We start from the raw sequence: 57,671 nt of genomic DNA, 5'->3' as shown, positions 1-57,671 counted from the left end.
CGGTATCCCAAACTTTGCGCCGGAGCTTTTCCGACGTATTCGTCTGCGCGATCCGCTGAAACAAAAGCAGCTGTTAAAGGGGTTGGTCCAGCTGTCGGAAGAGGGGGCGGTACAGGTATTCCGCCCGATTGCCAATAATGACCTGATTGTCGGCGCCGTAGGGGTGCTGCAGTTTGACGTAGTGGTGGCTCGCCTGAAAAGCGAATATAACGTCGAGGCGATTTATGAGTCGGTCAACGTTTCCACCGCGCGCTGGGTTGAAGGCAGTGATGCAAAGAAATTCGATGAGTTTCAGCGCAAAAATGAAATAAACCTGGCGCTGGATGGCGGCGATAACCTTACCTACATTGCGCCGACTATGGTGAACCTCAATTTAACCCAGGAGCGTTTTCCTGAGGTCAGCTTCCGTAAAACCCGCGAGCACTGATGGCCGGCGCGCCCGAACGCGCGCGTTTCTTTTCTGCTGGCCCGATGTTCAGGGCCAGCTTTTTCTTAGCAATTTCTGCAGAACCCTCCTAAAAAATCTGCTTTTTGCCGCTTTTATACGCAAATCTGCCATTCAGGCAGGTGATATTCCACAAAAGCACTATATTTATTAACGCAGGAGGCAAATTAATTCGGTATCAATGCCTTCGCGTTCCTTGGCAGCCACGCCGTTTGTGGCATGCAGTCTCACATTGTGGGCGGATTAAGTAAGAAGGAAGAGAGCGATGAATAAAATTAAAATTGCAAAAAACCTGATGGCAATAATGGTTGGCTCTGCTTTGCTAAGTAGTGCGGCATATGCAGACGATACGCTTACGGGCAAAGCGAAAACGACCGCCAGCTCTGCCGGAGCGAAAATCGACAGTTCAATGAAAAAAGTCGATGGTTACATGGACGACAGCGGTATTACAGCTAAAGTTAAAGCGGCTTTAGTTAACGACAGTGAAATCAAAAGTACCGATATTTCGGTGAAAACCCATAAGGGGGTGGTGACGCTGGATGGCTTTGTCGCTGCGCAGGAGCAGGCTGAAAAAGCCGTGGCAGTGGCTAAGAACGTTGCGGGTGTTAAGTCCGTCAGCGACAAACTACACGTTAAAGACAGCGGTAAACAAACGGTAAAAAGTTATGCGGGCGATGCCGCAACGACCAGTGAAATAAAGGCTAAGCTTTTAGCTGACGATATTGTACCGTCACGGAAAGTAAAAGTGAGTACGACTAACGCCGTCGTGCAGCTCTCCGGTACGGTCGATAATCAGGCGCAGTCTCAGCGCGCTGAAGGAATCGCCAAAGCCATTGAAGGCGTCAAGAGCGTAAAAAACGATCTTACTGTTAAGTAGTAAGATATTGGGGTCGGACAATACAGTACTGTCGGCCTGAAGAAAATCCAGAAGACAGATAATCAGTGGCTATCTCGCGCTGATGAAGGACAGAAAGCAATTCGATTATCACCATGGTTAAGGAGAGGCTTATGTTACGTTGGGGTATTATTTTTCTGATTATTGCTATTATTGCTGCCGCCCTTGGCTTCGGAGGTCTGGCCGGGACTGCAGCGATGGCAGCGAAAATAGTTTTCGTTGTTGCGATTATTATTTTTCTTGTCAGCCTGTTTACTGGCCGCAAACGGTTATAAATCGGAATGTTGTTCTGATTCCTCAGGTCATGATAGCGCTCCGGTCTTATCAGATCGGACCTAAAAAAGGCATCCCCAAGGGGATGCCTTTTCGTATTGGGCAAAGCGCTTTTTTGGTACAGCGTAGCGCATCGCTTTTCTGTTATCCTTCGGCTGTTTTTTGTACGGAGCCAAGGATGTGGGTAAACATATTCCCGTCACGTTAGGTAACATCGAGCCGCTGATGCTGCAACCTTTCCGCCCGGGTAAACTGGCGCTGGTTTGTGAAGGTGGCGGGCAGCGCGGAATTTTCACTGCAGGCGTACTGGATGAGTTTCAGCGGGCGCGGTTTGATCCATTCGAACTCTATCTGGGCACTTCTGCCGGCGCGCAAAATCTTTCAGCGTTCGTCTGTGACCAGCCAGGCTATGCCCGGCGGGTGATTACTCGCTATACCACCAGCAAACAATTTTTTAATCCACTGCGTTTTGTACGCGGTGGTCATCTTATTGACCTTGACTGGCTGGTAGATACGACCAAAGCCGAACTGCCGCTGGCGATGAATATCGCCGGTACGCGTTTTGACAGCGGCAGACGTTTTTATATGTGTGCTTGCCGCAGCGACGATTATCGCCCCTTTTACTTTAAACCGACCCCGGAAAACTGGCTGGATATCATCCGCGCTTCCAGCGCGATACCCGGCTTTTATCGTCCCGGCGTGATGCTGGAGGGCGTCAGCTATCTGGATGGCGGCATTACCGATGCGATACCGGTACGGGAAGCGGCGCGGCTGGGCGCGCAAACAATTGTGGTTATCCGCACCGTTCCCTCGCAGGTGGTTTATACTCCGCAATGGATAAAGCGCGTGGAGCGCTGGTTAAGCGAAAGCGCCTTACAGCCGTTGGTAAACCTGCTGCAGGTTCACGAGGCCAGCTATCGCGAGATTCAGCAATATATCGATAACCCCCCGGACGGGCTGCGTATTATCGAAATCTATCCGCCGCAGCCGTTGCTGAGTATGGCGCTCGGCAGCCGCGTAGCGTCGCTTAATCAGGACTATCATCTGGGGCGGCGCTGCGGGCGCTATTTTCTCTCGACCATTGGTCGCTGGCTGGAAGGTGGCGATATCTCCGGACGGCGGCAGACGGTGACGCCGCCCGCGCCGGTGGCTAACACCGTCGGCTTGCAGAGCCTGCCTGCCGACCCGGCGGCGGGAAACGACGCCGATTATGATGAGGACTCGTTGGCATGAGCGCGACATTTGTCGATACCCACTGCCATTTTGATTTTCCTCCCTTCAGCGGCAATGAAGCGGCGAGCTTGCAAAAAGCCGCCGCCGTTGGGGTAGAAAAAATCATTGTGCCGGCAACCGACGCTGCGCGCTTTGGCGGCGTGCTCAGGCTGGCGCAGCAGTGGCCATCACTTTATGCTGCCCTGGGGATGCACCCTGTTTTCATCGCCAGTCATCATCAGGAAGAGGATCTGGCGGCGCTGGCGGACATTTTGCAGCAGCGTCCCGCCAAACTGGTCGCTATTGGCGAAATCGGGCTCGATTTATATATCGAACAGCCGCAGTTTGAACGCCAGCTGGCACTGCTGGATGCGCAGCTGCGGCTGGCGCGGGACTACGATTTACCGGTCATTCTGCATTCCCGCCGCGCGCACGATAAGCTGGCCCAGCATTTGCGGCGTATAGCGCCGGCGCGCTGTGGCGTGATTCACGGCTTCGCCGGCAGCCTGGCACAGGCCGACGCTTTTGTTGCGCTTGGTTATAAAATTGGCGTTGGCGGCACCATTACCTGGCCGCGCGCCAGCAAAACCCGACAGACCATCGCCCGGCTGCCGCTTTCGGCGCTGCTGCTGGAAACCGACGCGCCGGATATGCCGCTACAGGGCTATCAGGGGCAGCCTAACCGGCCTGAGCGCCTCGCTGAAGTCTGGCGCGTACTCTGTGAACTACGCAGCGAGTCGCCACAGGTGATTGCCGATACCATCCGCGCCAATACCCGCGCGCTTTTTGCAATCTGAAGCCTGATGCCGTCCTGAGAAATCGCCACCCGCCTCATGCTGAAATGAATTCCTTACTTTGAATGTTAATATTATAACATCGCCATGGGCGGTAAGGTTCTGGCACCTGCTGAGCTTGATTTGTGACTTGAGTCGCTTTATTGTTGCGGTGTTTGCTGTTTTTCATCTTAATAAGCCAACCAGGATCATACAATCATCCCAATGATGATGTTATAATAATAACATTGAATTTAACGATTATGGTTCCGTTCTGTTAACCGGAGTACTGAGATGACCGATATCACCGCAACTGCCATCCGGGCGTTGAAGCTAATGGATTTAACTACCCTGAATGATGACGATACCGATGAAAAAGTAATCGCCCTCTGTAAGCAGGCAAAGTCGCCGGCGGGCAACACGGCGGCAATATGCATCTACCCGCGTTTTATTCCTATTGCGCGCAAAATGCTGCGTGAACAGGGAACACCGGACGTGCGTATTGCCACGGTGACCAATTTTCCCCATGGCAACGATGATGTGCAAATCGCGCTGGCGGAAACCCGGGCCGCTATCGCTTACGGCGCCGACGAGGTTGACGTGGTGTTTCCCTATCGCGCGCTGATGGCCGGTAATCGCGATATCGGTTTTGAGCTGGTTAAGTCCTGCAAAACCGTCTGTGATGAGGCCGGCGTGCTGTTAAAAGTCATTATTGAAACCGGCGAGCTGAAGCAAGAAGCCCTGATCCGCGAAGCCTCAGAAATTGCCATTGAAGCCGGGGCTGATTTTATTAAAACCTCGACCGGCAAGGTGGCGATCAATGCCACGCCGCAATATGCCGAAATCATGATGCGCGTTATCAAAGATAAAGGCGTGGCAGGCCGGGTCGGCTTTAAACCTGCGGGCGGCGTGCGCAGCGCTGAAGATGCGGCGATTTATCTGCAGTTAGCCGATGACATCCTTGGGGCTGACTGGGCTGATGCGCGTCATTTTCGCTTTGGCGCCTCCAGCCTGCTGACCAGTTTGCTCAACGCTGCCGGTTACAAAAGCGCAGCCAGCGACAGCCAGTATTAATATTTTGCGCCCGCAGAGCGGGCGCATTTTCCCCGCATGCTATCACCGGAGGCGCTCATGCTTCTTCCACAGGAAATTATTCGTAAAAAACGCGACGGCAACGCGCTGAATGAGGACGAAATTCGCTTTTTCATCAACGGAATCCGTGACAATACCATCTCCGAAGGGCAAATCGCCGCACTGGCGATGACGATCTTTTTTCATGATATGTCGCTGCCGGAACGCGTGGCGCTGACGATGGCGATGCGCGATTCAGGTTCGGTGCTTAACTGGCAATCGCTGGCGCTGAATGGTCCGGTGGTTGATAAGCACTCCACCGGCGGCGTCGGCGATGTCACTTCACTGATGCTTGGACCGATGGTGGCGGCATGCGGCGGCTACGTGCCGATGATTTCGGGGCGCGGGCTGGGACATACGGGCGGCACCCTGGATAAGCTTGAGTCGATTCCCGGTTTTGATATCTTCCCCGATGAGAGTCGTTTCCGCCAGATTATCAAACACACCGGCGTTGCGATTATCGGCCAGACCAGCGCGCTGGCGCCGGCAGATAAACGTTTTTATGCCACGCGCGACATTACGGCGACTGTTGATTCGATACCGCTGATTACTGCTTCCATCCTTGCCAAAAAGTTGGCTGAGGGGCTTGATGCGCTGGTGATGGACGTTAAGGTCGGCTCTGGCGCTTTTATGCCGACCTTTGAGCTTTCGCTGCAGCTGGCGCAGGCCATCGTCGGCGTCGCTAACGGCGCAGGCTGCCGCACCACCGCATTGCTAACCGATATGAATCAGGTTCTGGCTTCCAGCGCCGGTAATGCGCTGGAGGTTCGCGAGGCGGTTGACTTCCTGACCGGCGCGCGTCGCCAGCCGCGCCTGCTGGAAGTGACGCTGGCGCTGTGCGCGGAAATGCTAATTTCTGGCGGTCTGGCGCAGGATGAAGACGACGCTCGCCGTCAGCTACAGCGCGTGCTGGATAACGGCAGCGCAGCGGAAACCTTTGGGCGGATGGTCGCCGCGCAAAACGGCCCGCATGACTTTATGGAGAAGATGGACGACTACCTGCCCGCGCCGGTAATGAGTAAAGCCGTCTACGCTCAGCAGTCTGGCTACGTAAGCGCAATGGATACCCGTGCGCTGGGAATGGCGGTGGTCACACTGGGCGGCGGCCGTCGTCGCGCCAGCGATACCATTGATTACAGCGTGGGCTTGAGCGACGTAGTGCAAATCGGCGATCGGGTCGATACGACACGCCCGCTGGCCATTATTCATGCTGCCAGTGAAGATCGCTGGCTGGAGGCCGCCGCGGCGGTCCGGAGCGCGATCACACTTGGCGACAAACCCGCAGATAAAACGCCACTTATCTATCGCAGAATTGTTTGAGAAACGGCATACTGATCTGATCGCTTAATTTTACCTGTCGCGTATACACGCAGGAGGCTTGTATGAAACGTGCGTTTATTATGGTGCTTGATTCCTTTGGAATTGGTGCCAGTAAAGATGCCGATAAATTCGGCGACGCCGGGTCTGACACCCTGGGGCATATTGCTGAAGCCTGCTTTAAAGGCGAAGCTGATAAAGGCCGCAAGGGGCCGCTCCATCTGCCAAATCTGACGGCATTGGGGCTGGGCAAAGCTGCGGAAGAGTCCACCGGACGCTTTCCGCCGGGATTAGATAAAAACGCAGAAATTACGGGCGCTTACGCCTATGCCAGCGAGCTCTCTTCCGGTAAGGATACCCCTTCCGGCCACTGGGAAATCGCCGGCGTCCCCGTTCTGTTCGACTGGGGGTATTTCAGCGACACCGAAAACAGCTTCCCGCAGGCGCTGCTGGATATCCTGGTGAAAAAGGCCAATCTGCCGGGCTACCTCGGCAACTGCCATTCATCGGGAACGGTGATCCTCGATAAGCTCGGCGAAGAGCATATGAAAACCGGGAAACCGATTTTTTATACCTCCGCCGATTCGGTTTTCCAGATCGCCTGTCATGAAGAGACCTTTGGCCTCGACCGCCTGTATGAACTGTGCGAAATCGCCCGTGAAGAGCTGACTAACGGCGGTTATAACATTGGTCGCGTCATCGCCCGTCCGTTTATCGGTAAAAAAGCCGGTGAGTTTGAGCGTACCGGCAACCGTCACGATCTGGCCGTTGAGCCGCCGGCGCCGACCATACTGAAAAAGCTGGTGGACGAGCAGGGCGGAGAAGTAGTGTCTGTGGGTAAAATCGCAGATATCTATGCGCAGGTTGGCATCAGCAAGAAAGTGAAGGCAACCGGCCTTGATGCGCTGTTTGATGCCACGGTTAAAGAGATGAAAATCGCGCCGGATAACAGCATCGTATTTACTAACTTCGTTGACTTCGACTCGGCCTGGGGACATCGTCGCGATGTTGCCGGCTACGCCGCTGGCCTGGAGCTGTTCGATCGTCGTTTGCCGGAGCTGATGGCGCAGATGAAACCGGGCGATATTATGATCCTCACCGCCGATCACGGCTGCGATCCCACCTGGCAGGGAACCGATCATACCCGCGAGCATATCCCGGTACTGATCTATGGTCATGAGGTTAAGCCGGGTTCGCGCGGCTACCGTGATACCTTTGCTGATATCGGCCAGACGGTGGCGAAGTACTTCGGTTTATCTGATATGGAATACGGTAAATCTATTCTGTAATTTGATATTTATCGCGCCGGGCGGCTACCCGGCGAGTGCAATAAGGAATAAAAATGGCAACTCCACATATTAACGCTGAAATGGGCGATTTTGCCGACGTAGTTTTAATGCCGGGGGATCCGCTGCGCGCCAAGCATATCGCGGAAACTTTCCTGGAAAATCCGCGTGAAGTGAACAATGTACGTGGCATGCTGGGCTATACCGGCAGCTACAAAGGTCGGGCTGTTTCAGTTATGGGCCACGGAATGGGGATCCCTTCCTGCTCGATTTATACCAAAGAGCTGATCACCGATTTTGGCGTGAAAAAAATCATCCGCATTGGTTCCTGCGGCGCAGTGCGCGCTGATATCAAACTGCGCGATGTGGTAATCGGTATGGGTGCCAGCACCGATTCCAAAGTGAACCGTATGCGTTTTAAAGACCATGATTTTGCCGCCATTGCCGATTTTGACATGGTGCGCTGCGCGGTTGACGCGGCGAAAAACCTGGGCGTTGAGGCGAAGGTCGGCAACCTGTTTTCCGCCGACCTGTTCTATAGCCCGGACCCGGAAATGTTCGACGTGATGGAAAAATACGGCATTCTCGGCGTTGAAATGGAAGCCGCCGGGATCTACGGCGTGGCGGCGGAGTTCGGCGCGAAAGCGCTGGCTATTTGCACTGTCTCCGACCATATCCGTACTCACGAGCAGACTTCGGCTGCTGAGCGTCAGACGACGTTCAACGATATGGTGAAAATTGCGCTGGAGTCAGTGCTGTTGGGCGATGAAGCCTGATACCCTTCGGGGCTGGCATCTGCCAGCCCCGCTTCCGTTCTGAGGCTGGCGCTAACTAAGGCTGGTTTTTCGCCGTTATTCCTTCACTGCTGCTTAGGCTGCGTTCACGCAGGTTCGGGCCTGCCATAACTGGCGCCTTGCATTCGCGGTTTCATCGCTGATACGCGGGCTTGCGCTGCGTGCTGACAAAGAGCGCCCTTTTAGCGACCCCAGAGCTTGTTACTGGCGAGATCGGCGCCGGCGCGCATGGCGCGGAACTTTTCGCGTACCACCGTCGGATGAACTTCCGGGCGATAGGTTGCCTGCGAGGAGAAGCCGCAGTCGGCACCGGCCAGCACATTTTCGCGGCCCACGCGTTCGGCAAAGCGGATCAGACGTTCGGCGATCAGCTCCGGGTGTTCAACGGTATTGCTGGCATGGCAAATAACGCCGGGGATCAAACGTTTGCCTGCGGGTAATTGCAGCTGCTCCCAGATGTGATATTCATGCTCGTGGCGGACGTTTCCGGCCTCAAATGAATAGTCTGCGGCGTTGATATCCAGCATATAGCTGACAAACTCAACGAACGGCACGTCATGAATGCGCGGACCTTCGTTAATGCTGTAGCAGGTATGGTAGCGGATTTTTTCCTGTGGCAGGCCGCGCAGCGCATGGTTGAGGATAGTGACATATTCGGCGGCTTTGTGGCGGATAGCCTTGCTGTCTAAGTGGCGATCGGCAAACAGATCCGGCAGGAAAGGATCGTCAATTTGCAGGCTGAATCCGGCGTCAATAATGGCTTTATATTCAACGCGCAGCGCTTCGGCAACCGCCTGCAGATAGTCGCCTTCGCTGGCGTAAAATTCATTGGTGCCGACGCCGGTCGGCGCCACGGAGGGAACGAACGCGCTCTGAGCCTGCGCCTTGCTCAGCGCCTGGCGCAGATTATTAAGATCGCGCTGCAGTTGATCGGTGCCGTAATAGCTAATCGGTCCGGTGCAGGCTACCGGAACGAAAGGCACCAGATTGCCGCCCAGCATCGCTTCGCCAAAATAGTGCTGATAATATTCCGGAAAAGCTTCAACTTCGGCATCAAACGCCGCGTACCTCTGTCCTGGCCGCGGGGAAAAGCCGGTCATGCGGTCGCGTACGTAGGCAAAAAAGCCCACTTTTGACATTTCGCCGTCGGTAACGATATCGATACCATCGGCCACCTGCTGTGCGACTGACTCCTCAACCGCTTCGGCGATGCAGGTTTCCAGCTGCGCCTGGTTATCGGCGCCCTCAATATTGGCCTTCATCAGGTCGAGCAATTTGGTTGGGCGAGCCAGGCTGCCAACATGGGTGGTGGGAATACGTGCGTTTTCCTGGGACATGAAAAAGACTCCGGCGTTAAATGCGGTGTTATTTATTATTAAAGGTTTACCGCATAGTGACGAAAGCGCTAAAGGTAGTCACGCAAATCCGCACGCAGCTAACCTGATGTTTTTTCATCTTTAGCGGCGGAGTCGTCTGATGGTGAATTTTCTTCATCAACCTCATCTTCGGCAACGGGCGTACTGGCGGTCAGCAGGAAAGGCGACTGCTGCCAGCGGGTGCGGCGGTCACGCAATAGCGAACGGGTGAGAATAATGCCGAGTGCCAGCGCCAGTAGCATCATTAAGCGCAGAACATTGGTGGTGTTGTCCACCTGGCGTGATTCGGTTGCCAGTACGTGGGTATCCAGGGTCAGGCGCAAAAAGCCGCGCGGTCCGTCTTTGCTGTCCAGCGGCTGAACGATCTGATGATTGAAATAGCTGCCTGCGCGTTTACCGTCCAGCGATAGCCGATCGCGTACGCTGATGCTCTGGCCGCTGTGCGCCACCAGGCTGCCCTCGCTGTCATACACCGAGGCGTCAAGAATGCGGCTATTATCGGTTAATACGCTGAGGATTTCCGCGATTTTCGCCTGGTTATCCTCCGGGCTGTCCATCAAGGGCGTCAGACTCCAGGCGACCTGGCGGGTCAGGGTGTGCGCCAGCTCCTCGCTCTGCTGCGACTGAGCGCGCTGATGCCCAAGGCTGAACCACGACGCCCCCTGCATCAGCGCCACCAGCAGCGCGAGGCAGATCAGTACGATAACCGTACGGTGCAGGCGGAATTTTAGTTTGGCTTTAGCCATGACGGACCTTCATTTTTTGTACTGTCTTTTCGACGCTTTATGTTGCCAGAAGCGGCGCTGACAGGGTAGCCTCTTGCGTGGTTAAAATATCCTCTTTGTTACAGGAGCTGTAATGCCGAATCGTCTTACCTGGCGCGACCTGCCTGCCGATATCTCTCTCTGGCCTGGATTGCCTTTGTCGCTGAGCGGCGATGAAGTTATGCCGCTGGATTATCATGCCGGGCGTTCGGGCTGGCTGCTATACGGACGAGAACTGGATAAGGCGACTCTGGCGGCATTTCAGCACAAGCTGGGCAGCGCGATGGTCATCGTCAGCGCCTGGAGCATCGGGGATTATAAAGTCATTCGCCTGGCTGGCACCCTGACGCCCGCCGCGACCATGCTGGCTCACGCGGAAAGGCTCGATGTGACGCCGCTGGGGAAAATCCCCACGCTGCGTAATCCCGGCCTGCTGGTCATGGATATGGATTCAACGGCGATCGAGATCGAATGTATTGATGAAATCGCCCGCCTGGCCGGCTGCGGCGAACAGGTGGCTGAGGTCACCGAGCGCGCGATGCGCGGCGAGCTGGATTTTGCCGCCAGCCTGCGCGAGCGCGTGGCGACGCTGGCCGGCGCCGATGCCGATATTTTACGGCAGGTACGCGAAACGCTGCCGTTGATGCCGGGTTTAACCGAGCTGGTCGCGTTCTTGCACGATCATGGCTGGCACGTGGCGATTGCCTCCGGCGGCTTTACCTGGTTTGCCGATTATTTGCGTGACAGGCTGCATTTGTCGGCGGCGGTGGCTAATCAGCTGGAAATAAAAGATGGTAAGCTGACCGGTAGGGTCGCCGGTGAAATCGTTGATGCCCGCTACAAAGCGGAGACGCTGCTGAAGCTGGCTACTCAGTTTGAAGTGCCGCCTGAGCAGACTGTCGCCATCGGTGACGGCGCTAACGATCTGCTGATGATGAAGGAGGCGGCGTTGGGGATTGCTTATCACGCCAAGCCTAAAGTAAATGAAAAGGCGGAGGTTTCGATCCGTCATGCAGACCTGATGGGCGTCTGGTGTATGCTGAGCTGTACGCTAAGCACCGATGAAAAATAGCTGAGGTTACGTTGGCGAAAGGGGCGAAACGCGCGTTTGTTTGTAACGAATGCGGCGCAGATTACCCACGCTGGCAGGGGCAATGTAGCGCCTGCCAGGCATGGAATACCATTACGGAAGTACGGCTGGCTGCTTCACCGGCCGCCAGCCGTAACGATCGGCTGAGCGGCTATGCTGGCAGCGCCGGAACCAGCCGCGTGCAGAAACTCTCTGAGATAAGCCTTGAAGAGCTGCCGCGTTTTTCCACCGGCTTTAAAGAATTTGATCGGGTGCTGGGCGGCGGTGTGGTGCCGGGCAGCGCCATCCTGATTGGCGGCAGTCCCGGTGCAGGTAAAAGTACCCTGCTGCTGCAAACGCTGTGCAAGCTGGCCGCGCAAATGAAAACCCTGTACGTCACCGGCGAAGAGTCGCTGCAGCAGGTTGCGATGCGCGCTCACCGGCTGGGACTGCCGACGGAAAATCTGCATATGCTGTCGGAAACCAGCATCGAGCAGATCTGCCTGATCGCCGAGCAGGAACAGCCCAGGCTGATGGTGATTGACTCGATCCAGGTTATGCACATGGCGGACATTCAGTCGTCGCCGGGCAGCGTAGCCCAGGTGCGTGAAACCGCCGCCTGGCTGACCCGCTTTGCCAAAACCCGCGGCGTGGCGATCGTTATGGTGGGACACGTCACCAAAGACGGTTCGCTGGCGGGGCCGAAAGTGCTTGAGCACTGCATCGACTGCTCCGTGCTGCTGGATGGTGACGCTGATTCACGTTTCCGGACCCTGCGCAGTCACAAAAACCGCTTTGGCGCGGTAAACGAACTCGGCGTATTCGCTATGACCGAACAGGGCCTGCGCGAGGTGAGTAACCCCTCGGCCATTTTTCTTAGCCGCAGCGACGAAGTCACCTCCGGGAGTTCGGTGATGGTGGTCTGGGAAGGTACCCGACCGCTGCTGGTGGAGATTCAGGCGCTAGTGGATCATTCTATGATGTCGAATCCGCGCCGGGTTGCGGTTGGGCTGGAGCAGAATCGGCTGGCTATTTTGCTGGCGGTGTTGCACCGGCATGGCGGTCTGCAAATGGCCGATCAGGACGTGTTCGTCAATGTGGTCGGCGGCGTTAAGGTGAGTGAAACCAGCGCCGATTTGGCGCTGTTGCTGTCAATGGTCTCCAGCCTGCGCGACCGCCCGCTGCCCCATGATCTGGTGGTGTTCGGCGAGGTGGGGCTGGCCGGAGAGATACGTCCGGTGCCTAGCGGCCAGGAGCGCATTTCCGAAGCGGCAAAGCACGGTTTCCGCCGGGCGATCGTTCCCCATGCTAACGTGCCGAAAAAAACGCCGGAAAATATGCAGATTTTTGGGGTTAAAAAGCTTACGGATGCGCTGGCGATCCTTGACGATTTCTAAGTTTCGGGGTGTGCTGCCATACTGAGCAGCAAGGCATTTATTTTGCAGGAGGCGCGACTTGTCATCGTTTGACTATCTGAAAACGGCTATCCGTCAGCAGGGCCATACGCTGCAACAGGTAGCGGAAGCCAGCGGGATGACCAAAGGCTATCTTAGCCAGCTGCTGAATGCGAAAATTAAAAGTCCCAGCGCGCAAAAGCTGGAGGCGCTGCACCGCTTTCTTGGCCTGGAGTTTCCACGTCGCGAAAAAACGGTCGGCGTAGTGTTTGGTAAGTTTTATCCGCTCCATACCGGCCATATCTACCTGATCCAGCGTGCAGCCAGCCAGGTTGACGAGCTGCATATCATCATGGGCTACGATGAGCCGCGCGACTTACAGCTGTTCGAAAATAGCGCCATGTCGCAGCAGCCGACGATAAGCGACCGCCTGCGCTGGCTGCTGCAGACCTTTAAGTATCAGAAAAACATCCATATTCATTCCTTTAATGAGCAGGGGATGGAGCCTTATCCTCACGGCTGGGACGTCTGGAGCGAAGGCATCAGCGCTTTTATGACCGTTAAAGGCATTAGCGTTGATCGGGTATATACCAGCGAAGAGGGCGATGCGCCGCAGTTTCGCCGCTGGCTGGGAATCGACGCCGTGGTCATCGACCCGCAGCGTTCTTTTATGAATATCAGCGGCGCCCAGATCCGCCACAGTCCCTTCCGCTATTGGGAATACATTCCCACCGAGGTGAAGCCGTTCTTTGTGCGTACCGTTGCTATTCTGGGCGGTGAATCGAGCGGCAAGTCGACGCTGGTAAACAAGCTGGCGAATATCTTTAATACCACCAGCGCTTGGGAGTACGGCCGCGACTACGTGTTTTCCCATCTCGGTGGCGATGAGATGGCCTTGCAGTACTCAGATTATGACAAGATTGCATTGGGTCAGGCTCAATATATTGATTTTGCGGTTAAATATGCCAACAGGGTGGCCTTTGTCGATACCGATTTCGTGACAACTCAGGCGTTCTGCAAGAAGTACGAAGGGCGCGAGCACCCCTTTGTGCAGGCACTGATTGATGAGTATCGTTTTGACTTAGTGATTCTGGTGGAAAACAACGTGCCCTGGGTTGCTGACGGCTTACGCAGCCTGGGGAGTTCGGTCGACCGCAAAGAGTTTCAGGCGCTGCTGGTCAGGCTTCTGGAAGAAAACCATATCGCCTACAGGCACGTTACCGAAGATGACTACGATCGGCGCTTTATGCGCTGTATTGAGCTGGTGCGGGAGATGCTGGGTGAATCGACAGGGCAGTAAAGGTTCACGAGGTGCAGAGTAAAACGGCGGGAAAATCCCGCCGTTTTATTGTTACTTGGTCATACGTTTGTACTTCATGCGTTTTGGCTGCAGCGCTTCGGCGCCCAGGGTACGCTTTTTATACTCTTCATATTCGGTAAAGTTACCTTCGAAGAACTCCACCTTGCCCTCATCCTGATAGTCGATGATATGGGTGGCGATGCGGTCAAGGAACCAGCGGTCATGGGAAATAACCATGGCGCAGCCCGGAAATTCCAGCAGCGCCGTTTCCAGCGCGCGCAGCGTTTCCACGTCGAGATCGTTGGTCGGTTCATCGAGCAGCAGCAGGTTGCCGCCAACTTGCAGCAGCTTGGCCAGATGCAGACGGCCGCGTTCACCGCCGGACAGTTCGCCGACGCGCTTGCCCTGATCGGTGCCTTTAAAGTTAAAGCGGCCGACATAGGCGCGGCTGGGCATTTCAAAGTTGCCGATGCGCATAATGTCCTGACCGCCTGAAACCTCTTCCCAGACGGTTTTCTTATCGTCCATCGCGTCGCGGAACTGGTCTACCGACGCCAGCTTCACGGTATCGCCCAGCTCAATTGAACCGGAATCAGGCTGTTCCTGACCAGACAACATGCGGAAAAGGGTGGATTTACCGGCGCCGTTCGGACCGATAATACCGACGATAGCGCCTTTCGGCAGCGAGAAGCTAAGGTTATCGATCAGCATCCGATCGCCATAGGACTTGCTCAGTTCCTGAACCTCAACCACTTTGTCTCCCAGGCGCGGGCCGGGGGGAATAAACAGTTCGTTGGTTTCGTTGCGCTTCTGATAATCGGTGCTGTTAAGCTCCTCGAAGCGGGCCAGACGCGCTTTGCCCTTCGACTGGCGACCTTTGGCTCCCTGACGTACCCACTCCAGCTCTTTCTCAATTGATTTGCGGCGTGCAGCTTCAGATGAAGCCTCCTGCGCCAGACGCTGGTCTTTTTGCTCCAGCCACGAAGAGTAATTGCCTTCCCAGGGAATGCCCTCGCCACGGTCAAGTTCGAGGATCCAGCCGGCAACGTTATCAAGGAAGTAACGGTCATGGGTGATGGCCACGACGGTACCTTCGAAATCGTGCAGGAAGCGTTCGAGCCAGCCAACCGATTCAGCATCCAGGTGGTTAGTTGGTTCGTCGAGCAGCAGCATGTCCGGCTTTTCCAGCAGCAGGCGGCAGATAGCGACGCGACGGCGCTCCCCTCCGGAGAGGTTTTCAATGTTGGCATCCCAGTCCGGCAGGCGCAGCGCATCGGCCGCGCGCTCCAGCTGGTTATTGAGGTTATGGCCGTCATGGGCATGAATAATTTCTTCCAGCTTACCCTGCTCGGCGGCCAGCTTGTCGAAATCGGCATCAGGGTCGGCATACAGCGCATAGACTTCATCCAGGCGCTTGAGAGCGTTGACGACCTCGGCTACCGCCTCCTCAACCGATTCGCGCACGGTATGCGCCGGATTGAGCTTCGGCTCCTGTGGCAGATAGCCGATCCGGATACCGGGCTGTGGGCGAGCCTCACCTTCGATATCTTTATCAATGCCTGCCATAATGCGCAGCAGGGTGGATTTACCGGCGCCGTTCAGGCCCAGTACGCCGATTTTGGCGCCCGGGAAAAAGCTCAGCGAGATATTTTTCAGAATATGACGCTTCGGCGGGACGACCTTACCGACGCGATGCATGCTATAGACAAATTGAGCCACGTTGCTACAAGCCTCTTGATAATGTGGTGGGTTGGGCGAAGCATGCCCACACTGAATCCGAAGTTTAGCCGTTTTCGCCACTTAATCACAGCGATGTGCCAGACGACTTGCGCGATCTGAGCGGATGACGAACTCTGTTTGATTTTTGGTCGCTTATGCGGCTATGCTGATTTTCGCCTTATAAACCAGGGAGATATCCATGAAAGTATTGATTGGTGCTGAAGAAAACGCCTGGGGCGGAATGATTCAGCAATTCCGTCAGATGTTACCGGATGTGGAATTCATTGCTTCTGCCGGCCATGCAGCAACCAGTCTGGCGGGGTTTGATGTGCTGATCCCTGGCATGGCCGATGTGACGGAGACGCTGCTGAAAACGGCCGATCGGCTGCAGCTTATTCAGCAGGCCGGGGCCGGGCTGGAACGTGTCGATCTGGACGCGGCCGGGCGGCTTGGCATCGCGGTGGCTAACGTTCCCTCCGCCAGCTCCGGTAACGCCGATTCGGTGGCGGAGCTGGGGGTTTGGCTGATGCTGGGTCTGGCGCGCCGCAGCAATGAAATACCGGCAGTGATTGCCGGCCAACAGCTTGGCGTACCGGTAGGGATGGCGCTGAAAGGAAAAACCGTCGGGCTGGTGGGGCTGGGCGGTATCGGTAAAGCGCTCGCCAGACGCCTGACGGGTTTTGATATGCATCTGATAGGCGTTAAGCGTAGCGCCGACCAGCAGTTTGCCCGCGACCATGGCCTGGCGTGGCTGGGAACCATGGATCAGCTACCCGAGCTTTTGTCCGCATCGGATTTTGTCATTCTCAGCCTGCCGGATAATCCGGAAACCCACCATATTATTGATGAAACGGCTTTGGCGTGGATGAAATCCGGCAGCTTTCTGATCAATCTTGGCCGTGGCGGCCTGATTGATAAAGCGCCTTTTCTGGCTGCGCTGGAAGTGGGGCATCTGGCTGGCGCCGGACTGGATGTTTTCTGGCAGGAGCCGGTTGCGCCTGATGATGCGCTGTTTCAGTACAATATTATCGCCACCCCGCATATCGCCGGCGTAACGGATATTTCGCTGGCCGGCAATGTAAGCGGCGTATGCGACAATATCCGGCGCCTGCGCGATGGTGAAGCGTTGCAAAATCGCTGGGTGTAAGCACTAACGTTCAGTCGTCGGCAACCGCCAGCTGCACCTGGTGTTCGGCCAGCTGGCGGCTTAACTCCGTCGACGGAGACGGAGGAAGATCGCTAATCAGCATATCGAACAGCGACAAATCGCCGATCCTGGCCGGCAGTACCTTATTGTATTTGGTGCTGTCGGCAACCAGAATCGACGTACCGGCCCGCTGCAACGCCTGGTGCTTTATGGGAAGTTCATTCAGGTTATAGCAGGTTACCCCCTGGCTTACATCAATGCCCGCAGCGGAAATAAAGGCTTTATCAGGGCAAAGCGTTTCCAGCAGGCTGACCGGGCCAAGCGGCATAAAAATAGCGTTATCGGCGGAGAATTCGCCACCGCTGAGCAATACCCGGCAGGCGGGCTTTTCCTTCAGGGCGATAAAGGTATTCATGGCGCAGCAGATGGCGGTAAATGGCAGCTCGTCCGGAATGGCGTCAATAATCCAGGGCATGGTGGTGCCGCAGTCGAAAAATAGAATGTCATCTGCCTGGATTAAACCTGCGGCAACCTCTGCCAGCCGACGTTTGCGCGCGACGTTCTGTGATTGCTGATCGGAAACGAAATAGTGGTGCTGATGATGGCGCAGATTGCTAACAACATAGCCGCCAAGCAGCACCACGCCGGCGCTTTCTTCGCTCATATCGCGGCGTATGGTCATTTCTGATACGCCAAGCAGGCGGGCTGCCTCTTTAAGATGTATTTTATCAGTGCGCTTAAGCGCATGGGTCAGCTTGCTGATGCGTTCATCGCGCCGGTTTTCCATGATAGCGTCGTCCAGTTCCCGTGTTGTCAGGGCGTCAGGCCACTATACAGCTAACGCCGCTGGCCGCAAACCGCTGCTATTTGACGATACGGACTGGCATGCTTTCTCACACGTCTTTACAGACCGCCAGTGAACCCCCGGCTACAGCGAGAGGTCAACGGTAGCAGACAAATTTTCATCATCGTCATGGCAACCGGGGCGCCGCCTGGTTAGCATGAGACCCGATAACCTTAAACGTTAACTTTATTCCGGCGCAGCAGAAGAGGAAGGTCATGGTAGACAAATGGCAGTGGTGGGTGACGGGCGCCTGTATGGCGCTGGTGGTTGGAACCGCCCGGGCAGATTCGCTTGAGGCGCAGCGCGACCGCTATCAGCAGATCAAACAAGCCTGGGATAGCAACCAGATGGACCGGGTTCAGCAGCTGATGCCGGGCTTGCGCGACTATCCGCTCTATCCTTATTTTGAATACCGATTGCTGGCGCAGAATCTGCAAAATGAGACCAGTCTCGCCGTGCGTCAGTTTATTCAGCGCTACCCGACGTTACCCCCGGTGCGTACCCTCGACTCACGCTTTGTTAACGAATTAGCAAGGCGTCAGGACTGGCAGGGCCTGCTGAGCTTCAGCCCGGAAGAGCCAAAGCCGGTTGCTGCGCGCTGTAACTGGTACTATGCCAAATGGGCCACCGGCCAGCAGCAGGTCGCCTGGCGCGGGGCAAAAGATATCTGGCTGCGGGGGACTGCGCTGCCTGGCGCCTGTGATAATTTATTTAACGTCTGGCACGCTGCCGGACAGCAGACCGCCGATGCTACGCTGGAGCGCATTCGCCTGGCGATGAAAGCCGGTAACGGCAGTCTGGTTAACTACCTTGCCAAGCAGCTGCCGGACGACTACAAAACCATCGCCGATGCGATCATCGCCTTACAAAACGATCCGGATTCAGTAGAAAACTTTGCCGCTACGGCAGGCCCCACCGATTTTACCCGCCAGATGACCAGCTTCGCCTTTGCCCGCATGGCGCGCCAGAACCCGGAATATGCCCGCTCAATGATCCCAACGCTGGCGCGGTTGCAAAAAATGAGCAACGAAGAAACCCAGGATTTGAAAGAGGCGGTCGCCTGGCGTCTGATGGGGGCTGATGTAACTTCCGAGCAGGCGCGCTGGCGCGACGGCGTGGTCATGGACAGCGAGTCGGTGTCTTTGATCGAGCGGCGGATACGTATGGCGCTGGCTGCTAACGATCGCCGTGGCCTGAACACCTGGCTGGCGCGTCTGCCGATCGAAGCAAAAGAGAAGGATGAATGGCAGTACTGGCAGGCTGATTTGCTGCTGTCTCAGGGACGTAAGGACGAAGCGGATGCGATGCTGCGCAAGCTGATGCAGGGGCGGGGGTTCTATCCGATGGTGGCGGCGCAGCGACTGGGCGTGACTTATCCGCTGCGCATTGACCAGGCACCGGCGGCAAGAGATGACGTCAGTCAGGGCGCGGTGCTGGCACGGGTACGCGAGTTGATGTACTGGGGGATGGATAACCTGGCGCGCAGCGAGTGGAGTTCGCTGGTCGCCAGTAAACCTTCATCGCAACAGCAGCAGCTGGCAAGCTATGCGCTGAAGCACGGCTGGTGGGATCTCAGCGTGCAGGCGACGATAACCGGCAAGCTGTGGAATAATCTGACCGAGCGCTTCCCGCTGGCGTGGCGCGATGAATTCACCCGTTATACCCGCGATAAAGCGATTCCGGAAAGCTACGCCATGGCGATTGCCCGCCAGGAAAGCGCCTGGAATCCGAAGGCGCGCTCGCCGGTGGGCGCTTCCGGGCTGATGCAGCTGATGCCGGCAACGGCTGCGCATACTGCGAAGATGTTCAGCGTTTCGGACTATGTTAACAGCAGCCAGCTGTTTGACCCGCAAACCAATATCGAACTGGGAACCCAGTACCTGGATTATGTTTACCGGCAGTTTGGTAATAACCGCATCTTCTCTTCGGCCGCTTATAATGCAGGGCCGGGAAGGGTTCGCAGCTGGCTGAATGCCAGTTCCGGACGCCTCGATCCGGTCGCTTTTATCGAAACTATTCCCTTTTCGGAAACCCGGCTTTACGTGAAAAATGTGCTGGCCTATGACGCCTATTACCGGCACTTCATGAAACAATCGGATACGCTGTTTTCCGCCGAAGAGTGGCAACGTCATTACTGAAGCGTAAAACTGTGATATGCTGCCGTACTAGTTAACGAGTATGGCAGCGTATATATGTCTCAGCATCCGACTTTTCCCGTCACCGATGAACGACAACATGAAGACTGGCTTCACTTTGTGGAGCTGTTGCAGCAGGCCTATGAAGACGGCCTGCATCTGCCTTTGCTGCAGCTGATGTTGACGCCTGATGAGCGTGAAGCACTGGGGACGCGGCTGCGTATCGTTCAGGAACTGATGCGTGCGCAAATGAGCCAGCGTGAATTGAAAAATGAGCTGGGGGTGGGAATTGCTACCATTACCCGCGGCTCTAACAGCCTGAAAAGCGCGCCGCAGGCGCTGACAAGCTGGCTGGGAGAGCGGCTGCTTCAGCGTGGGTCAGAATCAGCCTGATAAATCGGGTTGTGAAAAGGGCAGAGCGCCAGGATCACCGCCTGATAATAGACGCTGCTGCGGCTAAGGATGCCACCGGTAAACGCGCCGATCGCCCCGCCTTTTTGTTTAATGTTATCGATTCCCGTCAGGCGCGCCATCTCTTCACCCAGCTCTTTGCCTGCGGCAATGCTTTGCACCACCACCTCCGGCAGCATAAAGCTGGCGGAACGTGATTCGCCGCGCTGGGTGTGGTTCTCCACCACGACCCATGCAAAGGCGCTATCCCCTTCGGTACCCGCCTCGATCGCCACCCAAAAATCGGCCTCCGGACGCAGTGCACGCGCATGGGCGACGCGCTGACGCGCACCGGTGAGCGTTTCCAGATTAGTCGTAGGTTGTGAGGCCACGCCGCTGTCGACCTGCACCCCTTCTGTATGGCAGGATCTCTGCTTAAATAAATCGCCGAATCCCTGAGAAATAGCCTGAATTTTGGCAGGATTAGTGGTAGCGGCGATGATATGGTACATAATGGTTTCAACTTATTACGTAAATTTATTGCAGTATAACGGAAAAAAGCATGTTACAGGTTTATCTTGTTCGCCACGGAGAAACGCTGTGGAACACTGAACGGCGCCTGCAAGGGCAGTCAGACAGCCCGCTTACCGCGAATGGCGAACACCAGGCGCGACAGGTAGCTGAGCGCGCCAGAGAGCTGGGTATTACGCATATTATCGCCAGCGATTTAGGGCGTACCCGCCGAACGGCTGAGATCATTGCTGACGCCTGCGGATGTGACGTTCGTGAGGATCCGCGACTGCGCGAACTCAACATGGGCGTACTGGAACAGCGGCCGTTAGCTTCACTGAGCGACGAAGAGGAAGGCTGGCGTCGGGCGCTGGTGGACGGGACGGTTGATGGGCGCATTCCGCAGGGCGAGTCGATGGCGGAAATGTCGGCTCGCATGCATGCGGCGCTCAATGGCTGTCTGGAACTGCCGGAAGGCAGCCGTCCGCTGCTGGTGAGTCACGGAATGGCGCTGGGCGTACTGATTGGCACTATCCTCGGACTGGCGCCTTCAGCAGAGCGTCGTTTGCGTCTGCGCAACTGTTCAATCTCTCGCGTTGATTATCAGCAGAGCCCCTGGCTGGCTCCCGGCTGGGTGGTGGAAACGGCGGGCGAAGTGACCCATCTCGACGGTCCGGCGCTGGACGAACTGCAACGTTAAGCGGGCGTTTAGCCAGCAAAAGTTAGCGGCGCGCTAACGGGCACGCGGGCTGGTCTGGAAGATAAAACGCCCCTTAGCGCTGATGCTGCGGGGCGTTTGCACGGCTGACTCCTCATTACGCGCTTTTGCCAGAGCGCCGTGGTTAACCGGCTTTAGCCTAATAGCGTCTGACGGCGTATAGGAATCAGATAATCACAGCGGATTTCGCTTGGCGGCTCCGCGCGCTTTTTGCCGCCATGGGTGTAAAAGCGTTCGATATCCTGGCCAAAACGGCGCGTCAGACCGAGCGTCGGCATACAGGTGCCGTAAATCATCAGGATAAATTCCTGCAGCGCGCTGGTTGGACCCTCATAGCTAAACTGTACGTATTCGCCCGCTTCCAGCTGCAAAGTCTGGCTGTATTGCAGGTATTGTGAAATCTGGTTTTCCGGCACCGCGGTGGTGTAGAGGATTTCCTGCTCGTCGTCTTTCTCTTTGCTGGCTCGCACCTGATGCAGACCGTACAGCACCGGCGGAACGGTATCGGTTTCCTGCAGAAATTGTTTCCAGAAATGCATTCGCATTTCATCACGATAAAAAGATATCTGCTCAAGGGTGCAGGTATAGCTTTGCGTCTGGCCGACCAGCTGCATCTCCGGCAGGGTGACATAAACCGGTTCAGGCAGCTTAAATTCGTCCAGGCGAATCGGCGGGCGCAAGCCAAAAGAATTCCAGTCTGAAGCGCGGCGATACCAGGCAGGGGTCTGATTAAACTGTTTTTTAAAGGCGCGGGTAAACGTCTGCTGCGAATCAAAGCGGTATTGCAACGCGATATCCAGTATCGGTCGGCTGGTCAGACGCAACGCAACGGCGGCTTTTGACAGACGGCGAGCCCGGATATACGCGCCGATCGCATGGCCCGTTACGTCTTTAAACATCCTTTGCAGATGCCATTTGGAATAGCCTGCTTTCGCTGCAACGTTGTCAAGCGATAAGGGCAGATCCAAGTGGCTCTCCAGCCATACAAGCAAATCACGAATGATACTGGCTTGGTCCATAACCGTCCTCAATTTTTTGATCCTGGCGTGCCGCTGTAACTGCCGGAATAGTAGCATTGTTTGTAAAAAACATTTCGCTATCGAGTATTACGGAATGTGTTTATCAACTGCTTATGTTATTAATCCGACCGTTGGCGTTACATTTTAGTTGTATCAATGTGGCTAACTTACAATGATGTTGGTTTTACTGGCAATGGTAAGGTTATGAAAATATATAAAAGCATAATAGTTTCAATAGTAATGATGGCCTCTGCGGCAGCGCATGCTGAAGAAATTGGCTCGGTGGATACCGTATTTAAGCTGTTTGGCCCGGATCATAAAATTGTCGTAGAGGCTTTTGATGACCCAGAGGTGAAAAATGTAACTTGTTATATCAGCAGGGCAAAAACCGGCGGCATTAAAGGTGGGTTAGGCCTGGCTGAGGATACGTCAGATGCGGCTATCTCCTGTCAGCAGGTAGGGCCGGTGGCGTTATCGGATAAAATTGCCCAGGGCAAAGCGCAGGGTGAGGTGGTATTCCGCCAACGTACCTCATTGATTTTTAAAAAGCTGCAGGTAGTACGGTTTTATGATGCTAAGCGCCATGCGCTGGTGTACCTGAGCTATTCCGATAAGGTGGTGGAGGGATCGCCGAAAAACGCGCTGAGCGCGGTGCCGATTATGCCATGGCATGAATAACAATCCGGCAGGGCTGATTAAAGTCAGCCCTGCCGGTGAGGATTATTCCTGCAGATCGCCGCAGAAACGATAGCCTTCACCGTGAATGGTGGCGATAATTTCCGGCGTATCCGGCGTGGATTCAAAATGTTTACGGATGCGGCGGATGGTGACGTCGACTGTGCGATCGTGCGGTTTTAGCTCGCGTCCGGTCATTTTCTTCAGCAGATCAGCGCGGGTCTGGATTTTGCCGGGGTTCTCGCAGAAGTGCAGCATGGCGCGAAATTCGCTACGCGGCAGCTTGTACTGTTCGCCCTGCGGACCGATCAGCGAGCGGCTGTTAATATCCAGCTCCCAGCCGTTGAAGCGATAGCTTTCAACCAGCTTGCGTTCTTCACTGCCTACCGCCAGGTTCATCGTACGCGACAGCAGGTTACGGGCGCGGATGGTCAGCTCCCGCGGATTGAAGGGTTTGGTGATGTAGTCATCCGCACCGATTTCCAGGCCGAGGATTTTATCCACTTCGTTATCACGACCGGTCAGAAACATCAGCGCGACGTTAGCCTGTTCACGCAGTTCACGCGCCAGCAACAAGCCATTTTTGCCCGGTAAATTGATGTCCATAATTACCAGATTGACGTCGTTTTCCGTCAAAATATGATGCATTTCGGCACCGTCCGTAGCTTCATACACCATGTAGCCTTCGGCCTCAAAAATACTCTTGAGTGTATTACGAGTGACTAACTCGTCTTCAACGATCAGAATGTGCGGGGTCTGCATGAGTTCGCTACCTAAAATTGCCAACAAAAACGATACCAGAAAATTCGTCGCCTGCTGAGTGGGATACACTTATATAGCGACGAGGCGAAAATTATATTGCACGTTATAACATTTGGATCACCAACATCTGCTTAACGATGTTACTGAAAGACTCCGGAACATGAATATCCGCCTGGCGACCATCCTATCCTATTAACAGCAATATAACAGCAGGGACTACATCCATTAAGTACAAAAATAACGCTAAGTTGACTTATATCAAACCAATTGTAGCATGTTAATAACGGTATGAAAATGCTTAGCAGAATGCCAGCTTAGCTCACAAAAGCGCATGTTTTTCCTGTTTTTTATGCGCACTCCGGATAAGACGCTCATCCACTATTTAACAATGGCTATCCTCATGAAAACAAAAAGATGTATGATGTTTTCTTTGGCAAATAACGGTTGATCCAGCCTTGACGTTATTTGGCCGGTGAATTCGCGCTTTTTAACATGATGATTTTTGAAGTTAATGTAATGTGAAATTTACCGCGTTATTTTGTCCGTCAAAACGTGTCAAAGTATTATATTCATTTATGTCAGATTCAGGGCCGCTATGCAGCTTTCACTTATTCTTGTCTCCCCGGCGCGTCCGGAAAACGTTGGCGCTGCCGCCCGCGCAATGAAAACCATGGGTTTCAGCGATCTTCGACTGGTTGCTACCCAGGCGCACTTGAGTCCGGCGGCGCGCGCCGTTGCGCACGGCGCAAATGATATTCTGGACTCGGCTTCCCTGTGGCCAACCCTGCAAGCGGCGTTAGCCGATGTGGATTTCAGCGTGGCAACCACTGCCCGCAGCCGGGCAAAGTTTCACTACTACGCAACGCCTGCGGAAGTGACCGCTATTCTCAGTGAAAAGCAGCGCTGGACTCAGCGGGCAGCCTTGGTATTTGGACGCGAAGATAGCGGCCTGACCAACGAGGAGCTGGCGCTGGTTGATCTGCTGACGGGCGTCCCCATGGCGCAGGACTACCCATCGCTCAACCTTGGCCAGGCGGTAATGGTCTATTGCTACCAGCTTTCGTCGCTGATTCAGCAACCCGCAGAGGCTGGTGAAGATGCGGATCGGCATCAGCTGGCGGCTCTGCGCCAGCGCGCACATCGTCTTATCGAACGGCTCGGCGTCAGTGACGATGCTAAGCTGGTTGACTGGCTGGATCAGCGCATTGGCTATTTGCAGCAGCGTGACACGGCGATGTTGCATCGACTGCTGCACGATATAGGAAAAAAGCTTATAGATAAAAATATCGCCTGAACGCCATTTTAACAGAGTATTTACCTGGCTAAGGCGGCGGGTTGCCTCATATACCCACTGTTTGCTGACGACTTGCGTTAAGCCATACGGTTGCTGTGAGCCAGCGGTGAGAATAAAAAAATTGACTTCAAGGGCTGATTGCTTTACTTCTGAAAGCCGACAGATTTTCATAACAGACAGATAAATCTACAAACCATGCGTAATCACAGCCTGACTATTACAACCATTATTACCACCACCATTACCACAGGTAACGGTGCGGGCTGACGCATACAGGAAAAATAAAAAATAAAGCCCGCACTTAACCAGTGCGGGTTTTTTTTTCGACTAAATTCAGGAGAGATCAAAACATGCGAGTGCTGAAATTCGGCGGAACCTCGGTGGCAAATGCGGAGCGGTTTCTGCTCGTTGCCAATATTCTGGAAAGCAACGCACGCCAGGGACAGGTGGCAACCGTGCTCTCAGCCCCGGCCAAAATCACTAACCACCTGGTGGCAATGATTGAGAAAACCATCAGCGGTCAGGATGCGCTGCCGAATATCAGCGATGCCGAACGTATCTTCAGCGACCTGCTAAAGGGCCTGGCGCAGGCCCAGCCGGGCTTTGCCTACGACCGACTCAAGGGGATAGTCGACCAGGAATTTGCCCAGCTCAAGCAGGTGCTGCATGGTATCGGTCTGCTGGGACAATGTCCTGATAGCATCAACGCCGCCATCATCTGCCGTGGCGAAAAGCTTTCTATCGCAATAATGGAAGCATTATTGCAGGCGCGTGGCTATGCGGTGAGCGTTATCGATCCCGTTGAGAAGCTGCTGGCCGTCGGCCATTATCTGGAATCTACCGTTGATATCGCCGAGTCAACCCGGCGCATCGCGGCCAGCCAGATCCCCGCACAAAATATGATTCTGATGCCGGGATTCACCGCCGGCAACGAGCAGGGCGAACTGGTGGTGTTAGGGCGTAACGGTTCAGACTATTCGGCGGCGGTGCTGGCTGCCTGCCTGCGCGCCGATTGCTGTGAAATCTGGACTGACGTAGATGGCGTTTATACCTGCGACCCGCGCCAGGTGCCGGACGCACGCTTGCTGAAATCGATGTCTTACCAGGAGGCGATGGAGCTATCTTATTTCGGCGCCAAGGTACTTCATCCGCGTACTATCAGCCCTATCGCCCAGTTCCAGATCCCATGCCTGATTAAAAATACCGCCAACCCGCAGGCGCCAGGTACGCTGATTGGCGGCGACGGCAGCGATGATGAAAACCCGGTTAAGGGCATCACCCATCTGAATAATATGGCAATGTTTAACGTCTCCGGTCCGGGTATGAAGGGGATGGTTGGTATGGCGGCGCGCGTATTTGCCGCGATGTCACGTGCGGGCATATCGGTGGTGTTGATCACGCAATCCTCTTCAGAATACAGCATCAGCTTCTGCGTTCCGCAAAGTGAACAAAAGCGCGCGCGGCGTATTCTGGAAGATGAGTTTTATCTTGAGCTGAAAGATGGCCTGCTGGAGCCGCTGGACGTTATGGAGCGCCTGGCCGTTATCTCGGTGGTTGGCGACGGTATGCGCACACTGCGCGGCTTGTCCGCTAAATTCTTTGCGGCGCTGGCGCGCGCCAATATCAATATTGTTGCCATCGCTCAGGGATCATCCGAACGCTCTATTTCCGTGGTAGTGAATAACGACGACGTCACCACCGGCGTGCGCGTTGTGCATCAGATGTTATTCAATACCGATCAGGTCATCGAAGTTTTTGTTGTCGGCGTTGGCGGCGTTGGCGGCGCGCTTCTCGAACAGCTGCAGCGCCAGCAGCCGTGGCTTAAGAATAAGCATATCGATCTGCGGGTATGTGGTATTGCTAATTCACGGGCGCTGTTAACCAATGTTCACGGCATCGACCTGAGCAACTGGCAGTCAGCGCTCAGCGAGGTTAAAGAGCCTTTTAATCTGGGAAGGCTGATTCGGCTGGTAAAAGAATATCATCTGCTTAACCCGGTTATTGTCGATTGTACCTCCAGCCAGACCGTTGCCGATCAGTATGCTGACTTTCTGGCAAACGGTTTTCATGTGGTCACGCCCAACAAAAAAGCCAACACTTCTTCCTGGAATTATTATCAGCAAATGCGCGCCGCTGCGGCGAAATCACGGCGGAAATTTCTTTATGACACCAACGTCGGCGCCGGGCTACCGGTTATCGAAAACCTGCAAAATCTGCTGAATGCCGGCGACGAGCTGCTGCGCTTCTCTGGCATTCTGTCCGGTTCGCTGTCATTTATTTTTGGCAAACTGGACGAGGGCATTTCCCTGTCGGAAGCAACCCGCATGGCGCGCGAGCTGGGCTATACCGAACCGGATCCCCGCGACGACCTTTCCGGCATGGACGTGGCGCGCAAGGTGCTGATTCTGGCACGTGAAGCCGGATATCAGCTGGAGCTGGAAGATATCGAAATGGAGCCGATGCTGCCACAGGCATTCATCGACATTCCTGATGTCGATACCTTTATGGCGCGTCTGCCGGAGCTGGACGAGACCTTTGCGGCGCGTATTGCCACCGCCCGCGATGCCGGGCAGGTGCTGCGCTTTGTTGGCGAAATCGCCGAAGGCGGCCACTGTAGCGTGAAAATAGCGGCGGTTGACGGCAATCATCCATTGTATAAAGTGAAAGAGGGTGAAAACGCGCTGGCCTTTTACAGCCGTTATTATCAACCGATCCCCATGGTGCTGCGCGGCTATGGCGCCGGTAATGATGTGACGGCGGCAGGCGTGTTTGCCGATCTGCTACGCACGCTTTCCTGGAAGCTGGGAGTCTGAAAATGGTAAAAATTTATGCCCCGGCCTCAATCGGCAATGTGAGCGTTGGATTTGACGTGCTGGGTGCGGCGGTCTCGCCGTTGGACGGCACGCTGCTGGGTGATTGCGTAACCGCCGAAGCGGCCAGCGAGTTCCGCCTGGAGAATAAAGGTCGCTTCGTCAGTAAGCTTCCGCTCGATCCGCAGCAGAATATCGTCTGGCAATGTTGGGATCGCTTCTGCGAGGCGATTGGCGAGCGGGTTCCGGTGGCGCTGACGCTGGAAAAAAATATGCCGATTGGCTCCGGCCTCGGTTCCAGCGCCTGTTCGGTGGTTGCCGGATTAATGGCCATGAACGAATTTTGCGCTAAGCCATTGAGCGATAACCAGCTGCTGTCGTTGATGGGGGAGCTGGAAGGGCGCATTTCAGGCAGCGTTCATTATGATAACGTTGCTCCTTGTTTCCTCGGCGGTATGCAGCTGATGCTGGAGGAAAACGGTATTATCAGCCAGAACGTGCCAGGCTTTGATGACTGGCTATGGGTGATGGCCTATCCGGGGATCAAGGTTTCCACCGCCGAGGCGCGCGCGATTTTACCCGCACAGTATCGCAAAGAGGATTGCATTCGCCACGGTCGCTATCTTGCTGGTTTTATTCACGCTTGCCATACCGCACAGCCTCAGCTGGCGGCAACCTTGATGAAAGATGTGATTGCCGAACCTTATCGCACCCGGCTGCTGCCGGGGTTTGCTGACGCGCGCCAGGCCGCGCAGGAAATCGGGGCGCTGGCCTGCGGGATTTCCGGCTCCGGGCCTACGCTGTTCGCCGTCTGCGATAAGCCGGATACCGCACGCCGGATGGCTGACTGGCTCAGCCAGAACTATGTACAAAACGATGAAGGCTTCGTCCATATTTGCCGCTTAGACACGGCGGGTGCTCGTAAACTGGGATAACGTATGAAACTCTACAATCTTAAGGATCACAACGAACAGGTCAGCTTTAGCCAGGCGGTAAAGCAGGGGCTGGGTCAGCAGCAGGGGCTGTTTTTCCCGCTGGAGCTGCCGGAGTTTGAATTAACTGACATCGATGACATGCTGGAAATGGACTTTGTCAGCCGCAGCAGCAAAATTCTTTCTGCCTATATCGGTGATGAAATCCCGCAGCAGCAGCTGTCTGAACGTCTTAAAGCGGCGTTTACCTTCCCGGCACCGCTAAGCCGGGTAACCGATGATATTGCCTGCCTGGAGTTATTTCATGGCCCGACGCTGGCATTCAAAGACTTCGGCGGGCGTTTTATGGCGCAGATGCTGCAATACGTCAGCGACAGCGCAGAGCAAATCACCATTCTGACAGCGACCTCCGGTGATACCGGCGCCGCCGTTGCGCATGCTTTTTACGGCATGGAAAACGTGCGGGTAGTGATCCTGTATCCGCAGGGCAAAATCAGTCCGCTGCAGGAGAAACTGTTCTGCACGCTGGGCGGTAATATCCAGACGATCGCCGTTGATGGTGACTTTGATGCCTGTCAGTCTCTGGTTAAGCAGGCGTTTGACGATGAAAATCTGCGTAAAACGGTAGGTCTTAACTCGGCTAATTCGATTAATATCAGCCGACTGCTGGCGCAGATTTGCTACTACTTTGAGGCGGTGGCGCAACTGCCGCAGGAAAAGCGTAATCAACTGGTCATTTCGGTTCCCAGCGGCAACTTTGGCGATTTAACTGCGGGTCTGCTGGCTAAGTCTCTCGGCTTGCCGGTGAAACGCTTTATCGCCGCCACCAACGCCAATGATACCGTGCCGCGCTTTCTAAAAAATAATGCCTGGGAGCCGAATAAGACGGTGGCAACGCTCTCCAACGCCATGGACGTCAGTCAGCCGAACAACTGGCCGCGCGTGGAGGAACTCTATCGGCGCAAAACCTGGCGGCTGAGCGAACTGGTCAGCGCTTCGGTGGATGACGAGACTACCCGCCAGGCGATGCGCGAGCTTAACGACCTTGGCTATGTTTCCGAACCCCATGCGGCAATCGCCTGGCGCCTGCTGCGTGATAATTTGCAGGAAGGCGAGTTCGGCCTGTTCCTCGGCACGGCTCATCCGGCCAAGTTCAACGAGAGCGTTGAGGCGATCCTCGGTCAGCCACTGGCTCTGCCGCAGGCGCTGGCTGACCGAGCGGAGCTGCCGCTGCTTTCCCATGAGATGGCGGATGATTTCGCGGCGCTGCGTGATTTTCTGCTGAACAAATAGCGCGGCTCCCGCTTTGACGCGGGCGCGTTGCGTAATCAGGGCCCCGATCACCCGTCGGGGCCTGGCTTAAGCCGAAGCCCCGGGGTCAGGCAGACTCAGGGCGCTTAAATACCAGCGCGTCGTCGTCGCTGCTTTGTGCATCAAAGCGATACCCTTCCAGATCGAAATCTTTAAGCTGCTCTGGCTTCGTCACCCGCTGTTGAATAATGAAACGGCTCATCAGCCCGCGCGCTTTCTTGGCATAAAAGCTGATTACTTTGAACTTGCCGTTTTTCTCATCAAGAAAGACCGGCTTAATGACGCGCCCCTGCAGCTTCTGCACTTTTACCGCTTTAAAGTATTCATCAGAGGCCAGGTTGATCAGGACACTGTCCCCTTGCTCCGCAAGCGTCGCGTTCAGCTTTTGCGTAATGGTATCGCCCCAGAAGCTGTAAAGATCGCTGCCGGCCGGATTTTTCAGCTTGATGCCCATTTCCAGCCGGTAGGGCTGCATCAGATCGAGCGGGCGCAGCACGCCATACAGCCCTGACAGCATGCGCAGATGCTGCTGGGCAAAGTCAAAATCTGCCGCGCTGAAGCTTTCAGCCTGCAACCCGGTATAAACATCGCCCTTGAACGCCAGTAAGGCCTGACGGGCATTATCCGGCGTGAAATCGGGCTGCCAGTCATTAAAACGGTTTGCATTCAGCGTCGCCAGCTTATCGCTGATATGCATCAGGGAACCGATCTCTGCTGGCGTCAGCTTGCGCGCTACCTTGATCAGCTTCTGCGATTGATCGAGTAGTTCGGGTTGAGTAAAGCGGGTAGTTGCCAGTGGCGATTCATAATCGAGCGTTTTAGCCGGTGAAATAACCAGTAACATGGTCGCATCCTTTAAAAAATAGCTACCGCAGGCAGCGAATTCGGCAAAGGAATACTCTAACAAAAAAGCGGCCCGGCAGGTGTAATTGCTGCAATAAGCCATGCTGACCGTTTAGTTGGCTTTTGATGCTGCGTGGCATGCATGTAGCCTTACCTTGCGCCATCAGGCTTAAGTGATATTATCCCCACAGACATTTTCAACACTCCCGATGTATCAACTTTGATGAGAATGACAACTATGACGGACAAATTGACTTCCTTACGCCAGCTAACTACCGTTGTCGCCGACACCGGTGATATCGCGGCGATGAAGCTGTACAAACCGCAGGACGCTACCACCAACCCTTCGCTTATTCTCAATGCCGCACAGATCCCTGAATATCGTAAGCTGATCGATGAAGCCGTAGCCTGGGCGCGGGATCAGAGCAGCAGCAAAGAGGAACAGATTCAGTACGCGTCTGACAAGCTGGCGGTGAATATCGGCCTGGAAATCCTCAAGCTTATCCCAGGCCGTATTTCGACCGAGGTGGACGCCCGCCTTTCTTACGATACCGAAGGAAGCATCGACAAGGCGCGCAGCCTGATCAAACTGTACAACGATGCGGGTATCAGCAACGATCGCATCCTGATCAAGCTGGCTTCTACCTGGCAGGGCATTCGTGCCGCTGAACAGCTGGAAAAAGAGGGCATTAACTGTAACCTGACCCTGCTGTTTTCTTTCTCTCAGGCGCGCGCCTGTGCTGAAGCCGGGGTATTCTTAATCTCTCCGTTCGTTGGCCGTATCCTTGACTGGTACAAAGCCAACACCGACAAGAAAGAGTACGCGGCTCATGAAGATCCGGGCGTGGTATCGGTAACGGAAATTTACGACTACTACAAACAGCACGGCTATGAAACCGTGGTGATGGGCGCCAGCTTCCGCAATTCAGGTGAAATCCTTGAGCTGGCCGGCTGCGACCGTTTGACCATTTCTCCGGGCCTGCTGAAAGAGCTGGCCGAGAGCGAAGGCAGCATCGAACGCAAACTGTCTTACAAAGGCGAAGTCAAAGCGCGCCCGGCGAAGATGACCGAGTCGGCGTTCCTCTGGCAGCATAATCAGGATCCGATGGCGGTTGATAAACTGGCCCAGGGTATCCGCAATTTTGCTATTGACCAGGGCAAACTTGAGAAAATGATTGCAGATCTGCTGTAATCGCTATCAGGCGGCCCACCCGGGTCGCCTGGTTTACGTTATATTCCTGTAGCACGTTGTATTCTTCCCAGCTTCACGCCTCCTTTAAATTATGCTGCGCGTTATATTGACGGCAGGCCGGATATCACGGTGACGCTATGACAAAATTACGTATAGGATTGATTTCCGTTTCGGACCGCGCCGCGAACGGCGTTTATCAGGATCAGGGGCTGCCGGCGCTGGAAGCCTGGTTGCAAAAGGCCTTAACCACGCCTTTCGAGACAGAGCACAGGTTGATTCCCGATGAGCAGCCGATGATTGAGCAGGCGCTGCGCGAGCTGGTTGATGAGCATTTTTGTCATCTGGTTCTCACCACTGGCGGAACCGGTCCGGCGCGACGCGACGTGACGCCTGACGCGACCCTGGCGGTTGCCGATCGCGAAATGCCGGGTTTTGGTGAACAAATGCGGCAGATTAGCCTCAACTTTGTTCCTACCGCTATTCTCTCGCGCCAGGTTGCCGTCATCCGCAAGCAGTCGCTGATCATTAACCTGCCGGGACAGCCAAAATCAGTGCAGGAAACCCTGGAAGGGCTTAAAGCCACGGCCGACCGTAAGGCGGTGCCCGGTATTTTCGCCAGCGTTCCCTACTGTATTCAACTGCTGGACGGCCCCTATATTGAAACCGATCCACAGGTCGTGGCGTCTTTTCGTCCTAAAAGTGCGATGCGCCAGACAAATTCCTGAATATCAGGCATTTCAGGGAGAAAATTCAGCGCCTGGGGTGTGTAAGAAAATTGACGTTATAGTAAGCTCTCCTTTACAGCCCTGACGTCAATTTTTTAGTTTCTGGATAAATGCCCGCTATGCAGCCTGAATATACCCGCCGTCTGAATCTGCAGGATTACAAAACCCTTTCGCTGGCTGCGCTTGGCGGCGCGCTGGAATTTTACGATTTCATCATTTTCATTTTCTTTGCCAACGTTATTGGTCAACTGTTTTTCCCGGCGGATATTCCGGACTGGCTGCGTCAGGTGCAAACCTTTGGCATTTTCGCCGCTGGCTATCTGGCCCGGCCTTTAGGCGGCCTGATTATGGCGCACTTCGGCGACAGTCAAGGGCGCAAGAAAATGTTTAATCTCAGCATCCTGCTGATGGCGCTGCCGACGCTGGCTATGGGAATGCTGCCAGACTATGCCACCCTGGGCATCGCTGCGCCTTTGCTGCTTCTGCTGTTGCGTATATTGCAGGGCGCGGCGATTGGCGGCGAGGTGCCGGGAGCCTGGGTGTTCGTGGCCGAGCACGTGCCGGAAAAACGCATCGGCTTCGCCTGCGGCACGCTGACCGCCGGACTGACGGCTGGCATTCTGCTGGGATCGGTGGTGGCGACGATAATCAATACGCACCTCACCCCGCAGCAGATGAGCTCATGGGGCTGGCGCCTTCCCTTTTTTCTCGGCGGTGCATTCGGGCTGGGCGCCATGTATCTGCGGCGCTGGCTGCATGAAACGCCGGTGTTCCAGCAGATGAAACAGCAAAAAACGCTGTCGGCGCAGCTGCCGTTAAAGGCGGTTATTATTGACCATCAGCGCAGCGTTATTATTTCAATGCTGCTGACCTGGCTGCTTTCTGCCTGCATCGTGGTGGTACTTTTAATGGCCCCGGCGCTATTGCAAAAGCTCTATGCTTTACCGCCGGCGGTGACGCTGAAGGCCAATACGCTGGCGACCATTACGCTGCTGGCCGGCTGTATCATTTCTGGCTCATTAGTCGATCGCTTTGGCGCGCCTAAGGTGCTGATTGTCGGCAGCGTGCTGCTGGCTGCGGGTAGCTGGGGATTCTTTCAGACCGCCGCACTGCAACCCGCCTGGATTTATCCAGCCTACGGATTCGCCGGGCTGACCGTTGGGGTGGTAGGCGTCGTGCCTTTTATTATGGTGCGCCAGTTCCCTGCTGCCGTGCGTTTTACCGGCATTTCGTTTTCTTATAATGTCGCCTACGCCATTTTTGGCGGACTGACGCCGATGGCCGTCAGCCTGATGATGAGCGTGACGCCGATGGCGCCCGCTTACTACGTTTTAGCCCTGTCGGTGCTTGGACTGGCGCTCGGCATTTATCTCCAGCGGGCAGCCAACAGCGAAACGCTGGCCGGTCGGCTTGATATCGCTGGCTAAAAAAAGCCCCGCAGAAGGCGCCTGCGGGGCGTCATTTTTCATCGCTAAACGCACAGTGCTATCTGGCCGTTTCAGCCTCGCCGAGTGGCAGCGCTCTGCGGCCCCACTGTTCATTAATCACTTCGGCCATGGCCAGATAAATGGCGCTGGCGCCGCAGAGTATTCCTTCAAAACCGGCGAACCGGATGACCGCCGCACTGCCGCTAATATTACCGTATGCCAGCAGGGCAAACAGCAGCGTCAGGCTGGCAAAAACAAAGCGCAACGCGTAGCTGGAAAACAGCGTACCCAGGAACATAAACAGGGTAAACACTCCCCATAAAGCCAGATAGATACCCATTACAACGGGACCGCTCGGTGCTGCCCATCCCAGCTGCGGCAGCACTAAAATAGCCACCAGGCTCAGCCAGAAGCAGCCATAGGACATAAAGGCCGTCAGGCCGAAGGTATTACCTTTCTTGTATTCGAGCAGGCCAGCGATCACCTGGGCAAGACCGCCAAAAATCAGCCCCATGCTGAGAATGACCGAGGTAAAAGGGATAAAGCCCGCGTTGTGTAAATTGAGTAAAACCGTGGTCATGCCAAAGCCCATCAGACCGACGGGGCCTGGATTGGCTAACTTCTGATCGTACATACTGCCTCTGGGATGTTAAAAAAGGCCATTTAATAACAGCCAACCTTAATGGCGCAGCAATAACCCTGGCTTTTCAGAGTGCGTGGCGGCGGGTAAAAAACAGGAAACTTTGGAAGGGCGGACGATAAAAGCGAAAATTTTTTGCCTTCCCCCCTTGATGCTGTCTAACGCGGCCCCATCTTATTTGGCATCTGAGGCGCTGAACCTTAAAAAAAGCCGGATGCAAGCGGTTGAAACCGCAAATTTAGCCCGCACTTATGGTTCATAACCTGATTAAAACCGAATTTCAGTAGGAGATGTTTAGATGGGTAAGATTATTGGTATTGACCTGGGTACGACCAACTCTTGTGTTGCAATTATGGACGGCGCGAAAGCGCGCGTGCTGGAAAACGCCGAGGGCGACCGCACCACGCCTTCAATTATTGCTTACACCCAGGACGGTGAAACGCTGGTTGGTCAGCCTGCTAAACGTCAGGCCGTGACCAACCCTCAGAACACGCTGTTTGCGATTAAGCGCCTGATCGGCCGCCGCTTCCAGGATGAAGAAGTGCAGCGTGATATTAAAATCATGCCGTACAAAATTACCCAGGCCGATAACGGCGATGCCTGGCTGGACGTTAAAGGCCAGAAAATGGCGCCGCCGCAGATTTCTGCCGAAGTGCTGAAAAAGATGAAGAAAACGGCGGAAGATTATCTGGGCGAAGCCGTTACCGAAGCGGTCATTACCGTACCTGCCTATTTTAACGATGCGCAGCGTCAGGCTACCAAAGACGCGGGCCGTATCGCCGGTCTGGACGTAAAACGCATTATTAACGAACCAACCGCAGCGGCGCTGGCTTACGGTCTGGATAAAGGCCAGGGCAACCGCACTATCGCGGTATATGACCTGGGCGGCGGTACCTTTGATATTTCCATCATCGAAATCGATGAAGTGGAAGGTGAGAAAACCTTCGAAGTGCTGGCAACCAACGGTGATACTCACCTGGGTGGTGAAGACTTCGACAGCCGTCTGATCAACTATCTGGTTGCCGAGTTCAAAAAAGATCAGGGCATCGATCTGCACAACGATCCGCTGGCAATGCAGCGTCTGAAAGAAGCGGCAGAGAAAGCCAAAATCGAGCTGTCTTCCGCTCAGCAGACTGACGTTAACCTGCCGTACATCACGGCTGATGCCACCGGTCCTAAGCACCTGAACATTAAAGTAACTCGCGCTAAGCTGGAATCGCTGGTTGAAGATCTGGTTACCCGTTCTATTGAACCGCTGAAAGTGGCGCTGCAGGACGCCGGTCTGTCAGTTTCCGATATCAACGATATCATCCTGGTCGGTGGTCAGACGCGTATGCCGATGGTTCAGGCCAAGGTCGCTGATTTCTTCGGTAAAGAGCCGCGTAAAGACGTTAATCCGGACGAAGCTGTGGCTGTCGGCGCGGCGGTTCAGGGCGGCGTGCTGGCCGGCGACGTTAAAGATGTGCTGCTGCTGGACGTGACTCCGCTGTCGCTGGGTATTGAAACCATGGGCGGCGTGATGACCGCGCTGATCGGCAAGAACACCACCATTCCGACTAAGCACAGTCAGGTGTTCTCAACGGCGGAAGATAATCAGTCGGCGGTAACAATCCACGTCGTGCAGGGTGAGCGTAAACGTTCTGCTGATAACAAGTCTCTGGGTCAGTTTAACCTCGATGGCATTCAGTCAGCACCGCGCGGAATGCCGCAGATCGAAGTTACTTTCGATATTGACGCCGATGGCATCCTGCACGTATCCGCGAAGGATAAGAATAGCGGGAAAGAGCAGAAAATCACCATTAAAGCCTCTTCCGGTCTGAGCGATGACGAAGTGGAAAAAATGGTGCGTGACGCCGAGGCTAACGCTGAGTCTGACCGCAAGTTTGAGGAGCTGGTTCAGGTTCGTAACCAGGGCGATCAGCTGTCGCACAGCACCCGTAAACAGCTGGACGAAGCGGGCGACAAACTGCCGGCTGATGACAAAGCTGCTATCGAAACGGCGCTCAACGCGCTTAACAGCGCGCTGAAGGGTGAAGATAAAGCGGATATTGAAGCGAAGATCCAGGCGCTGGTAGAGGCTTCCGGCAAACTGATGGAATTTGCTCAGCAGCAGGCTCAGGCGGGCGCGGCAGAAGCCGGTGCCGGGGCAGACGCTTCGAAGCAGGAAGACGATGTCGTTGACGCCGAGTTTGAAGAAGTCAAAGACAACAAAAAATAATGGCCCTTAAGCGGGCGCAGGTTCTCCCTGGCGGGGGAGTCTGATAACCAGCACGGGCGTCGGAGTCACCTCCACGCCCGTGCGCGCATGTTAAGGGGGCGGAAAGAATAATGGCGAAACAAGACTACTACGAGATTTTGGGCGTTGCGAAGTCTGCAGATGAGAAGGAAATCAAAAAGGCCTATAAGCGCCTGGCGATGAAGTTTCATCCGGACCGCAACCCCGGAGACAAGGAAGCCGAAAATAAATTTAAAGAGATCAAAGAAGCCTATGAGATCCTGACCGATGCGCAAAAGCGTGCGGCTTACGACCAGTATGGTCACGCAGCTTTTGAACAGGGCGGCATGGGCGGCGGCGGTTTCGGCGGCTTTGGCGGCGGCGGCGGTGCCGATTTCAGCGATATCTTTGGCGACGTATTTGGCGACATTTTTGGCGGGGGACGCCGTCAGCGTGCCGCGCGCGGCGCCGATTTACGCTATAACATGGAGCTGACGCTGGAAGAAGCGGTACGCGGCGTGACCAAAGAGATCCGCATACCCACCCTGCAGGAATGCGATGTTTGCCACGGCAGCGGCGCGAAAGCAGGTACCAAACCGCAAACCTGTCCGACCTGTCACGGCGCAGGTCAGGTGCAGATGCGTCAGGGTTTCTTCACCGTACAGCAAGCCTGTCCGACCTGCCACGGCCGCGGTTCGGTAATTAAGGATCCCTGCAACGCTTGTCACGGCCACGGCCGGGTTGAGCGTTCAAAAACCCTGTCAGTGAAAATTCCTGCCGGTGTGGATACCGGTGACCGCATTCGCCTGACCGGCGAAGGGGAAGCTGGCGAACAGGGCGCTCCGGCGGGCGATCTGTACGTTCAGGTTTCGGTGAAAAAACACCCCATCTTTGAGCGTGAAGATAATAACCTGTACTGTGAAGTGCCGATCAACTTTGCCATGGCAGCGCTGGGTGGTGAAATTGAAGTGCCGACGCTGGATGGCCGCGTGAAGCTGAAAGTGCCGGCAGAAACCCAAACGGGCAAGCTATTCCGCATGCGTGGTAAAGGGGTTAAATCGGTACGCGGCGGCGGCGTGGGTGATTTACTTTGTCGCGTGGTGGTGGAAACGCCGGTGGGTCTGAATGACCGACAGAAAGCGCTGCTACAGGAGCTGCGTGAAAGCTTCGGCGGGCCAACGGGTGAAAATAACAGTCCGCGCTCGAAAAGCTTTTTTGACGGCGTGAAGAAGTTCTTTGATGACCTGACGCGCTGAGCGCATCCGCCTGAAAAGATGAAACGGGAGCCTTGAGCTCCCGTTTTTTATCCCGGCAGATAGTTGCTAATTATTCCTGATGCCGCCCGTTCTGACTACGATATCTTCTTTCACGCGCATTTTGTCACGTAGTCCTGCGCCAGGTTGCTGCGTTAAGTTTATTCAGATGCCAGGTGCAAGAAGAAAAATTTTCTCCTGAATTGCGAAATTGATAAAAAATACAGCAAGTTTTCCTCTTGCTGAAAAGGTAATCTTTTCGGTACACAGGAGAGCACTATGCAAAGAATTGCAACCTTAACGTTAAAACAGAATTTATGGCCATGCTATTTATGCAGCTCTGCTGTTTCTCCCGTCACTGGCCTCAGGAATACCCCATATTCTCACTCATTCTGAACCAGTCCCATCCGTGAATAAGCCTGCTGATCAAGGCAATCTGGATGTTGCCTTTATTATTCATTTTTCCAGTCGTTCATTACTCAGCTTTTAACATTCTGGAGTTCATTATGTATATGTTTTTGCCATTTCTAATTGCGCTAACCACCGCGTTGAGTGCGTTGCTGGGAAAGAAACGCGTCAGTTATTTTCTTTGGTGGGTGTTGCTGGTAGTCACGATCCTGAGTTTTATCCATCATTCCACAGACTCTCTTAACCTGTCTTTTTGAGGTGTTTATGAATCACTTAGAAAAAAATTCTCAGGGCCTTGTGCTGCTGAATGCAGCGGGGCTTACGGCCGTATCCATCGTTTTAATCGTGGCTTTCTATTACCAGTTAGCAAAAGCGGAGTTGCCCTGCCCACTCTGTCTGTTGCAGAGGGTAGGGCTTATCATTGCCGGGATGGGCTTTTTGTTTAACGTCAAGCTGGGGCTGAGGAAATCACATTATGCATTAATGGTTATTGGTTGCATCATTACGGGCGTTATTGCCGTCAGGCAGGTTCTGCTACATATTCTGCCTGGTGATACAGGATATGGTTCAGCACTCTTTGGCGTGCACTTTTATACATGGTCTTTAATTACTTCGGTGGCGCTACTGGGGTTCGTGGCGCTGATATTACTGTTATCCGACCGGACCTGGAAAATGAGGCGTTTTACTGGCGCTTCACAGCTAATAAATATCTTATCAATAATATTTGTGCTTCTTATTGCAGCTAATCTGATTTCTACATTTCTTGAATGTGGAGCCGGGCAGTGTGCGGATAACCCCACGTTATATGAACTGTTGGCAAAATAATTTTGCATAACCAACCCGTTTCGCCAGGATAACGCGCAGAAGCTACGTTCTGCAAAGCTGCTTTTAACCGGCGAGACCTGCGGTTAAACTTCAGGGCGCAATTATCCGTCTCAGGAGGAGCAGTGACCAACAAACGAACTTTCCGCCATTTAATCAGGGCGTTTATCGACAGCGACGCCAGTAATGGCATTGTGCTGATCGCGGCGGCGCTGGCGGCTATTATCCTGGCCAATAACGACGCGACGGCACTGGGCTATCAGGCGCTGCTGGCGCAACCGGTACAGATTCGTTTTGCCGCGCTGGACATCAGTAAGGATCTCCTGCTGTGGATTAATGATGCGTTGATGGCGCTGTTTTTTCTGCTTATCGGGCTGGAAGTTAAACGCGAGCTGCTGGTCGGAGAACTGGCAAGCCGCAGCCGGGCTGTTTTCCCCTTAATCGCCGCACTGGGCGGTATGGTGGTCCCCGGGCTGATTTTTTTTGCGCTTAATCACGCCGATCCCATCGCGCGTAACGGGTGGGCTATTCCAACCGCCACCGATATCGCGTTTGCGCTGGGGGTACTGGCGCTGCTGGGCAGTCGGGTTCCCCCAGCGCTAAAGGTTTTTTTAATGGCGCTGGCGATCATCGACGATCTGGGTGCGATTATCATTATTGCATTGTTTTATACCAACCACCTGTCGCTGCTGTCGCTCAGCGTGGCGGCGGCGGCGATTGTCGTGCTGGTGCTGCTTAATCTGTTCAACGTGCGTAATATTGCCATTTATATGCTGGTGGGGCTCGTCCTGTGGACGGCGGTGCTTAAATCGGGTGTTCATGCCACTCTGGCGGGCGTCGTTATTGGGTTCTGCGTGCCGCTGGCGGAAAAAGACGGACATTCGCCGGCTGAACACCTCGCCCATGGCCTGATGCCCTGGGTTAACTGGCTGATATTACCGCTTTTCGCCTTTGCTAACGCCGGTATTACGCTGGCGGGTATCAGCTTCTCCGATACGCTGTCGCCTGAGCCACTGGGGATCATTCTCGGTCTGTTGGTGGGGAAACCGCTGGGGATCACTCTCTTTTGCTGGCTGGCCGTCAGGCTGCGGCTGGCGACGTTTCCCGCAGGAACCCGTCTGCGCGATATTGCCGCAATCGGCGTGCTGTGCGGTATCGGCTTTACCATGTCGATTTTTATCAGCTCGCTGGCATTTGATAGCGCCCATCAGCAGCTGGTGACCTTCTCCAAACTGGGTATTCTTAGCGGTTCGGTACTTTCAGCGCTGATAGGGTATATGCTGCTGCGTGTGAAGCTCAGATAGCCACTGGCCGGGCGCGTTTGCGCCCGCTACAGGCGGCGCGTGCCGTAAAGTAAAGGCAATAAAAAAGCCGACGCGATGCGTCGGCTTTTCAAAGCGGATGATCGAACCGGCGATTAAGCCAGTTTGTTGATCTGTGCAGTCAGGCTAGCTTTATGACGTGCTGCTTTGTTTTTGTGGATCAGACCTTTAGCAGCCTGACGGTCCACGATCGGTTGCATGTCGTTAAATGCTTTCTGTGCTGCTTCTTTATCGCCAGTGGCGATCGCCGCGTGTACTTTCTTGATGAAAGTACGCATCATGGAACGGCGGCTTGCGTTATGCTTGCGACGTTTTTCTGACGTTACGACGCGTTTCTTAGCTGATTTGATATTAGCCAAGGTCCAACTCCCAAATGTGTTCTATTAGGACAAATCAAAGGCCGAGGACTATGCCTTTTCGGACTTCTGTTGTCAATGGATTTGTGCAAATAAGCGCCGTTTTAACCACGACGCTTGATTACGGATTTGATGGCGCAAGATTCTACCAGCTTCCCCGCGACGAATACAGCAGTAAACGTAAAAAAGGACAGAAATACGCCAGCAGGGCGGCTGCCAGATGAAATGGCGCCAGAAACAGGAGAAAGGGGGCATTAGCGGGTTAACCTTCATCGCTGTACAAGGTATAATCCGCCGATTTCCATACTGTTGGGTCAGCCATGAAGTTTATCCGCGGCATACATAATCTGAATGAGCAGCATCGCGGGTGCGTGCTGACCATCGGCAATTTCGATGGCGTACACCGTGGCCACCAGGCGCTGCTTGCCCGCTTGTGCGAAGAAGGGCGAAAACGTCAGCTACCGGTTATGGTTATGCTATTCGAACCTCAGCCGATGGAGCTGTTCTCGCCGGAAAGCGCGCCTGCGCGGCTGACGCGGCTGCGTGAAAAGGTGCGTTATCTGGCAGAGGCCGGCGTTGACGCAGTACTTTGCCTGCGCTTTGACCGCAAATTTGCCGCTCACTCCGCCGAAAGCTTTATCACTGATTTACTGGTCAACAAGCTGGACGTTCGTTTTTTGGCGGTAGGCGATGACTTCCGCTTCGGCGCAGAACGTAAAGGTGATTTCGCATTGTTGCAGCAGGCCGGCGGCCGCTATGGTTTTGACGTTATCAGCACGCGTACGTTTTGCGACAACGGCGTGCGTATCAGCAGCACCGCTGTGCGCCAGGCGCTGGCGGACGATAAGCTGGATCTGGCGGCGTCGCTGTTGGGCCATCCGTTTAGCATCTCCGGTCGCGTCGTCCATGGCGATGCGCTCGGACGTACGATTGGTTTCCCCACCGCCAACATTCCCCTGCGCCGCACGGTGTCGCCGGTGCGCGGCGTTTATGCCGTGGAAGTGTATGGCCTGGGTGATAAGCCGCTGCCTGGCGTAGCGAATATTGGCAACCGGCCCACGGTCGGCGGCGTACGTCAACAGCTTGAAGTGCATCTGTTTGACGTTGAAATGAATCTGTATGGCCGCCATATTGATGTGGTGTTAAAAGAGAAAATACGTAATGAGCAGCGCTTTGAATCCTTCGGGGCGTTGAAGCAGCAAATTGCTAAAGATGTGGTGACCGCCCGCCGATTTTTTGGGCTGAAAACACCGGTTTAAACAGAACCGAAATACGGAATCGAGAATCTGATGAGTGACTATAAATCGACCCTGAATTTGCCTGAAACGGGGTTCCCAATGCGTGGCGATCTGGCCAAACGCGAACCGGGAATGCTGCAACGCTGGTATGATGACAACCTTTACGGCATCATTCGCGCGGCCAAAAAAGGGAAAAAAACCTTTATCCTGCACGACGGCCCTCCTTACGCGAACGGCAGTATTCATATTGGTCACTCAGTTAATAAGATTCTGAAAGATATTATCGTCAAGTCTAAAGGCATGGCGGGATTTGACTCGCCTTACGTGCCGGGCTGGGACTGCCATGGTCTGCCTATTGAGCACAAGGTCGAGCAGATGATCGGCAAGCCGGGCGAAAAAGTCAGCGCCGCCGAATTTCGTGAAGCCTGCCGTAAGTACGCAGCAGAGCAGGTTGAAGGCCAGAAAAAAGACTTTATCCGTCTCGGCGTGCTCGGCGACTGGGAACGTCCCTATCTGACGATGAACTTCCAGACGGAAGCCAACATCATTCGCGCGCTGGCGAAGATCATCGGCAATGGTCATTTGCACAAGGGCGCCAAGCCGGTTCACTGGTGCCTTGACTGCCGCTCTGCGCTGGCGGAAGCGGAAGTAGAATACTATGACAAAACGTCGCCTTCGATCGACGTCACCTTCGACGCCGCTGATAAAAGCGCGGTGCAGGCGAAATTCGGCGCCGCCGGGGTTACCGGACCGATTGATCTGGTTATCTGGACTACCACGCCGTGGACAATGCCGGCTAACCGCGCGATTTCCCTGCATCCTGAATTTGATTACCAGCTGGTGCAGATTCACGATCGGGCGCTGATTCTGGCGAAAGACCTGGTCGACAGCGTGATGGCGCGCGTCGGCATCAGTGAATGGACGGTGCTCGGCGAATGTAAAGGCGCCGCGCTGGAGCTGCAGCAGTTCCGCCATCCGTTCCTGGACCACCTGTCTCCCGTGGTGCTTGGCGAACACGTCACGCTGGAAGCCGGTACCGGCGCCGTGCACACCGCGCCGGGCCACGGTCCTGACGATTACGTTATCGGCCAGAAATACGGCATTGAAATCGCCAACCCGGTCGGCCCTGACGGCTGCTATCTGCCGGGCACCTACCCGACACTTGACGGCGTTAACGTATTTAAAGCCAACGATCTGGTGGTTGAGCTGTTAAAAGAAAAAGGCGCGCTGCTGCACGTGGAAAAAATGCTGCACAGCTATCCGCACTGCTGGCGCCACAAAACCCCGATCATCTTCCGCGCTACGCCGCAGTGGTTCGTCAGCATGGATCAGAAAGGGCTGCGCGCGCAGTCGCTGAAGGAAATTAAAGGCGTACAGTGGATCCCCGGCTGGGGCCAGGCGCGCATTGAGTCGATGGTGGCGAATCGCCCGGATTGGTGCATCTCCCGTCAGCGTACCTGGGGTGTGCCGATGGCGCTGTTCGTACATAAAGACACCGAGCAGCTGCATCCTGATACCCTGGCGCTGATGGAAAAAGTCGCGCAGCGCGTTGAGCAGGATGGCATTCAGGCATGGTGGGATCTCGATGCGCACGAGCTGATGGGCGATGAGGCTGATAGCTACGTAAAAGTACCGGATACGCTCGACGTCTGGTTTGATTCCGGCTCCACCAGTTTTTCCGTGGTGGATAACCGTCCTGAGTTTGAAGGCCATCAGCCGGATATGTATCTGGAAGGCTCGGATCAGCACCGCGGCTGGTTTATGTCGTCGCTGATGATTGGCGTGGCGATGAAAAACAAAGCGCCATACCGCCAGGTTCTGACGCACGGCTTCACCGTCGATGGTCAGGGCCGCAAGATGTCAAAATCCATCGGCAACACCGTCGCGCCGCAGGACGTGATGGATAAGCTGGGGGCGGATATTCTGCGCCTGTGGGTCGCCTCAACCGATTACTCCGGTGAGATGGCGGTTTCCGATGAGATCCTCAAACGATCGGCGGATGCCTATCGTCGTATTCGTAATACCGCGCGCTTCCTGCTGGCGAACCTTGCCGGCTTTAATCCGGAAACCGACCTGGTGAAGCCGGAAGAGATGGTGGTGGTCGATCGCTGGGCCGTTGGCCGGGCGCAAGCGGCGCAGCAGGATATCATTGCCTCCTATGCCAGCTACGACTTCCATGAGGTCATTCAGCGTCTGATGCAGTTCTGCTCGATAGAAATGGGCTCTTTCTATCTGGATATCATTAAGGACCGCCAGTACACCGCGAAAAGCGACGGCGTTGCGCGGCGCAGCTGCCAGACGGCACTGTGGTATATCGTGGAAGCGCTGGTGCGCTGGATGGCGCCGATTCTTTCTTTCACCGCCGATGAAATCTGGAGCTATTTGCCCGGCAAGCGCGCACAGTATGTGTTTACCGAGGAGTGGTTCGATGGCCTGTTCGGCCTGGCGGATAACGAGCCGATGAACGATACGTTCTGGGCAGACCTGCTCAGCGTGCGCGGCGAAGTCAATAAGGTGCTGGAGCAGGCGCGTAACGATAAGCGTATCGGCGGCGCGCTGGAAGCGGCGGTCACTCTGTATGCTGATCACGCGCTGGCGGCCAAACTGACCAGCCTCGGCAACGAGCTGCGCTTTGTGCTGCTGACCTCTGGCGCGCAGGTAGCGGACTTCGCCCTGGCGCCGGAAGAAGCGCAGCAGAGCGAACAGCTAAAAGGGCTGAAGATCGCGCTGCATAAAGCTGAAGGTAGTAAGTGTCCGCGCTGCTGGCACTATACTAATGATGTCGGTCAGGATGCTGAGCATCCTGAACTTTGTGGCCGCTGTGTCACCAACGTAGCCGGTAACGGTGAAGAGCGTAAGTTTGCCTGATGAGTAAGCCTTTATTATCAACCGGATTACGCTGGCTGTGGCTGGTGGTGGTAGTGATTGGCGTTGATTTCGCCAGCAAACAGTGGGTGATTAACCACATGATGCTGCATGAGACGCTGCCGGTCATTCCGTTTTTTAACCTGTTTTATGCTCACAATTACGGTGCGGCGTTTAGCTTTCTCGCCGACAAAGGCGGCTGGCAGCGCTGGTTCTTTGCCGGTATTGCTATCGCAATCGTGGTGTCGCTGCTGGTAATCATGTACCGCACGGCGGCGGCGAAGAGGCTGAACAACATCGCCTACGCGCTGATTATCGGCGGCGCGCTGGGCAACCTGTTTGACCGGGCATATCACGGATTTGTCGTCGATTTTATCGACTTCTACGTCGGAGAGTGGCACTTCGCGACCTTCAATATTGCCGACTGTGCTATCTGTATCGGTGCGTCGCTGATCGTACTGGAAGGATTTGCCACGCCGTCCGGCAAACAGACGAGTGATAAAGGTTAGGTTATGTCTGATTCTGTGCAGCGTGACAGCGCGGTGCTTGTACATTTCGTGTTGAAGCTGGAAGATGGCTCCACCGCCGAGTCAACGCGCAATAACGGCAAGCCGGCGCTGTTTCGCCTGGGCGACGGCAGCCTTTCCGATGGACTGGAAGCGCAGCTGGTTGGGCTGCGCGTCGGCGATAAAACAAGCTTTCCTCTGGCGCCCGATGCGGCTTTCGGGCAGACCAGCCCCGATCTGATTCAGTATTTCTCGCGGCGTGATTTTGTTGCCGCTGGCGAACCTGAGATCGGCGCGATTATGCTATTTACTGCGATGGATGGCAGTGAAATGCCCGGTGTAATTCGCGAAATTTCCGGTGACTCGATCACCGTAGATTTTAATCATCCGCTGTCCGGGCAGACGGTTCATTTTGAGGTCGAGGTGCTGGAAATAGACCCCGACCTGGAGGCTCCTGATGCGAATACTGTTAGCTAATCCGCGCGGCTTTTGCGCCGGTGTGGATCGTGCCATCAGCATCGTTGAGCGCGCGCTGGAAATGTACGGTGCGCCGATCTATGTACGCCATGAGGTGGTGCATAACCGCTATGTAGTTAACAGCCTGCGTGAACGGGGCGCGGTTTTTATTGAGCAAATTTCAGAAGTGCCAGACGGCGCGATCCTGATTTTTTCCGCGCACGGCGTTTCACAGGCGGTGCGCGCGGAAGCCAAAGCGCGTCATCTGACGATGCTGTTTGACGCCACCTGTCCTTTGGTTACCAAAGTGCATATGGAAGTGGCGCGCGCCAGCCGTAAAGGCGTGGAAGCGATTCTCATCGGCCATGCCGGGCATCCGGAAGTGGAAGGTACCATGGGGCAGTACAATAATACTGCTGGTGGAATGTACCTGGTGGAATCACCGGCAGACGTATGGAAGCTACAGGTTAAAGATGAAAATAACCTGTGTTTTATGACTCAGACCACGCTCTCCGTTGACGACACTTACGATGTTATTGATGCGCTGCGCGAACGCTTTCCTAAAATTATCGGCCCGCGTAAAGATGACATCTGTTATGCCACGACGAATCGCCAGGAAGCGGTGCGTCATCTTTCTGCTGAAGCGCAGGTGGTGCTGGTCGTGGGTTCTAAAAACTCTTCAAATTCTAATCGACTGGCTGAGCTGGCGCAGCGCGCCGGCAAGCTGGCAAAGCTGATTGATTCCGCTGATGACATTCAGGAAGAGTGGGTCAAAGGCGTGGAATGTATTGGCGTCACCGCCGGTGCTTCAGCGCCGGATGTTCTGGTCCAGCAGGTGATTCAGCGCTTGCGCGAGCTGGGCGGTGAGCCCGCGATCGAGCTGATTGGCCGCGAAGAAAGCATCGTCTTCGAAGTACCTAAAGAACTGCGCGTTGAGGTGCGTCAGGTCGTATAACGGCCTGTCCATCCGATCTCCAAACCCCCGGTGACGGCACTTGCCAGCGCCGGGGGTTATCTTTTTTGCCATTACATTTCCCATACAAAATTTGTTTTACTGATAATACCTTTCACTTTCGCTGAAATTCTTATTATGCGAGTTTAAAGGTGGCACAGGTAACGCAGCGCCGTTAACCTGAAGTGGTAACAGCAGATAACGTTTGCAGGAATAAATAGTTATGAGTGAAGCACAGGTTCGCCTTGCCATTGTTGGGGCGTCGGGGCGCATGGGACGTCAGCTTATTGCCGCCAGTCATCAAATGGCTGGCGTTACGCTTGGTGCCGCGCTGGTGCGTGAAGGATCGACCTTGCTCGGTTCCGATGCCGGTGAGCTGGCGGGTATTGGCGCCATCGGCATCAAGCTACAGCACAATCTGGAAGCGGTGGTCGATGATTTTGACGTACTGATCGATTTTACCCGTCCTGAAGCCTCGCTGGGCTATCTGGATTTTTGCCGACGCCATCATAAGGCGATAGTTATCGGCACCACCGGGTTTGACGAGGCAGGGCGTGCTGCCATCGAGCGGGCGGCGGGCGAAACTGCAGTGGTCTTTGCCGCTAACTTCAGCGTAGGCGTTAACCTGGTACTGAAGCTGCTGGAAAAAGCGGCCAAAGTAATGGGCGACTACTGCGATATTGAAATTGTTGAAGCGCACCACCGCCATAAGGTGGATGCGCCATCCGGTACCGCGCTGGCAATGGGAGAGGCCATTGCAGCGGCAATGGACTGGAAGCTCAGCGAACATGCGGTTTATGCCCGCGAAGGGCATACCGGCGAACGTCCGGCGAGCGCGATTGGCTTTGCCACGGTACGCGCTGGCGACATCGTTGGTGAACACACGGCAATGTTTGCAGATATTGGCGAGCGGGTCGAGATTACTCACAAGGCTTCAAGCCGGATGACGTTCGCAAATGGCGCGGTAAAGGCTGCAATCTGGTTGAGTGGTCGTAAATCTGGTGTTTACGATATGAAAAGCGTGCTTAATTTGGATGATTTATAGTTTTTATTACCATTGTGATGTGGTTATTTCAATCGTAATTTACTGATTGGCAGGGCAATAATGTTATTGCCCTTTTTGTTTTTTATATAATCACAAGCTTAATTTAATTTTCAATCTATTACTCTTTTTTTTACCTTTATTTGGCTGAAAGTCTGGTGGTTGAATGCTGTTTTTGACCATTTGGTCCACTTTTTTTCCTTGCTTACCCACTGTTATGAATAACTCACCCTTAAACGAGATTTTTCCTGCTATTAATGTGCTTTTTCAGGGCAAATGGCCGTTAAATGCACTCAGTGACATAAAAACATAAAAAAATCACCTTCTGATGTGGACAAGCTGGAGGGGGAACCGTAGAATGCGCGCAATTTGCCAAAAATTGACCGGTCAGGCGGTTTTTGCATTGATTAGCCTCTGACTATGAATTAATATGCAAATATATTGACTTTTTATTCTCCGGAGGACGTTTTGATTAAGTCAGCGCTATTGGTTCTGGAAGACGGAACCCAATTCCACGGTCGGGCCATTGGAGCAGAAGGGTCGGCAGTGGGGGAAGTCGTTTTCAACACCTCGATGACCGGTTATCAAGAAATCCTCACTGATCCCTCCTATTCCCGCCAGCTCGTTACTCTCACTTATCCCCATATTGGCAACGTCGGCACCAACGCCGCTGATGAAGAATCCTCACAGGTTCACGCGCAGGGACTGATAATTCGCGACCTGCCGTTGATTGCCAGCAATTTCCGCAATGAAGAAAGCCTGTCTGACTATCTCAAGCGCCATAACATCGTGGCGATTGCCGACATTGATACCCGTAAGCTGACGCGCTTGCTGCGTGAAAAGGGCGCGCAGAATGGCTGTATTATCGCCGGGGATAATCCGGACGACGCACTGGCACTGCAGAAGGCACAGGCCTTCCCCGGCCTGAAAGGGATGGACCTGGCGAAAGAGGTCTCGGTGGCGGCACCTTACAGCTGGCAGCAGGGGAGCTGGCAACTCGAAGGCGGTTTGCCGGAAGCGCAAACTGCCGCCGAACTGCCTTTTCATGTCGTGGCCTACGATTACGGCGCTAAGCGCAACATCCTGCGTATGCTGGTCGACCGCGGCTGCCGCCTGACGGTGGTTCCGGCACAGACGCCAGCCGACGAGGTGCTGAAAATGAACCCGGACGGCATCTTCCTCTCGAACGGCCCTGGCGATCCAGAGCCTTGCGAGTATGCCATCTCGGCGATTAAAACCTTTTTGACCACCGAGATACCGCTGTTTGGCATCTGTCTCGGTCATCAACTGCTGGCGCTAGCCAGCGGCGCGCGGACGGTAAAGATGAAGCTCGGCCATCACGGCGGTAACCACCCGGTAAAAGATCTGAATAACAGCACCGTCATGATCACTGCCCAAAACCACGGCTTCGCGGTTGATGAAAACGACCTGCCAGCGAATCTGCGCATCACCCATAAGTCGCTGTTTGACCATACGGTACAGGGCATTCATCGCACCGATAAGCCTGCTTTCAGCTTCCAGGGTCACCCGGAGGCGAGCCCGGGACCGCACGATGCCGCGCCGCTGTTCGACCATTTTATTGAGCTGATTAAAGCTTATCGTTCTACCGCCAGGTAACCAGGAGCTAATAAATGCCAAAACGCACTGACATAAAATCTATCCTGATCCTTGGCGCCGGCCCGATCGTTATCGGCCAGGCATGCGAGTTTGACTATTCCGGCGCGCAGGCTTGTAAAGCGCTGCGCGAAGAGGGCTATCGCGTCATTCTGGTTAACTCTAACCCTGCAACCATCATGACCGATCCGGAAATGGCCGATGCCACCTATATCGAGCCGATTCACTGGCAGGTGGTACGCAAAATTATTGAAAAAGAGCGCCCGGATGCGGTGCTGCCAACCATGGGCGGCCAGACGGCGCTTAACTGTGCCCTTGAGCTTGAGCGTCAGGGCGTGCTGGCTGAGTTTGGCGTTACCATGATCGGCGCCACCGCTGACGCCATTGATAAAGCCGAAGATCGCCAGCGTTTCGATAAGGCGATGAAGCGTATCGGCCTGGGCACCGCTCGCTCTGGTATTGCCCATAATATGGAAGAAGCGCTGGCCGTGGCAGCAGACGTCGGCTTTCCCTGCATTATTCGCCCGTCGTTTACCATGGGCGGTACCGGTGGCGGCATTGCCTATAACCGCGAAGAGTTCGAAGAGATTTGCGAGCGGGGACTCGACCTGTCGCCGACGAATGAACTGCTGATCGACGAATCGCTAATCGGCTGGAAAGAGTATGAGATGGAGGTGGTGCGCGATAAGAACGATAACTGCATCATCGTCTGCTCCATTGAGAACTTCGACGCCATGGGCATTCACACCGGTGACTCTATCACCGTGGCGCCGGCGCAGACCCTTACTGACAAAGAATATCAGGTGATGCGTAATGCCTCACTGGCGGTACTACGTGAAATCGGCGTGGAAACCGGCGGATCTAACGTGCAGTTTGCGGTGAATCCGCAAAACGGCCGGCTGATTGTCATTGAAATGAATCCGCGTGTGTCGCGCTCTTCGGCGCTGGCGTCGAAAGCTACCGGATTCCCCATCGCCAAGGTTGCCGCCAAGCTGGCGGTGGGTTACACCCTTGACGAGCTGATGAACGATATTACCGGTGGCCGCACCCCGGCTTCGTTTGAGCCGTCTATCGACTACGTGGTGACCAAGATCCCGCGCTTTAACTTTGAAAAGTTTGCCGGCGCTAACGATCGCCTGACGACCCAGATGAAGTCGGTCGGTGAAGTGATGGCAATTGGCCGCACCTTGCAGGAATCAATGCAAAAGGCGCTGCGTGGGTTGGAAGTCGGCGCCCACGGCTTTGATCCTAAAGTGGCGCCAGACGACGCTGAAGCGGCAACGCATATCCGCCGCGAACTGAAAGATGCCGGCGCCGAGCGTATCTGGTATATCGCCGATGCTTTTCGCAGTGGAATGAGCGTGGAAGACGTATTTGCGCTGACCAACATCGATCGCTGGTTCCTGGTGCAGATCGAAGAATTGATGCAGCTTGAAGCTGAAGTGGCGCAGAAGGGAATCAACGGCGTTAGCAAAGATTTCCTCTATACCCTCAAGCGTAAAGGCTTTGCCGATGCCCGACTGGCGCAGCTGGTCGGCGTTGCCGAATCGGAAATCCGCAAGCTGCGTGACCAATATGGCCTGCACCCGGTCTACAAGCGCGTGGATACCTGCGCGGCGGAATTTGCCACCGATACTGCCTATATGTACTCAACCTGGGAGGAGGAGTGCGAAGCCAACCCGAACCAGGACCGGGATAAAATCATGGTGTTGGGCGGCGGGCCAAACCGCATAGGTCAGGGCATTGAGTTCGATTATTGCTGCGTACACGCGGCGCTGGCGCTGCGGGAAGACGGCTTTGAAACCATCATGGTTAACTGTAACCCTGAAACGGTTTCAACCGACTACGATACCTCCGACCGGCTTTACTTTGAACCGGTCACGCTGGAAGACGTGCTGGAAATTGTACGCATTGAACGACCGAAAGGCGTCATCGTGCAATACGGCGGCCAGACGCCGCTGAAGCTGGCGCGGGCGCTGGAAGCGGCCGGCGTGCCGGTAATTGGCACCAGCCCGGACGCCATTGACCGGGCAGAAGATCGTGAACGTTTTCAGCAGGCCGTAGAACGCCTTGGCCTGAAGCAACCCGCCAACGCCACCGTGTCCACCGTCGAGCAGGCGGTGGATAAAGCGTCAGCCATCGGCTATCCGCTGGTGGTGCGTCCTTCTTATGTACTGGGCGGCCGGGCAATGGAAATCGTGTATGACGAAATTGATCTGAAACGCTATTTCGCTAACGCAGTGCTGGTTTCTAATGATGCCCCGGTACTGCTGGACCGGTTCCTGGACGACGCGGTTGAAGTGGACGTTGACGCCATCTGCGACGGCGAGCGCGTGCTGATTGGCGGCATCATGGAGCACATTGAGCAGGCAGGGGTGCACTCCGGCGATTCCGCCTGTTCGCTACCGGCCTATACGCTGAGCAAAGACATTCAGGATGTGATGCGCCAGCAGGTAGAAAAGCTGGCTTTCGAGCTGTGCGTACGCGGTCTGATGAACGTACAGTTTGCAGTGAAAGACAACGAAGTTTATCTGATTGAAGTTAACCCGCGCGCGGCGCGCACCGTGCCGTTTGTTTCCAAAGCGACCGGGGTGCCGCTGGCTAAAGTTGCAGCCAGGGTCATGGCGGGTAAATCGCTGCTCAGCCAGGGAGTCACCGAAGAGATTATCCCGCCGTATTATTCGGTAAAAGAGGTGGTGCTGCCGTTTAATAAATTCCCCGGCGTAGACCCGATTCTCGGACCGGAAATGCGTTCTACCGGCGAAGTCATGGGCGTTGGCCGCACCTTTGCCGAAGCGTTTTCCAAAGCGATGCTCGGCGTGCAGAGCAACATGAAGAAAGGCGGGCGGGCGCTGCTGTCGGTGCGTGAAGGCGATAAAAAGCGCATTGCGGCGCTGGCAGATAAACTGGTGCAGTTTGGTTTTGAGTTGGATGCTACCCACGGTACGGCGGTGGTGCTGGGTGAAGCGGGGATTAATCCGCGTCTGGTAAATAAAGTTCACGAAGGGCGCCCGCATATTCAGGACCGGATTAAAAACGGCGAATATAGCTATATCGTTAACACGACCGCCGGGCGTCAGGCCATTGAGGACTCAAAGCTGATCCGCCGCAGCGCGCTGCAGTACAAGGTTCATTATGACACCACCATTAACGGCGGTTTCGCAACGGTCAATGCGCTGACCGCCGACCCGACTGAGCGGGTCATTTCGGTGCAGGAGATGCACGCGGAAATTAATCGTTAAGTCCGGCTATCTGTTAGAAAAATCCCCGCGCGGCGGGGATTTTTTTGTCTGTGTTACGGTCAGTACTCAACGATAACCTTCATCGCCTTTTGGTCGGCGGCGTGTTTAAACACGTCATAAGCCTGCTCCATTTCATCAAAGTGGAAATGGTGGGTAATCAGCTGGTCAATTGGCAGCTTGCCGGTGCAGCAGCTTTTCATCAGCATCGCGGTAGTATTGGTATTAACCAGACCGGTGGTTACCGTCAGATTTTTAATCCACAGTTTATCGATGGCAAAGCTGACCGGCTTGCCGTGCACTCCGACGTTCGCCAGATGGCCGCCCTCTTTAACGATCTGCTGGCAAATATTCCAGGTGGCTTCAATCCCTACCGCTTCAATCGCGCAGTCAACGCCGCGCTCGCCGGTAAGCTGGCGCACTTTGGCCACGGCATCTTCCTGCGACGGGTTGATGGTTTCCGTTGCGCCGATCGACGCGGCCATTGCCAGACGATTTTCATCGACATCGATCATTATCAGCTGAAAAGGCGAGTACAGCTGCGCGGTCAGCAGGCAGCCAATGCCGACCGGACCGGCGCCGACGATAGCCACGCTATCTCCCGGCTTAATATTGCCGTTTTGCACGCCAATTTCGTGGGCCGTCGGTAGCGCATCGGAGAGCATCACCGCCGCATCTTCGTCCAGGCCGGACGGTAACATAAACAGCGAATTATCGGCAAAAGGCACCCTGACATATTCAGCCTGGGTGCCATCAATCATATATCCCAGAATCCATCCGCCGCCGTTAAGGCAGTGGGAGTAAAGCTTTTTCTGACAATTTTCGCAGGTGCCGCAGCGGCTGATGCAGGATATGATGACCTTATCGCCTTTCTTAAAGTTTTTCACTGCCGGGCCAACCTGATCGATAATACCGACCCCTTCATGTCCGAGAATGCGGCCGCTAAAATGGCCCGTTTTTTGTCGGGAAACTAACTGTATTTCCGGGTTTTTTCCTTTCCAGATTCCAAGATCGGTGCCGCATATCGTGGTTTTCGTCATTCTGATAATAACATCGTCAGGATCGAGTAACTCCGGAACCGGACGGTCAACAAATCGAATATCATTTTCACCATAATACACCATGGCTTTCATTGTATTGCGCATCATGCTGTCTCCTTACGCTAATGGCTGCAATAAATACGTTGGTAATTAATTGATTTTAATGATAAAAACAATATAAATTTGAGGTTTATATTATTCTATTCTTATTTTAACTCCGGTTTGTGAGGTGGCGCTAAAATATTGGTTGTAGGAAAAGAATAATATCGAGGAAATGTAAAATTAACCGTATGAAGTAAAATATTATCCTGTGAATAGTTTCTATTATATAGATTGTTTAAGTTGATAGTTATTCAGATGGCTCTTTCGCTAATTATTATTTCAGCAAACTATTATCGGTGTTTTTAGCGCTAACGTAATTAAGTCAGCATACTTTCCCCTGGCAGGGCGCCGCCAAAGCGGCAGCTGCGCCTGAGCGGCCTCAGCCATCCGCGACGGCGTTCAGTACAGGATAACGCGCAAGCTACGTACGCCCTGGGCGCCGGTAATCAGCACGCCTTCAATATCGGCGGTGGCGGAAGGGCCGGAAACCAACACCGCATAGCGTGCGGTAAAGAAATGCGAATTTTTATAAGCCTGGTGAAGATTGTCGACGATGGCGTTTTTATCCAGCAGCACCACCATATGTTGCGCCAGATATCCCAGGGTATTGACGCACAGCTCCTGCTCGCTGAGAAAAACCGATCCGCTTTCAACCACGCCAAAGCGCGCACGCGCAATGCCAACATCAACGTCATGTAGCGAGCCGGGCGCGCTGTCCGGCGTTAATTTCCGATTACCCTGAACGTCGTCAGCGGCGGAGCAGACTACTCGCGCCTCCGGGAAAAGCGACCACACGTAAGCCGTCAGCTGCGCGCTATCGACAGCTCGCTCAATAAAGCTCAGGTCGGCAATGCCGCCCATCAGCCTGAGGGACTCGCTGAAGGCGGCCAGCTGGTCATCAATCACCGGCGTGAAGTCGGGGATATCAGGCAGCGGCTGAGGCGTAATATTGTGCTGGCGGACGGCATTAAGAATGGTGTCGCGGCTACTCATGACTGTCTCCTTTGGTCTTCTGGCGCTGCTGATACCAGCTGTGGAATGACTGCTTTGGCGTTTCGGGCACCTCGCGCTGCTCTCCCCAGGCGTTGAGCGGGTTATACACCACAAAGCGCGGCAGCTTCGGCAGCAGCGTATTGCTGGTATCAACCATCGCCCGGTAAAGTTTGGGTGAGGCGAGCACCTTACCGGCCGCGCGCATGGCAGCGGATTTAGCGAACGGTAGCTCGTTGTTTTTGGCGACGATTTCACGCCATTTATAAATTTGCTGGTGAATATTAATCCGCACCGGGCAAACCTCGGTGCAGCTGCCGTTGAGCGTCGAGGCGAAGGGCAGGCTGCTGTATTTTTTCAGATCCATTGTCGGGTTGATGATGGCGCCAATCGGCCCGGAGTAGACCGCGCCGTAGCTGATACCGCCGCTGCGGCGGTAGACCGGGCAGGTATTCATGCAGGCGCTACAGCGAATGCATTTTAGCGAGTACCAGAAGTCATCCATGGCCAGCCGCTGGCTGCGTCCGTTATCCACCAGAATGAAGTGCATCTGCGCGCCGGGTCGCGGCGCGCGAAAGTGTGAAGTGTACTGGGTGATCGGTGAGCCGAGCGCGCTGCGCGACAGCAGGCGCACAAAAACGCCAAGATCGGCGACGCGCGGGATCACTTTTTCAATGCCGATCGAGGCGATGTGAAGATCGGGGACAGTGGCTGAGAGATCGGCGTTGCCTTCATTGGTGCAGACGGTGATGGCGCCGGTTTCCGCTACCGCAAAGTTGCAGCCGGTCATGCCGGCGGTGGCGCTCAGGATCAGCGGACGGGTGGTTTCCCGCTGCTGGGCGGCCAGATAGTGAGGATCGGCGTTGCTGGCATCGGTATCCAGCGTTCTGGCGAATACCTGCGCCACATCGCGCGCCAGTTTATGGACAGCCGGAACGACGATATGGCTGGGCATCTCCTCATCCAGCTGCTGAATGCGCTCGCCGAGGTCGGTTTCGACAACCTGAATGCCGCGCGCCTCCAGGTAGGGGCGCATATCGCACTCTTCCGTCAGCATTGACTTGCTTTTAACCAGTGTTTTCACCTGCTTGTCCGCCAGTATCTGATGCACTATCTGATTATGCTCGTCGGCGTCGCGCGCCCAGTGTACCTGCACGCCGTTCGCCAGTGCGTTTTGCTCAAACTGCGTCAGATAGCGATCGAGATGGGCGAGGGTATGTTCTTTAATCTGCGAGGCCAGGGTGCGCAGCTGCTGCCATTCTTCGGTGGCTTTCATCTGGGCATCGCGTTTCTGGCGCAGCGACCACAGGCGGTTATCAAGGAAAGCCTGATGCTCGCTGCAGGCGAGAAACTGACGGGCGTTTTTTGCGTGATTTACCGCTTTCATCCTTCTTCGCTCCTCAGTGCGCCGCGCCGTTTAATACCTGGGCGATGTGAATAAATTTCAGCCCCATTCCCATGCGTTGCGCACAACCTTTTTGGTGCATCAGGCAGGACATATCGGCAGACACGATATATTCCGCGCCGGCCTGCTGATGATCATTGACCTTGTCATAGCCCATTTTGGCTGAAACCGGCGCCTCGCTGACGCTGAAGGTGCCACCGAATCCGCAGCACTCGTCGGGACGCTGCGGCGTGGTAAATTCAATGCCTTTTACCCCCTGTAGCAGCGACAGCGGCTTGGAAAAAAATGGCGCTTCGACTTCAGAGATGGAGGCGTGCTGCAAGCCGCGCAGGGCGCTGCAACTGTTGTGCAGGCCTACGCGGTGGTGGAATTCGGCCCAGGGAAACTCACGTACTTGCAGAACGTCGTGCAAAAACTCCACCAGTTCATAGCTGTTGGCGCGCACTTGCTTAACTTCCTCACTTTGGGCAATGGCCGTCAGGTGGTGACGGATATGATGAATACAGCTGGCGGAAGGGCCAACGATATAATCGTAGCCGCGAAAATTTTCCACCAGCAGCGCTTCGCTACCCGCTGCCGCTTCCATGCAGCCGCTGTTAGCCATCGGCTGACCGCAGCAGGTTTGCCGCGGCGGATAATCCACTTCGCAGCCCAGGCGTTCCAGCAGTTCCAGCGTGGCGATGCCGACCTCCGGAAACCAGGCATCAACAAAGCAGGGAACGAA

General features: G+C 54.8%; 52 protein-coding genes and 1 other annotated feature (2 of these 53 running past the window's edge). Of the genes, 38 read left to right on the top strand and 14 right to left on the bottom strand.

The features are described 5' to 3' along the window. The 9 genes from prfC to deoD form a co-directional block, all read left to right on the top strand. On the top strand, positions 1–427 hold the 3' portion of the coding sequence (gene prfC / locus BTJ39_RS11435; protein ID WP_078002851.1) for a peptide chain release factor 3. Its footprint begins 1,163 nt before the window's first position; only the last 427 of its 1,590 coding nucleotides appear in the window; the start codon falls outside the window, past its left edge; it ends in the stop codon at positions 425–427. Positions 428–710: 283 nt separating this feature from the next. Then, positions 711–1,322, top strand: a complete 612-nt coding sequence (gene osmY, locus BTJ39_RS11430) for a molecular chaperone OsmY (protein WP_078002823.1) — start codon at positions 711–713, stop codon at positions 1,320–1,322. 131 nt (positions 1,323–1,453) lie between these two features. Then, positions 1,454–1,615, top strand: a complete 162-nt coding sequence (locus BTJ39_RS11425; protein WP_092876556.1) for a DUF1328 family protein — start codon at positions 1,454–1,456, stop codon at positions 1,613–1,615. 178 nt (positions 1,616–1,793) lie between these two features. Then, entirely contained in the window at positions 1,794–2,846 is a 1,053-nt protein-coding gene (locus BTJ39_RS11420) for a patatin-like phospholipase family protein (protein ID WP_078002821.1), read from the top strand. Continuing rightward, on the top strand, positions 2,843–3,622 hold the full coding sequence (locus BTJ39_RS11415; RefSeq protein ID WP_078002820.1) for a TatD family hydrolase: 780 nt from the start codon (positions 2,843–2,845) through the stop codon (positions 3,620–3,622). The genes BTJ39_RS11420 and BTJ39_RS11415 overlap by 4 nt, the downstream gene beginning before the upstream one ends. A 270-nt stretch (positions 3,623–3,892) precedes the next feature. Beyond that, complete coding sequence (gene deoC / locus BTJ39_RS11410; protein WP_078002819.1) at positions 3,893–4,672, top strand: deoxyribose-phosphate aldolase; 780 nt, start codon at positions 3,893–3,895, stop codon at positions 4,670–4,672. Between the two features lie 57 nt (positions 4,673–4,729). After that, positions 4,730–6,049 carry a thymidine phosphorylase gene (gene deoA, locus BTJ39_RS11405; RefSeq protein ID WP_078002818.1) on the top strand — a complete coding sequence of 440 codons (1,320 nt, stop codon included), beginning with the start codon at positions 4,730–4,732 and terminating at the stop codon, positions 6,047–6,049. A 62-nt stretch (positions 6,050–6,111) separates the two neighbouring features. Further along, positions 6,112–7,335, top strand: a complete 1,224-nt coding sequence (deoB, locus tag BTJ39_RS11400) for a phosphopentomutase (RefSeq protein WP_078002817.1) — start codon at positions 6,112–6,114, stop codon at positions 7,333–7,335. Positions 7,336–7,388: 53 nt separating this feature from the next. Beyond that, positions 7,389–8,108 (top strand): purine-nucleoside phosphorylase, encoded by a 720-nt coding sequence (gene deoD, locus BTJ39_RS11395; RefSeq protein ID WP_078002816.1) that lies wholly within the window; start codon positions 7,389–7,391, stop codon positions 8,106–8,108. A 200-nt stretch (positions 8,109–8,308) separates the two neighbouring features. Here deoD and BTJ39_RS11390 read toward each other — a convergent pair whose 3' ends face one another. Then, a complete protein-coding gene (locus BTJ39_RS11390; RefSeq protein ID WP_078002815.1) occupies positions 8,309–9,463 on the bottom strand; it encodes a cobalamin-independent methionine synthase II family protein in 1,155 nt (384 codons plus the stop codon). A 98-nt stretch (positions 9,464–9,561) separates the two neighbouring features. Continuing rightward, positions 9,562–10,248, bottom strand: coding sequence for a YtjB family periplasmic protein (locus tag BTJ39_RS11385; RefSeq protein WP_078002814.1), 687 nt, complete (start codon positions 10,246–10,248; stop codon positions 9,562–9,564). Positions 10,249–10,360: 112 nt separating this feature from the next. Here BTJ39_RS11385 and serB point away from each other — a divergent pair, with 112 nt between their 5' ends. Genes serB through nadR form a run of 3 tightly spaced genes read left to right on the top strand, consistent with a single transcriptional unit; the run spans position 10,361 to position 14,029 of the window. After that, positions 10,361–11,338: a phosphoserine phosphatase gene (serB, locus tag BTJ39_RS11380; RefSeq protein WP_078002813.1), complete on the top strand. Its 978-nt coding sequence runs from the start codon at positions 10,361–10,363 to the stop codon at positions 11,336–11,338. 11 nt (positions 11,339–11,349) lie between these two features. After that, positions 11,350–12,732 (top strand): DNA repair protein RadA, encoded by a 1,383-nt coding sequence (gene radA, locus BTJ39_RS11375; protein ID WP_078002812.1) that lies wholly within the window; start codon positions 11,350–11,352, stop codon positions 12,730–12,732. Between the two features lie 58 nt (positions 12,733–12,790). Beyond that, positions 12,791–14,029: a multifunctional transcriptional regulator/nicotinamide-nucleotide adenylyltransferase/ribosylnicotinamide kinase NadR gene (nadR, locus tag BTJ39_RS11370; protein WP_078002811.1), complete on the top strand. Its 1,239-nt coding sequence runs from the start codon at positions 12,791–12,793 to the stop codon at positions 14,027–14,029. A gap of 51 nt (positions 14,030–14,080) precedes the next feature. On the opposite strand, the gene ettA is transcribed toward nadR, so the two are convergent. Further along, the gene (gene ettA / locus BTJ39_RS11365) at positions 14,081–15,748 is read right to left on the bottom strand and encodes an energy-dependent translational throttle protein EttA (RefSeq protein WP_078002810.1); all 1,668 of its coding nucleotides are present in this window, start codon (positions 15,746–15,748) and stop codon (positions 14,081–14,083) included. A gap of 199 nt (positions 15,749–15,947) precedes the next feature. Between ettA and BTJ39_RS11360 the strand changes: the two genes are divergently transcribed. After that, complete coding sequence (locus BTJ39_RS11360; RefSeq protein WP_078002809.1) at positions 15,948–16,895, top strand: 2-hydroxyacid dehydrogenase; 948 nt, start codon at positions 15,948–15,950, stop codon at positions 16,893–16,895. Between the two features lie 10 nt (positions 16,896–16,905). On the opposite strand, the gene deoR is transcribed toward BTJ39_RS11360, so the two are convergent. After that, complete coding sequence (gene deoR, locus BTJ39_RS11355) at positions 16,906–17,682, bottom strand: DNA-binding transcriptional repressor DeoR (RefSeq protein WP_078002808.1); 777 nt, start codon at positions 17,680–17,682, stop codon at positions 16,906–16,908. 272 nt (positions 17,683–17,954) lie between these two features. On the opposite strand from deoR, the gene sltY reads away from it, so the two are divergent. Both sltY and trpR read left to right on the top strand, forming a co-directional pair. Continuing rightward, positions 17,955–19,877 carry a murein transglycosylase gene (gene sltY / locus BTJ39_RS11350; RefSeq protein ID WP_078002807.1) on the top strand — a complete coding sequence of 641 codons (1,923 nt, stop codon included), beginning with the start codon at positions 17,955–17,957 and terminating at the stop codon, positions 19,875–19,877. Positions 19,878–19,931: 54 nt separating this feature from the next. Further along, positions 19,932–20,267, top strand: coding sequence for a trp operon repressor (trpR, locus tag BTJ39_RS11345; protein WP_078002806.1), 336 nt, complete (start codon positions 19,932–19,934; stop codon positions 20,265–20,267). On the opposite strand, the gene yjjX is transcribed toward trpR, so the two are convergent. Then, on the bottom strand, positions 20,243–20,776 hold the full coding sequence (gene yjjX / locus BTJ39_RS11340; protein ID WP_078002805.1) for an inosine/xanthosine triphosphatase: 534 nt from the start codon (positions 20,774–20,776) through the stop codon (positions 20,243–20,245). The two genes, trpR and yjjX, sit on opposite strands and share 25 nt — an antisense overlap. 50 nt (positions 20,777–20,826) lie before the next feature. Between yjjX and gpmB the strand changes: the two genes are divergently transcribed. Beyond that, entirely contained in the window at positions 20,827–21,474 is a 648-nt protein-coding gene (gene gpmB, locus BTJ39_RS11335; RefSeq protein WP_078002804.1) for a 2,3-diphosphoglycerate-dependent phosphoglycerate mutase GpmB, read from the top strand. A 152-nt stretch (positions 21,475–21,626) separates the two neighbouring features. Here the strand turns inward: gpmB and robA are convergent, their stop codons facing one another. Continuing rightward, on the bottom strand, positions 21,627–22,511 hold the full coding sequence (robA, locus tag BTJ39_RS11330; RefSeq protein WP_078002803.1) for an MDR efflux pump AcrAB transcriptional activator RobA: 885 nt from the start codon (positions 22,509–22,511) through the stop codon (positions 21,627–21,629). A gap of 204 nt (positions 22,512–22,715) precedes the next feature. Between robA and creA the strand changes: the two genes are divergently transcribed. Then, on the top strand, positions 22,716–23,189 hold the full coding sequence (gene creA / locus BTJ39_RS11325) for a protein CreA (RefSeq protein ID WP_078002802.1): 474 nt from the start codon (positions 22,716–22,718) through the stop codon (positions 23,187–23,189). A 42-nt stretch (positions 23,190–23,231) separates the two neighbouring features. Here creA and arcA read toward each other — a convergent pair whose 3' ends face one another. Then, positions 23,232–23,948 carry a two-component system response regulator ArcA gene (arcA, locus tag BTJ39_RS11320; protein WP_078002801.1) on the bottom strand — a complete coding sequence of 239 codons (717 nt, stop codon included), beginning with the start codon at positions 23,946–23,948 and terminating at the stop codon, positions 23,232–23,234. Positions 23,949–24,543: 595 nt separating this feature from the next. Here arcA and BTJ39_RS11315 point away from each other — a divergent pair. The 5 genes from BTJ39_RS11315 to thrC all read left to right on the top strand — a co-directional run bounded on the left by BTJ39_RS11315 (position 24,544) and on the right by thrC (position 30,277). Next, positions 24,544–25,242, top strand: coding sequence for a tRNA/rRNA methyltransferase (locus tag BTJ39_RS11315; protein WP_078002800.1), 699 nt, complete (start codon positions 24,544–24,546; stop codon positions 25,240–25,242). Between the two features lie 195 nt (positions 25,243–25,437). After that, entirely contained in the window at positions 25,438–25,509 is a 72-nt protein-coding gene (gene thrL, locus BTJ39_RS25405; protein WP_078002850.1) for a thr operon leader peptide, read from the top strand. After that, positions 25,445–25,567, top strand: a sequence feature (Thr leader region). Its footprint overlaps the gene before it by 65 nt. Positions 25,568–25,592: 25 nt before the next feature. Beyond that, positions 25,593–28,055, top strand: coding sequence for a bifunctional aspartate kinase/homoserine dehydrogenase I (gene thrA / locus BTJ39_RS11305; protein ID WP_078002799.1), 2,463 nt, complete (start codon positions 25,593–25,595; stop codon positions 28,053–28,055). A gap of 2 nt (positions 28,056–28,057) precedes the next feature. Further along, positions 28,058–28,987 carry a homoserine kinase gene (thrB, locus tag BTJ39_RS11300; RefSeq protein ID WP_078002798.1) on the top strand — a complete coding sequence of 310 codons (930 nt, stop codon included), beginning with the start codon at positions 28,058–28,060 and terminating at the stop codon, positions 28,985–28,987. Between the two features lie 3 nt (positions 28,988–28,990). Beyond that, positions 28,991–30,277, top strand: coding sequence for a threonine synthase (gene thrC, locus BTJ39_RS11295; RefSeq protein WP_078002797.1), 1,287 nt, complete (start codon positions 28,991–28,993; stop codon positions 30,275–30,277). 85 nt (positions 30,278–30,362) lie between these two features. On the opposite strand, the gene yaaA is transcribed toward thrC, so the two are convergent. Then, a complete protein-coding gene (gene yaaA, locus BTJ39_RS11290; RefSeq protein ID WP_078002849.1) occupies positions 30,363–31,139 on the bottom strand; it encodes a peroxide stress protein YaaA in 777 nt (258 codons plus the stop codon). Positions 31,140–31,376: 237 nt separating this feature from the next. Between yaaA and tal the strand changes: the two genes are divergently transcribed. From tal to BTJ39_RS11275, 3 genes are all read left to right on the top strand, one after another. Next, positions 31,377–32,330 (top strand): transaldolase, encoded by a 954-nt coding sequence (gene tal, locus BTJ39_RS11285; RefSeq protein WP_078002796.1) that lies wholly within the window; start codon positions 31,377–31,379, stop codon positions 32,328–32,330. A 137-nt stretch (positions 32,331–32,467) separates the two neighbouring features. Next, positions 32,468–33,055: a molybdopterin adenylyltransferase gene (gene mog, locus BTJ39_RS11280; RefSeq protein WP_078002795.1), complete on the top strand. Its 588-nt coding sequence runs from the start codon at positions 32,468–32,470 to the stop codon at positions 33,053–33,055. 119 nt (positions 33,056–33,174) lie between these two features. Beyond that, complete coding sequence (locus BTJ39_RS11275; protein WP_078002794.1) at positions 33,175–34,482, top strand: MFS transporter; 1,308 nt, start codon at positions 33,175–33,177, stop codon at positions 34,480–34,482. Positions 34,483–34,540: 58 nt separating this feature from the next. Here the strand turns inward: BTJ39_RS11275 and BTJ39_RS11270 are convergent, their stop codons facing one another. Next, positions 34,541–35,116: an acetate uptake transporter gene (locus tag BTJ39_RS11270; protein WP_078002793.1), complete on the bottom strand. Its 576-nt coding sequence runs from the start codon at positions 35,114–35,116 to the stop codon at positions 34,541–34,543. A 304-nt stretch (positions 35,117–35,420) separates the two neighbouring features. Here BTJ39_RS11270 and dnaK point away from each other — a divergent pair, with 304 nt between their 5' ends. From dnaK to nhaA, 5 genes are all read left to right on the top strand, one after another. Beyond that, complete coding sequence (gene dnaK / locus BTJ39_RS11260; protein ID WP_078002791.1) at positions 35,421–37,340, top strand: molecular chaperone DnaK; 1,920 nt, start codon at positions 35,421–35,423, stop codon at positions 37,338–37,340. A gap of 110 nt (positions 37,341–37,450) precedes the next feature. After that, positions 37,451–38,593, top strand: coding sequence for a molecular chaperone DnaJ (gene dnaJ / locus BTJ39_RS11255; RefSeq protein WP_078002790.1), 1,143 nt, complete (start codon positions 37,451–37,453; stop codon positions 38,591–38,593). A 503-nt stretch (positions 38,594–39,096) separates the two neighbouring features. Beyond that, the gene (locus BTJ39_RS25155; protein ID WP_096777724.1) at positions 39,097–39,255 is read left to right on the top strand and encodes a DUF5993 family protein; all 159 of its coding nucleotides are present in this window, start codon (positions 39,097–39,099) and stop codon (positions 39,253–39,255) included. Between the two features lie 7 nt (positions 39,256–39,262). Then, a complete protein-coding gene (locus tag BTJ39_RS11245; RefSeq protein ID WP_078002788.1) occupies positions 39,263–39,823 on the top strand; it encodes a disulfide bond formation protein B in 561 nt (186 codons plus the stop codon). Positions 39,824–39,945: 122 nt separating this feature from the next. Then, on the top strand, positions 39,946–41,124 hold the full coding sequence (gene nhaA / locus BTJ39_RS11240; protein ID WP_078002787.1) for a Na+/H+ antiporter NhaA: 1,179 nt from the start codon (positions 39,946–39,948) through the stop codon (positions 41,122–41,124). A 113-nt stretch (positions 41,125–41,237) separates the two neighbouring features. Here the strand turns inward: nhaA and rpsT are convergent, their stop codons facing one another. Further along, complete coding sequence (rpsT, locus tag BTJ39_RS11235; protein ID WP_078002786.1) at positions 41,238–41,501, bottom strand: 30S ribosomal protein S20; 264 nt, start codon at positions 41,499–41,501, stop codon at positions 41,238–41,240. A 317-nt stretch (positions 41,502–41,818) separates the two neighbouring features. Here rpsT and ribF point away from each other — a divergent pair, with 317 nt between their 5' ends. The 8 genes from ribF (at position 41,819) to carB (ending at position 53,413) form a co-directional block, all read left to right on the top strand. Further along, the gene (gene ribF, locus BTJ39_RS11230) at positions 41,819–42,757 is read left to right on the top strand and encodes a bifunctional riboflavin kinase/FAD synthetase (protein ID WP_078002785.1); all 939 of its coding nucleotides are present in this window, start codon (positions 41,819–41,821) and stop codon (positions 42,755–42,757) included. 30 nt (positions 42,758–42,787) lie between these two features. Continuing rightward, positions 42,788–45,604: an isoleucine--tRNA ligase gene (ileS, locus tag BTJ39_RS11225; protein WP_078002784.1), complete on the top strand. Its 2,817-nt coding sequence runs from the start codon at positions 42,788–42,790 to the stop codon at positions 45,602–45,604. Continuing rightward, positions 45,604–46,110, top strand: a complete 507-nt coding sequence (gene lspA, locus BTJ39_RS11220; RefSeq protein ID WP_176110294.1) for a signal peptidase II — start codon at positions 45,604–45,606, stop codon at positions 46,108–46,110. The genes ileS and lspA overlap by 1 nt, the downstream gene beginning before the upstream one ends. 3 nt (positions 46,111–46,113) lie before the next feature. Continuing rightward, the gene (gene fkpB, locus BTJ39_RS11215) at positions 46,114–46,584 is read left to right on the top strand and encodes an FKBP-type peptidyl-prolyl cis-trans isomerase (protein ID WP_078002782.1); all 471 of its coding nucleotides are present in this window, start codon (positions 46,114–46,116) and stop codon (positions 46,582–46,584) included. After that, a complete protein-coding gene (ispH, locus tag BTJ39_RS11210; protein WP_078002781.1) occupies positions 46,565–47,518 on the top strand; it encodes a 4-hydroxy-3-methylbut-2-enyl diphosphate reductase in 954 nt (317 codons plus the stop codon). The genes fkpB and ispH overlap by 20 nt, the downstream gene beginning before the upstream one ends. 220 nt (positions 47,519–47,738) lie before the next feature. After that, positions 47,739–48,560, top strand: coding sequence for a 4-hydroxy-tetrahydrodipicolinate reductase (gene dapB / locus BTJ39_RS11205; protein WP_078002780.1), 822 nt, complete (start codon positions 47,739–47,741; stop codon positions 48,558–48,560). Between the two features lie 465 nt (positions 48,561–49,025). Continuing rightward, entirely contained in the window at positions 49,026–50,174 is a 1,149-nt protein-coding gene (carA, locus tag BTJ39_RS11200) for a glutamine-hydrolyzing carbamoyl-phosphate synthase small subunit (RefSeq protein WP_078002779.1), read from the top strand. A 14-nt stretch (positions 50,175–50,188) separates the two neighbouring features. Then, a complete protein-coding gene (carB, locus tag BTJ39_RS11195) occupies positions 50,189–53,413 on the top strand; it encodes a carbamoyl-phosphate synthase large subunit (protein WP_078002778.1) in 3,225 nt (1,074 codons plus the stop codon). Between the two features lie 59 nt (positions 53,414–53,472). On the opposite strand, the gene BTJ39_RS11190 is transcribed toward carB, so the two are convergent. From BTJ39_RS11190 to BTJ39_RS11175, 4 genes are all read right to left on the bottom strand, one after another. Continuing rightward, positions 53,473–54,558, bottom strand: coding sequence for a zinc-dependent alcohol dehydrogenase family protein (locus tag BTJ39_RS11190; protein ID WP_241825903.1), 1,086 nt, complete (start codon positions 54,556–54,558; stop codon positions 53,473–53,475). Between the two features lie 393 nt (positions 54,559–54,951). Beyond that, the gene (locus tag BTJ39_RS11185) at positions 54,952–55,545 is read right to left on the bottom strand and encodes a LutC/YkgG family protein (protein ID WP_078002777.1); all 594 of its coding nucleotides are present in this window, start codon (positions 55,543–55,545) and stop codon (positions 54,952–54,954) included. Next, positions 55,538–56,929: a lactate utilization protein B gene (locus BTJ39_RS11180; RefSeq protein WP_078002776.1), complete on the bottom strand. Its 1,392-nt coding sequence runs from the start codon at positions 56,927–56,929 to the stop codon at positions 55,538–55,540. Before BTJ39_RS11180 ends, BTJ39_RS11185 begins: the two co-directional genes overlap by 8 nt. 13 nt (positions 56,930–56,942) lie before the next feature. After that, on the bottom strand, positions 56,943–57,671 hold the 3' portion of the coding sequence (locus BTJ39_RS11175) for a (Fe-S)-binding protein (protein ID WP_078002775.1). 15 nt of this gene lie beyond the right edge of the window; only the last 729 of its 744 coding nucleotides appear in the window; its start codon lies off the right edge, out of view — the gene reads right to left on this strand; it ends in the stop codon at positions 56,943–56,945.

It is taken from the genome of Izhakiella australiensis, assembly GCF_002006995.1.
Classification (GTDB): domain Bacteria; phylum Pseudomonadota; class Gammaproteobacteria; order Enterobacterales; family Enterobacteriaceae; genus Izhakiella; species Izhakiella australiensis.
This window is presented reverse-complemented; position numbering and strand designations above follow the sequence as displayed.

What these genes read in the sequence shown, in the direction of transcription:
- osmY (WP_078002823.1), top strand. Translation starts at nt 711, where the DNA reads ATGAATAAAATTAAAATTGCAAAAAACCTGATGGCAATAATGGTTGGC.
- BTJ39_RS11425 (WP_092876556.1), top strand. Translation starts at nt 1,454, where the DNA reads ATGTTACGTTGGGGTATTATTTTTCTGATTATTGCTATTATTGCTGCC.
- BTJ39_RS11415 (WP_078002820.1), top strand. Translation starts at nt 2,843, where the DNA reads ATGAGCGCGACATTTGTCGATACCCACTGCCATTTTGATTTTCCTCCC.
- deoC (WP_078002819.1), top strand. Translation starts at nt 3,893, where the DNA reads ATGACCGATATCACCGCAACTGCCATCCGGGCGTTGAAGCTAATGGAT.
- deoA (WP_078002818.1), top strand. Translation starts at nt 4,730, where the DNA reads ATGCTTCTTCCACAGGAAATTATTCGTAAAAAACGCGACGGCAACGCG.
- deoB (WP_078002817.1), top strand. Translation starts at nt 6,112, where the DNA reads ATGAAACGTGCGTTTATTATGGTGCTTGATTCCTTTGGAATTGGTGCC.
- deoD (WP_078002816.1), top strand. Translation starts at nt 7,389, where the DNA reads ATGGCAACTCCACATATTAACGCTGAAATGGGCGATTTTGCCGACGTA.
- BTJ39_RS11390 (WP_078002815.1), bottom strand. Translation starts at nt 9,463, where the DNA reads ATGTCCCAGGAAAACGCACGTATTCCCACCACCCATGTTGGCAGCCTG.
- BTJ39_RS11385 (WP_078002814.1), bottom strand. Translation starts at nt 10,248, where the DNA reads ATGGCTAAAGCCAAACTAAAATTCCGCCTGCACCGTACGGTTATCGTA.
- serB (WP_078002813.1), top strand. Translation starts at nt 10,361, where the DNA reads ATGCCGAATCGTCTTACCTGGCGCGACCTGCCTGCCGATATCTCTCTC.
- BTJ39_RS11360 (WP_078002809.1), top strand. Translation starts at nt 15,948, where the DNA reads ATGAAAGTATTGATTGGTGCTGAAGAAAACGCCTGGGGCGGAATGATT.
- deoR (WP_078002808.1), bottom strand. Translation starts at nt 17,682, where the DNA reads ATGGAAAACCGGCGCGATGAACGCATCAGCAAGCTGACCCATGCGCTT.
- sltY (WP_078002807.1), top strand. Translation starts at nt 17,955, where the DNA reads ATGGTAGACAAATGGCAGTGGTGGGTGACGGGCGCCTGTATGGCGCTG.
- trpR (WP_078002806.1), top strand. Translation starts at nt 19,932, where the DNA reads ATGTCTCAGCATCCGACTTTTCCCGTCACCGATGAACGACAACATGAA.
- yjjX (WP_078002805.1), bottom strand. Translation starts at nt 20,776, where the DNA reads ATGTACCATATCATCGCCGCTACCACTAATCCTGCCAAAATTCAGGCT.
- gpmB (WP_078002804.1), top strand. Translation starts at nt 20,827, where the DNA reads ATGTTACAGGTTTATCTTGTTCGCCACGGAGAAACGCTGTGGAACACT.
- robA (WP_078002803.1), bottom strand. Translation starts at nt 22,511, where the DNA reads ATGGACCAAGCCAGTATCATTCGTGATTTGCTTGTATGGCTGGAGAGC.
- creA (WP_078002802.1), top strand. Translation starts at nt 22,716, where the DNA reads ATGAAAATATATAAAAGCATAATAGTTTCAATAGTAATGATGGCCTCT.
- arcA (WP_078002801.1), bottom strand. Translation starts at nt 23,948, where the DNA reads ATGCAGACCCCGCACATTCTGATCGTTGAAGACGAGTTAGTCACTCGT.
- BTJ39_RS11315 (WP_078002800.1), top strand. Translation starts at nt 24,544, where the DNA reads ATGCAGCTTTCACTTATTCTTGTCTCCCCGGCGCGTCCGGAAAACGTT.
- thrA (WP_078002799.1), top strand. Translation starts at nt 25,593, where the DNA reads ATGCGAGTGCTGAAATTCGGCGGAACCTCGGTGGCAAATGCGGAGCGG.
- thrB (WP_078002798.1), top strand. Translation starts at nt 28,058, where the DNA reads ATGGTAAAAATTTATGCCCCGGCCTCAATCGGCAATGTGAGCGTTGGA.
- thrC (WP_078002797.1), top strand. Translation starts at nt 28,991, where the DNA reads ATGAAACTCTACAATCTTAAGGATCACAACGAACAGGTCAGCTTTAGC.
- yaaA (WP_078002849.1), bottom strand. Translation starts at nt 31,139, where the DNA reads ATGTTACTGGTTATTTCACCGGCTAAAACGCTCGATTATGAATCGCCA.
- tal (WP_078002796.1), top strand. Translation starts at nt 31,377, where the DNA reads ATGACGGACAAATTGACTTCCTTACGCCAGCTAACTACCGTTGTCGCC.
- mog (WP_078002795.1), top strand. Translation starts at nt 32,468, where the DNA reads ATGACAAAATTACGTATAGGATTGATTTCCGTTTCGGACCGCGCCGCG.
- BTJ39_RS11275 (WP_078002794.1), top strand. Translation starts at nt 33,175, where the DNA reads ATGCAGCCTGAATATACCCGCCGTCTGAATCTGCAGGATTACAAAACC.
- BTJ39_RS11270 (WP_078002793.1), bottom strand. Translation starts at nt 35,116, where the DNA reads ATGTACGATCAGAAGTTAGCCAATCCAGGCCCCGTCGGTCTGATGGGC.
- dnaK (WP_078002791.1), top strand. Translation starts at nt 35,421, where the DNA reads ATGGGTAAGATTATTGGTATTGACCTGGGTACGACCAACTCTTGTGTT.
- dnaJ (WP_078002790.1), top strand. Translation starts at nt 37,451, where the DNA reads ATGGCGAAACAAGACTACTACGAGATTTTGGGCGTTGCGAAGTCTGCA.
- BTJ39_RS25155 (WP_096777724.1), top strand. Translation starts at nt 39,097, where the DNA reads ATGTATATGTTTTTGCCATTTCTAATTGCGCTAACCACCGCGTTGAGT.
- BTJ39_RS11245 (WP_078002788.1), top strand. Translation starts at nt 39,263, where the DNA reads ATGAATCACTTAGAAAAAAATTCTCAGGGCCTTGTGCTGCTGAATGCA.
- ribF (WP_078002785.1), top strand. Translation starts at nt 41,819, where the DNA reads ATGAAGTTTATCCGCGGCATACATAATCTGAATGAGCAGCATCGCGGG.
- ileS (WP_078002784.1), top strand. Translation starts at nt 42,788, where the DNA reads ATGAGTGACTATAAATCGACCCTGAATTTGCCTGAAACGGGGTTCCCA.
- lspA (WP_176110294.1), top strand. Translation starts at nt 45,604, where the DNA reads ATGAGTAAGCCTTTATTATCAACCGGATTACGCTGGCTGTGGCTGGTG.
- fkpB (WP_078002782.1), top strand. Translation starts at nt 46,114, where the DNA reads ATGTCTGATTCTGTGCAGCGTGACAGCGCGGTGCTTGTACATTTCGTG.
- ispH (WP_078002781.1), top strand. Translation starts at nt 46,565, where the DNA reads ATGCGAATACTGTTAGCTAATCCGCGCGGCTTTTGCGCCGGTGTGGAT.
- dapB (WP_078002780.1), top strand. Translation starts at nt 47,739, where the DNA reads ATGAGTGAAGCACAGGTTCGCCTTGCCATTGTTGGGGCGTCGGGGCGC.
- carB (WP_078002778.1), top strand. Translation starts at nt 50,189, where the DNA reads ATGCCAAAACGCACTGACATAAAATCTATCCTGATCCTTGGCGCCGGC.
- BTJ39_RS11190 (WP_241825903.1), bottom strand. Translation starts at nt 54,558, where the DNA reads ATGATGCGCAATACAATGAAAGCCATGGTGTATTATGGTGAAAATGAT.
- BTJ39_RS11185 (WP_078002777.1), bottom strand. Translation starts at nt 55,545, where the DNA reads ATGAGTAGCCGCGACACCATTCTTAATGCCGTCCGCCAGCACAATATT.
- BTJ39_RS11180 (WP_078002776.1), bottom strand. Translation starts at nt 56,929, where the DNA reads ATGAAAGCGGTAAATCACGCAAAAAACGCCCGTCAGTTTCTCGCCTGC.